Below are 57,671 nucleotides of genomic sequence, written 5' to 3' on the forward strand. Positions count from 1 at the left end.
CTGCACAGGACGACACTTATAATCAATACTTTTTTCATTTCAGTCTGTTTTGCCGTTTATAGATCCATTTTAAATCCGATGGTATACGTTTTCGGGATGGGTAATCCGTAGCCGGTATCAAACCCGTTGTAGTTCACCAGTTCGGGGTCTCCGCCGGTATAAGGCGTGATCGTAAACAGGTTGCTGGCGGTACCGTACACGGATAAACGGGTAATATGTGTTTTCTTATTCCACCACCGGGCGCTGGTAATATCGTATTGCAGGGAAAGACTGCGTAGCTTAAGGAAGGCGCCATTTTCCAGGAAAAGGTCCTGGTCTAACCGGTACGGATCTACGGTGCTCCATGGATTATAAATCGGGTATTTATCGTAGTTGCCGGTTTTGCTCCAGAAAGAAATTTCCTTGATGGCACTCATATCTATCTTGCCTTCGCGGTTAATGAAGTCGAAGCGATTGGCCATTTTCTCATTCATGATTTTTCTGCCGAGTGCATAGTAAAAAGCGCAGCTCAGCGTAAATCCGCGCCAGGTGAAGTCGTTGGTAAATCCACCGGAAACCACTGGCAGCGCATGACCGGTCAGCACTTTATCTTTATCATCTATGACGTAGTCATTGTTGGTGTCCTGCCAGCGTGGATCTCCGGCCACCAGCGGAATGCCCTGATAGTTCAAGCCTTTTTTAGTAGCGGGATTCACAGGAATATCAGCGTCTCTGTTATAGATGCCTTTATTTTGGAGTACCCAGAACTGATCAATGCCATAGCCTACTTTCAGCAGTTTGGAGCCATCACCCACTACCAGTTCGGAAAGGCCGTCGGGTAAAGCCAGCAGTTTGTTTTTGTTATAATTGATATTGAGAGATGAAGTCCATTGTAATTTGGAACTTGCGGGTAATACAGTGGCTTGTATCGTGAGGTCGATGCCCTGGTTGCTCACCTTCATGCCATTTTTGTACTGCATTTTATAACCATATTCTGAGGAGAAGGGAACACCGATGATCATGTTTTTATCTACCCGGTCGTACACATCCAGGGCCACCTGCAGGCGGTTTTGTAAGAAGCCGGCGTTGAGTCCTATGTCCAGTTGATCAGTATAAGGCCATTTGATATCGTTGCCAATATAGCCGGAGGTATACGCGCGGCTCATACCGGGGAAACCGTTGTAGGAGAACTTCACCGGGTTGTTGCTGAAAGAGAGGTCGGACGTATATTGGGTGCCTTCTCCGAAACGGTCGTCTGTCATCAGTCTCCCTACCCTTCCCCAGCTGGCATGCAGGCGAAGGGTGTTGATGGCATCATTGTCGGCCAGCCACACATTTTTCAAGTTTGCGCCGGCGGTAAAGGTGGGCGACAAAAGCCACCAGGTGTTGGTGGGCAAACTGGAGGAACCATCGTCTCTCAGTAATACGGATACATCGAACAGGTCCTTGTATTTATATGCGGCGCGGCCGTAGAACGAGAGCAGGCGGTGCTTCTGCTGGTCGAGGAACATAAAGGTTAACGCATGATCAAAGGCTTTCAGGCTCAGGTAATTCGGTTGTGTATTATCTGAGTTGAGTAAGTTCACTTTAATCAGGTCGTTAGGGCCTTTATAGGCGTAGGCATAGTTATAGCGATTAAAATCTGCCTGAAACACTTCTCCGGCTTCGATATTAACACTATGCGTTTTATTCCAGGTATGATGGAAGGCCACGGTATTGTTGAAGAAGACGCGTTGATTATAGCCAAAGTAGTTGGACACATAGTTCACCGTTTCCAGCAGGGTGCTGGGATAGAAGATGTCACGTAGTCCTTCGTTATAATCAAATCCAAAATTGGAAGTAATTTGCCAGTCGTCCGAAATGCGGTAGTGTAGCTTAAAGTAGCCGTTTACCTCATTGGTCTTATTATCATCGAACGATTTGGAATATTCGTTCAGGTATTGGCGGTAGTTGTCTTTGTTGGGCGACAGCGGGTTGCTGAGGTCGGGCAGGTATTGCATTTCCGCGAAGCGATCGCGCAGGGACTTATTGCGTTTACGTTCCAGTCGTGTAGCGCTGATCATGGAAGAAATGRTGAAGCCTTTGAGGGGCACCATATTGATTTCGAACATGGCGTTGTAGCGATCTAGCGCGGTAGCGTCGGCGGGGTTGGCGCTGCGGCGGTTGCCGATGGCGAAGAGGAAGTTGGCGCGTTCTGTGCCGCTGGAAAGACTGGCATTGACGCCGTATTCCGGACTGTTTTTATAATATAGGTCCGTCCAGTTGGAGGGGCCGTAATAGGCGTTGTTAGTGGAGTCGCGCAGGTAGAGCGGATAACTTTGCAATTGATCGGTGGTAGCGTATTTATCGTAGAACTGTTGCCGGAACGCGTTTTCTGTGCGGGCGTTGCGGGTGGTGATATGTGGTGCGGGGGCGAATCCGAAGTAAGTGTTGAAGCTGATGCGGCGTTTACCCGTTACCGGTGGTTTGGTAGTGACGAGGATAACGCCTCCGTTGGCGGCGCGGGGGCCATATTTAGCGGCTTCTCCAAAATCTTTCAGCACTTCTATGGAGGCGATGTTATCCGGGTCTATGGCGGCCAGGAGATTGGTAGCGGGTCCGATGCGGTTGTAGTCGAAGCGTTGTATATCAAAAGCGAACGGGTGGTCCATGATGAGTGGGATGCCGTCGAGTATAACGGTGGGTTGTGCATCGTATACGTCTTTGCTGCTGATAAAGGGGATGGCGGTACCTCTGAGGAAAAAGTGTTGCAGGGTACCGGGTTCGCCGCTGGGTTCGGACGCGTATACGCCGGCAACATTTCCTTTCAGGAGATGTTGGAGAGAAGGGTGAGGATAGCGGGTTTCGCGTTCCAGGGAGATATCGCCCGGCGGTTGTTTTTTGCCGGGAGGAATCACGGTAGGCGGCAGGGTATCGACCGCTGTGGGCGGGCGGTTACCGGTATCCGGATTACAACGTATAGCCTTATACGTTAACTCATCAAAAACATGACCGGCCCGTGCAGATGCAACACAATACAACAGCAGGCACGGGATAAACATCCGTACAAATGATCGCATAGTTTTAATATTTTAAAATAGGCGTGGCACGAGGGCGCCGGTAGCAGTTCCCTGCTAAGTAATCGATTTCGTAAGCGGGCGTAATGATGCCATTACGGGGTCCGGTTACGTGAACATAAACGCCAGGTAAGCATTACAGCAGTCAATGCAAAGGCAAGGGCTGTCATACCGTGGAAATAAAACTGAAAATGGCTCCTGAATGCGCCTTTAACCTTCTTCCTTACTTTACATTCCCTGCGTGAATAAATCGATTTAGCAAAACGGACAAGCCAAACACCTGGCAGCTACAAAAAATCGATTTAGCAATAAAGACGCGGACAAAGACAATGATAAGGGTGTCGGTGAAATTTCTACATTGAATGCTAGGATTTATTTGATTGATTAAAAAAGATGATATAGCGATTTCTGGTTGTGCGTAACGTGAATTTAAAACAAGGTAATCATTTCTTCCGGGCTAAAACTACTTCACGGGTCTATCATAACGGTTCAAATTTAATCAGCCTTTATTWAAAAAAATTACCTTTTTTTATTTTAAAAAGACAATCCCAAAATGAGGGTTTACATTTCCCCGATCCTCCGCCAGGCTTATATTTACCCCACAATTAAGGATTAATTAGGGCCTAAAAAATGGTCTTTTTTGTACAAAACAGATAATCCCAAAGAAAACGACCTCTCCGGATCAAAACTTTTATCCCCTACCCTTGCTTTCCCTATTATTTCGTTTAAATTGCTCATGCAATAATTTTCTATCGGACAAAACACTATGACAAAAAAGGAGAACCAAATAAACCTTAAACCCACTCTTCCTTACTTTTCTTCCCCTCCTGCATGTCCATTTCCCTGTTATGAATACGTACAAATCATGTCGAAAAATTAAACCGTCATTCTATGGCTAAAGCTGATATCCTTATCAGACTTATCAACACGCTGACTAAAGCGGAGAAAAGATACTTCCGGCTATATTCCTCTTTACAGCGGGGCAGCAAAGACTATGTCAAATTGTTTGACCTCCTGGAGCATAGCCACTTTAAAAATGCCGCTGCCGTGAAAACCACTTTTACCCAACAGCACCCCGGCATTTCCTATGATGTGTGCAGCAAATACCTCTATAAAATCATCATGGACTGCCTGTTGCACCTGCACCTGCAACAAAGTCAAACCGCCATGCTCACCGCAGGCTTACTGAAAACCGAAATCCTGTTCGAAAAATCATTGTATGAAGAAGGCAACCGGCAACTCCGGAAAATACAGGACACCGCCAGCGCCAGAGAAAAGCAGGAACTGCTGCTATGGGCGCTGAACCAGGAAATGAAAGCACTCCATCTGCTTAACTTCCCGGATACCTCAGAAAAAACATTGCTGTACAAACAGGCACGCATAAACGAAGTATTGCAACGTATTGCACATACCCGCGAACATGCTGCCCTGTATGAACAACTACGGCATCACCTGCTCTACAAAGGCGCGGTGAGAACCCTGCGTCAGAAAGAAATTGTGCACCACCTGCAGGAAAAAGAACAGCAGCTCACCAGCAAAACTACCGCCAACACCAATACCCATTTGTTGTTCCAGGCCAACTATGCCCTGATCACCGGCAACTACAACGCCGCGTTAAAACACTTTTACACACTCAACAACCTCCTGCAAACACCCGGGCAACTCAGCATCGATACCCCCATCGATCACCTGTTAGTACTCGAAGGCATATTGGACAGCCTGCGCTCCACCCGGCGTTATAAAGAACTCTCCCAGTTCCTCGATAAAATACGGCAATTTAAAAGTGAAGCGCCCTACCTCGAAGTGATGATACAAAGACTGGTATTCATCTATGAACTTACCAGTCATATCGATAGCGGCAACTTCCCTGCAGCACTGGCACTGCAACAACAATACGCACCCCTGCTACTCAAAAAAATACATCTGCTGGATATCAGCAAACAGGCAGAAATTTATCTTTACCTGGCACTGGTACACCTGGGCAATGAAGATATTAACAGCGCCCATGAAAGCCTGGAAAAAGTATTACAGGAAGGTAATCTCTACAGCGAACTACCTATCTTCCGAACCTTCAAACTGATACATCTCTTACTGCATTATGAGCTGGGAAACTACGAGTACATCCGCTATGAAACCCGCGCCTTTCGCCGGCACTTACAACCTGATAATAAACGATCTTTCCTGCTGGAAAAAACGATCATCAAATTTCTACGTAACGGGCGACTGTTTCCAGTATCTACACCACCCGCTACCGTCTGGAAAAAAATGAGCAGCAGCTTTGAAAAAATTAAGGAAGATAAGTATGAAATGCAGCTGTTAAAACTGTTTGATTTCTCCGCCTGGATAGAAGCGAAATTGAAAAAGAAATCATTGGGGAAAGTACTGAGAGAGAAATATGAAGCGGCATTGACAAAAAGCGCTTAGCTGTTAGCTTTTAGCAAATGCAGCGAAGATAATGTTATGTTGATCTTCGCTGCATTTGCTAAAAGCTAAAAGCTAACAGCTAACAGCTTTCTCAACGCCTGATAGTAATTTTCGTATCCTTGTGTGGCAATGCTCAGGAAGAGATAAGGCTCTATCGCCTCTAACTCCATCAGGTAAAATTCATCAGCGCTAATCACACCATCCACCCGCACATACAATGAGCCTTTGCAGAATTGATCCACATATTTTTGCGCTTTGCTTATAAATACCTCACCTGCTGCCGCTTGTTTAAAGGTGCCACCATGGTAGTGCTGTACGCGGAAATCGCCTTGCTTAGGGGTTTTCAGCAGCATGTGGCTAAACTCTCCACCAAAGAAAACAAACGACCACTCTCCCTCTTCAATCTCTTTCAGGTAAGGCTGTGCCAGGAAATCTTCTGCCTGCAGTAAAGCATTCAGGGATGCCTGTTTGGCGGCAATATCGTTCACCGACAATAACACGGTATTTTTTGCGCCAGCGCTTACGCAGGGTTTTACTACAATTTTATCGGTGTTCCACAAGGTGAAAAAGGCCTGCCAGTCGGGTGTAGTGCCTTGCGGTAATAACTGGCTCGGGATAATCGGCAACCCGGCAGCTGCTATTTCGAGGAGATACTTTTTATTGCTGTTCCAACGCACCATATCGGCGGAGTTGAGTAGTTGCACGCCTGCGGCTTCGGTTGATTTCAACCAGGCATAGAAGGTATCAATCTGATCATGATAATCCCAGGGCGACTTAATAATGGCCGCATCATACTGTTGCCAGTTTACTTCCGGGGCATTCCATACCACCGGTGTGATATCGATCCCTTTCTCCTGCAGGAATTTCAGTAACAGATCATCTTCGCTTTCTGTAACGCCTTCATTGTACCGTGCTTGCTGTTGATAAGTAACCAGGGCTATTTTCTTGTTCATGATTTCCGGGTTTAAATGTTGCTACAATCAGTTTGGTCTGCAAAAGTACTTCAAAGGAAAATGAAACCGTACATACAAATTTCTATATCGCTATCATTAAAAACTATTACCCCGGCCATTGTTATAAACGGTGACATAAAAAAAGTCGCCTCCTTTTGGGAGACGACCTCATTCAAATAGTAGCTATTCACACTCAATATCCGTCGTTCTGGATCAGCACTGGTGAGTTACGATCTATTTCCGTTTGCGGAATAGGCCAGAACTCATAGTTATCCTTGTACTTTGTTTTGATATCCGGATGTAATGGATTGGGAACAAATCCATTTAATTTCTGGGTAGCTATTCCCCATCTTCTCAGGTCGAAATAACGCAATCCTTCCAAAGCAAATTCCACTCTTCTTTCATGACGGATACGTGTACGCATATCCGTTTGCGATAAGTTGGCAGGAAGATCCGGCATCCCAACGCGGTTGCGCACTGCTCTCATGGCTGCATATACAGTACCATCAGGGCCTGCAGCTTCATTCTGGGCTTCTGCATACATCAGCAGAATATCTGCATAACGGAGTAGTACAAAATCATTGTCATCAATGGTGCCATAGTCCGGATCACTCAACGAAGGGTCCAGCCATTTTTTCACGGCATAATATCCTGTTATCCAGCTATCTTTTCCGGGAGTAGCGATAGACAAATCGCCGGTAAATGGCCAGCCTTGTGCTTTGGTATCACCAGGGAAGAAGAACGTCATCCGCATGCGTGGATCGCGGTGTTCGTAGGGTTTACCCGGAACATATACGCTGGAAGAAGCCGTGTCTTTACCATCTGCGGCTTCGTACTCGTCAATGAGGTCCTGGGTAGCCAGTTCTCCTTTCCAGCGTTGCAGGTTCACCGATATGGCCACATCCTGGTGCAGCATATTAGGACGCATATATCTTACTGAAAACATGATCTCTTTGCTGTTATTCTGATCAGGCTTGTAGAAGTTACCGGGATAGCTGGGATTCAGACTAAATTTGCCGGCGGTCATGATGTCCTTTGCCAGCGCAGCTGCTTCCGCATATCTTTTCTGGAACATCAGTACCCTTACTTTATATCCCTGCGCAGTGGCTTTCACGGCGTGGCCATTGTAATAGCTGGTATCTGGTAATACTGCAATGGCAGCATCCAGGTCAGCGAGTACCTGTTTTAACACATCTGCCCGGGGAGATTTTGCCCTGGAAGAAGTATAATCTACGGTGAAAGGATCTTCTGTAGTCAATACTGTATTGCCATAAAGCTGGGCCAGCCAGAAATAGTTGAAAGCCCGCATGAAATAAGCTTCTCCTTTGTATTGTGCCAGCTTATCGCCACTGAGTACCGTGCCCACTCTGGCAAGGAATGTATTGGTGGTAGCAATGGCCTGGTAACTGTTATCATAATAAGATCTTACGAAATCACCTGATTGCGGTGTAATACCAGAGGTAAGGGCATTGGTACCTCCACCGTAATTATACTGTCCGTAGGAGTCATCCGTAAAATTGTCCCAGGCAAAAACGGTAAACTGTGAGGTAGCGTATCCTCCGCTTCCTGCGTACAGATTGTTATATAAACCGGCCAGTGCCTTGTCGGCATCATCCGGTGTTTTCCAGAAAAGGGAGGTAGCCAGTTTATCCGGAGGCGTAAGATCCAATGCTTTCTTACAGGCGCTGAACAGCATCAGGGAAGCACCTGCTATTATTAGTATATATTGCTGATATCTTTTCATAACTGAATCATTTAACAGGAAAAATTAAAACTGTACGGTAGCACCAAATGTGTAAGTTTTAGTTTGCGGATAGGTCACATAACTGCCATCCCCTACACGCTCCGGATCAAGGCCCGGGAATTTACTGATGGTGAATACGTTGTCGGCGGTAAAGAATACCCGCAATGATTTCATACCGATACGGCTGATGGTAGCAGCAGGTAAGCTATAGCCCAGTTGCAGATTTCTCAGGCGGAGAAAAGAAGCGTCTTTCAGGAAGTAGGTAGACTGATAGTACTGCACGGGCGCATAATTATCTGCGACGTATATCCGTGGCATTGTTGTACTCGGATGTTCGGGGGTCCAGCGGTTGCGCCAGTCTGTAGTAGGCACAGACCCTTGTCTGAACGGTTCTATTCCCCATCCGGTAACATAAATTTTCTGTCCGGTAGAGCCATACAATTGTGCACTCAGGTCGAAATTTTTCCAGGAGGCGCCCAGATTCACCGCATATTGCAGGGTAGGATATTTTCCACCGGTGTAGGTACGGTCCTTGTCGTTAATCACGCCGTCTCCGTTGACATCTTTTATCTTCAAATCTCCGGGCTTGGCGTCTACTGGTTGTTTAGGAGATTTTGCGATTTCATCTGCACTCTGGAAAATGCCATCCCATTGGTACAGGTAATATTCATCCAGCGGATGTCCTTCTTCCCGGATATTATTACCGATGATATCTCTTTTACCATATTTCTCCAATATGTTTTTATAATGCTGGAAGTTGGCGCCTACATACCAGGTAAAGTTTTTGCCGATACGGTCGTTGTATTGTATGTTCACTTCATATCCTTTGTTTCTCACCGCGCCGTTATTGACGATAGGTGCGTTTAAGCCCAGCCACAGCGGCACCTGGGAGTTGCGGAGAATATCGAAGGTGTATTTATTGAACCAGTCGCCKGTAATGGTCAGCCGGTTATCGAAGGCTGTTAGGTTTATACCAAAATCCAATACGCGGGTGGTTTCCCAGGTAAGGTCGGGGAATATGATCTGGCGGCCGTTGAAACCCGTAGCTATATTAGAACCGAATACATAAGGAGCGTTACTGAGCGTAGACTGATATGGATACGTTCCAATATTCTGGTTACCGAGTTGTCCCCAGGAAGCACGCAATTTCAGATCATTGATCCAGGATACTTTTTTCAGGAATGCTTCTTCCGAAATTCTCCATGCGCCGGAGAAGGAGTAAAACAAACCCCAGCGGGTGTTGGACGGCAGCCTGGACGTACCATCATATCGTACACTGGCGCCGAAAAGGTATTTATCGTTATAGTCGTAGTTGGCATTGCCATAAAAAGAGCTGATGCCCCATTGTCCGGAAGTACCGTTATTGGTTTGTCCATCCTTAGGGCCAGCATCCAGTTCTCTCAGGGAGTTGGTCGGAAACTGGGTACGGCTGGCACCCAGGGTATCAGCTTTATTTTGTTCCTGTTGGAAACCGGCGAGTGCATTCAGGTTATGCAGCCCAAATTTTTTCTTGTAGGTAAACTGGCTATAATACACGGTGTAGACGTATCCTGTGTTGCTCACATACAGCCCCGGCGTGCCATCATCCAGCAAGCCGGCGGAGCTCATATCACTAAAGTAATAAGTAGGCACTACCGGTCTGAAATCGTTGGATTTGTAGTTATCATAGTTCATGCCCGCGCGGTTTTCCCATTTCAGGCCATCTATGATATCCACATCGAGCGATAAATTACCTTGTACATAATAATCGTTGGTGCGTACCCGTATGTCTTCATCCACAATAGCCACGGGGTTTTTATTACCCAGCTCGTTGTTATAGGCTTTCTTGATCCATTTGCCATCGAAGGAAGCGGGGTACAGCGGCGACTGTGCCAGGGCAGAGAGGAACATATCACCGGCGCCATTTTCAGGATATTTCCGGTTGGCGTAGCGCATTTGTATGTTGGTACCCAGCGTCACTCTTTTATTAACCCTGGAGCTAAGGCCGAGGTCCAGGGTATATTTCTTGTAGTCGAAGCCAATCATTACACCGGGTTGATTACTGATACCCAGGCCCAGGCTGTAGTTGGTGTTGTCTTTACCACCGCTCATATTCAGGTAGTGGTTCTGCGTGTAACCGGTGCGGAAAATATCGTCCAGCCAGTTGTGGTTAGGGTATTTCACGCGGTCGGTGGCGTTTTTGTAAAGGTCTATCTGCTGTTGGCTATAGATGGCGGGCAAACCAGAATTGGCGCGTGCTTCATTGGACAACGACATATACTCTGCTGAGTTACTGATTACATCCGGCAGTTTCGCTGCTTTGGAGATACCCAGGTTATAGGCATAGGTAAGGGAGAAGCCTGCCCTTCCTTTTTTCGTTTTTACAACGATCACGCCATTGGCGCCACGCGAACCATAGATGGCCGCAGACGCTGCGTCTTTCAACACGGAAACGGATTCAATATCGTTTGGGTTCAAAGCATTCATATCACCGGGGAGTCCGTCTACGATTACGAGCGGATCATTGCCGGCGCCACTGAAGGTGCTGACACCGCGGATACGCAGTTGTACATTTTCATTGCCGGGTTCACCGGAACCTTGTGTTACCTGCAAACCGGGAAGCTGGCCCTGTAGCAATGAGGCGGGATTGGTAGCTACCCGCTTATTCAGATCAGCGCCGGAAACAGTGGCTACGGCGCTGGTGAGTTTATGTTTTTCCTGTGTGCCATAACCTACTACCACTACTTCATTCAATCCTGCTACATCATCTTTCAGCACGACGGTAATAGATGTTTGGTCTGACACCACTATTTCCTGTTTCAGGAATCCGATAGCGGAAATCACCAACACCGCATTATCCGGCACCTGCAGGGAAAACAGGCCATCTACCGTGGTCAGGGTGCCGGTAGTAGTGCCTTTCACCTGTACGGTAATATTGGGCAGCGGGTGGCCTTTTTCGTCCAGTACTTTACCGGTGATTTTTTTCGTGCGGATTTGTTCTGCGGCGTTTTTAAACACGACCATGTTGTTTTCCATGATGGCATAGTGCAGGCCGGTTTGGCGGGATATTTCGTTTAATACATCGCGGATATCTGCCTTTTCCATGGTGAGACTCAGTCGCGGCAGTTTTTCAATAGCGGTATTACTATAGTAAAAGGTGTATCCCGATTTTCTTTCGAGATAGTGAAATACCTTCTCCACATCTGCCTTTACAAAGGAAACAGAAACGGTATTTTGCGAATACCCTGATGCAGATACCTGAAAAAACAGGCCGATCAGAAAGCAGGTAAATTTAAACATCAGTAGTAGTTTTCTTCCATAACATGGTAGCTCAAACGTTGTTCGTTGCGTTTTTCTTTTCATAACCTGGAAAATTCTTATTAAGACTCAATAAAAATGTGGAATCCTTTCGTAATAAAATGGCCGACACTAACCGGCATAGCAATCCCGCTAGGGAGGTCGCTCCCCAATTATGGTGTTGATACTCATACTGGAAGATTTTAATTAATCGTTATTACATCCCCCTGGATGGAATATTTAAATGGTTGAATTTCCTGTAAAATGTTTAGTAGTTTTTCGATTGATACATTGTCGGCCCGCCCGGAGAATCGCAGTGCTGCCAGTTGCGGATCAGTGATCGCGATTTTCACCCCGTACCAGCGCTCCAGTCGTTGCGCCAGAACGGATAATGTTTCATTTTGAAATATGAGTTGATTATTGATCCAGGCAGTTTCCAGCACATGGCTGCTATCTGTTGATGAAACAGGTGATAATGGCTGACGTTCAATAACAAGTTGTTCTTTTCCGTGGTTGTTATAGCTGGCCTGTTTACTTTCGGTGGTGGCGGAGGCTTTTCTCAGCAATACTTTTTCGTTGGGGGCTACCCGCAGTACCTGCTGTCCTTCTTTCACCCTTACTTCTACCGCGCCGGAAATCACCGCTGTTTCCTCAAAATCTTCTTCTTTATAAGAGCGAATGTTGAAACTGGTACCTAGTACCCGAACATCCATTTTTTCCGCGTGTATAATAAAAGGCCGGCTGGCGGCATGTTTAATATCAAAAAAAGCTTCTCCGTCGAGGTATACTTCCCGAACGTCTTTATCCATTTTCTCCCGGTAGCGTAAAGTACTGCCGGCATTTAGTAAGATGGTACTGCCATCCATCAAACGAATCTTCGTTTTCATACCAGCATCTGTGGTCACAATTTTATATCCCGGAAAAGACGATTGCCAATAAAGATACCCAAGTCCGGCGCCAGCAAGGCAAATCAGTGCCAGCAAGGGAACAAGTACCCTGCGGGCCTGAAAGCGCCGCTTCGGCTGCTCCGTAATCACCGCAGGCGCGTCGAGGTATTCATCTCCTATAGCATTACTTACCCGCGCCATCAACCTGTCGGTATCGGCCTCGTCAGCATCCATTTTTTTGCGGAACGACAGCTGTTCCAGCATACCAGCCTTCAGCCAGTCGCCCGGATGTTGCAGTAATAATTCGTCCAGCTCCGCTTTTTCAGCGGCGGAAATTTCTCCGCTCCAGTGCAGGGCCAATAACTCCGATAACCGTTGGGTCATTTACAAAAGGTGTATTTTTTCGATGATTGTAGTAATAAGACAACCCCCGAAAGAAAAACAATTAAGCGGGAGAAAAAAATTTTTTAAGAGTAGGAATATTTCAGGGTAGATCCCAGTGCGGCCCATATCTTTTTCAGGGCAATCGTCATTTGTACATTGACGGTGGCTTTGGACAGGTCCAGCAGGGTGGCGGCCTGTTCATAGGAAAAGCCTTCTTCTTTTACGAGTACAAAAATTTGCCGGCAACGGGGCGGCAAAGATTGAATAGCGGCCTGTATATGATCCAGCTGCTCTTTGTTGATCAGGATATCTTCCGGGCTTTGTGCACGGTGGTGGCTCACTTCCACCTCCCAGGCGGCCAGGTGTGTTTGCCTGCGCCCATTTTGCTTTAAATAATTAAGCGCCGTATTTTTTACAGCTTTAAAAAGATAGTATTGCACATTATCAGGCGGGATTACCTTCGTTCTTTGTTGCCATATTCTGATAAATACATCTGCTACCACTTCTTCTGCTTCCGCTTCATTACCCACAATGCTGCACGCGAAATAGCGTAATGAAGGACTAAATGCCTTCATCATCTGCTTAAATACGGCAAGATCCCCCAATGCCCAAAAAGAAGAATAATCAGCTGCTTTACTGCTCATGGTCATGAATAACCTAAAGTAGTATTTCTTTTAATACTAGCTGAATATCTAATTAACTATTTTTAATAGTAAATTACCTGTAAATAGTGTTATTCTATGCCAACCGCGTTTCCATCGCTTTGATTAATACTATTTTTTGAATACATTTATCGGTGCCTAAATCGGTTTAGCAATCCTGTAACACACGAAAAGGATACTCATTACGAAACAAAAACAAGTGCATCATGAAGGGATTCCACGTTCTATTATTCTTGTTGCTGGCTGCAACCGCCAGCAGTCAGCCGAAAACGGCTTATACAAAGTATGTCAATACGTTTGTGGGTACCGCACCTCTCACAGATCCTAAAATCCTCGGCTATGAACTGCCACAAGGCTGGAGATCCTGGGCTGGCCTCACCTTCCCCGGCAGCTCATTACCCAACGCCATGGTACAACTCAGTCCCATGACCGCCTATGGCTCCGGCGCCGGCTATCAATATGAAGACAGCATCATTTACAGCTTTACCCATACCAACAAAGGACACTGGAACTTGTGTAATATTCCGGTGCTCCCGGTATCTCATCCCGGCGAAACCTTCCGTTCCCGGTTCTCTCATAAAAAGGAGAGCGCCGCACCCGGATATTATCAGGTATACCTGGATGACTATCATGTAGACGTACGCCTCACCTCCACCCTGAGATGCGGCTACCACCAATATCAATTCAAAGACGCCCACCAACGCCAAATCCTGTTTGACCTGGCCAAAGCCAATAACCACGTAAATGGCTGGGATATGGAAAAAGTAGGCAATAATGCCCTACAAGGCTACCAACAAACAGGTGAACGTATCTTCTTCTACGCCATCCTGAACACCAATATTGCCAAGCTCAATATTCCTAATAAAGGCAATGCCGATGGCTATGCTATAGTCACACTGGTAGACGGTACCGGCCCGGTAGAAATGAAAATAGGCATCTCCTTCGTGAGCACCATGAATGCCAAAGAAAACCTGGAAAAAGAAATCGGCAAAAAAACGTTTAGTGATATCCGTAAGGAAGCCACCGAAAAATGGGAAACGTTGTTGTCATCTATACAGGTGAAAGGTGGCACAGAAAAACAAAAAGGCATGTTCTACTCCTGTCTGTATCGCTCCTTCCTCTGGCCTGCCTTGCGCAGCGATGTGAACGGCGACTTCACCGACACCAAACACAACGTAGTAAAAACTGATTTTAATTACTATACAGAACCCTCTCTCTGGGATACGTACCGGAATAAAGATGTGCTGCTGGGACTGATCTCTCCACAGGTTACCCTGGATGTGATTAAGTCGATGAAGGATGTGGGAGATAAGAAAGGCTTTATCCCTACTTTTTTCCATGGCGATCACGGCTCCTCCTCCATTGCCGGCGCCTACCTCCGTGGTATTGATAAATTCGATATCAAAGGCACCTATGAAATACTGCTGAAAAACGCCAATGTAGAAGGTGGCGCCAGACCTTTCATCAAAGAATATATCGAGAAAGGATTTATTTCCGATCCGGATATCCAACATCCACATGTAGAAAGCAAGGGAAAAGCTGGTGTATCTAAAACATTGGAATATGCGTATGACGACTACTCTGTAGCACAGATCGCGCAAAAACTGGGGGACACCGCCAATTACCGCATTCTCATGGCCAGGTCAAAAAACTATAAAAATGTATTTGACCCGTCTATCCGGTTTATGCGGGGTAAACTGGCCAATGGCAGCTGGATTGAGCCATTCAACCCACAGTATCCTTACTATGAATACATGTTCCGCGAAGCCAACGCATGGCAGGTATCCTTCTTTGCACCACATGATATGCCCGGCCTGATTGCGCTGTATGGCGGTGCGGATGCATTTGAATCCAAACTGGACTCCTTGTTCACCGTTCCCTGGAACCCACATTATATTGCCAGAAACGTAGAAACCATGATAGGCCAGTACTGCCATGGTAACCAACCAGACCACGAAGCGCCTTTCGCCTACTACTTTGTAGGGAAGCCGGCGAAATCCCAACATATCATTGACACCATCCTGAATACCCTATACGGCATCGGCGATGATGGCATTGCCCTCTGCGGCATGGACGATGCGGGTGAAATGTCGGCATGGTATGTATTCAGCGCCCTAGGCTTGTATCCTTACTCAGCTACTGACCCCAATTACCTCGTCACCGTTCCCCTCTTTGACGAAGTGAAATGGAAAACGGCCACCGGAAAATGGCTCACCATTTCCAGACCCGCCACAGGCAGAAATTTGACGGGTATCAAAGTAAACGGACAGGAAAATAAAGGATACTTTGTGTCGCATGATTTATTTAAGAATGGCGGCACGATAGAAGTGAGCACAAAATAAATTACGAATTACGAATTACGGATTTGTGGGTAGATAGTAAACGCGAAAATCACCTTCGCTCATATCTACCCACAAATTCGTAATTCTTTCTATACTATCTTCCCCAACCAAAATTCTGTGTCAGCGTAGGCATAATCGCTGTTTCAGAAGATGGAATTGGCGACAGGTAATAATTTACCGGGAATACGCGGGTACCACTCAGTAATGGAATACGGTTATAGAATTTATCTTTCTTCTCCATAATACTCAAACCTGTCATCTTCATTTGTTCCGAACTCGTGGCTATTAACCAACGTCTGATATCATAATAACGGGCGCCTTCATAAGCCAGCTCAATTCTCCTTTCATTCTGGATACGTTTTCTCAAGCCTTGCTTAGTGTTGTCAGCAGTGGTAAGCGGCAACGATGGCATCCCGACCCTGCTTCTCACCTGGTTGATGGCATTGAATGCTTCCGTATTAGGACCAAAGTATTCATTCATGGCTTCTGCATACCATAACAACACATCTGCATAACGGATAAATGGAAAGTTCCGGTAGTTGGTATTCGGACGGTCCTTCAGGTTCTGCGTAGGATCATTCCACTTCTGTACATAGTAACCAGTGCGGGTGCTCTGTCCACTTTTGCCCCAGCCATCCTGGTTACTGCCCAATGTGTTGTTGAATTCAGTGATCACGTTTCTCCCCAGCAATGGCATACCATTAAAATACTGATCCGTGTAGAACCGCGGATCACGGTTATAATACATCTGGTTAATATTCACCGTTACCGTTTGCCATTGACGGTTTCTGAATACCTTCATGGCGGTGTCTACAAAGCTACCTTCCGCATAGCCGGAGGCAGGATCTGAAATAGGCAACCCATTTTTCATTTCATAGGCATCAATCATTTCCTGTGGTGTACTGATATTACCGGAGCCACCATAGTCGGTACCGGTAGGCATGGTACCTGCTTCCCAGTTAGTCCCCGGGGTTGGGCTCCCTTGTTTAAACCAGATCACTTCTTTATAATCGCGTTTATAAAATAGTTCCTGGCGGTTAGCTCTCAGGCTGTACAGGTTCAGGTCCATCACTACTTTGATAGCGTCCAACGCGGTTTTCCACTTTTCTTTGTTATAGGTGGTATTGAAGATCAGCGTACCATCCAGGTTCTTCACGCCTAAAATGGTGGTCTTCACGCTTGCTCCTTCTACAGCAACAGGCGTGTTATCAATTTCGCCACCATTAAATAATGGGCTGGCAGCATATAATAACGTCTTCGCTTTTAATGCCAGCGCAGCACCTTTGGTAGCACGTCCTACATCCTGATCGGCATACTCAGCAGGCAATGCGGCGGCAGCTTCATCACATAACCGGATAATGAAAGCGACCGTTTGATCTACCGTTGCCCGGGGCAGCTTCAGCGCTTCCTCGTTTTGATTCACGGTGAAGTAATGATCCACGATAGGTACGCCACCATATTTTTCAAACAACAGGAAATAGTAATAGGCGATCAGGAATTTCACTTCTCCCTTGTATCGGGGAATGATCACAGTTTTATATTGCGTAGCCTGGTTATCATCTTTTACCGGTACTTTATCGATGTTGCTCAGGAAGTGATAACCGATCCTTATTTCGCGGTACATCTGATCGAAGATACGCATGTCATCGTTGGTGCTGGTCCAGCCACCGGTAATGTATTTGTTCGCTTTGGCCTGTGTCTGCGTAGGATAGCCTTCATCACATACCAGCGAAAGAATAGCACCATCCGGGGTACCATCAAAGTCCCAGTTGAGATCACCATACAGTACCGCTACTTCTTTTTCTGCTTGTGATACATCGGCAAATAAATCTGCTTCTGTATAAAATTCCTTTGGTGTAATATCCAGGTAATTTTTACAGGATGGCATTAAGAGGCAGAGCGACAAAAATGCAGCAATTTTTTTATTGGTATTCATCTTAAACATAATCAAATCTTTTACTTGAAGGAAATACTCAGACCCGCGTTGTAAGTACGTACCAGCGGATAGTTAGGCGTTGCGTTATCTTCTTCCGGATCAAATAATCTCAGGGTAGTCCAGGTCAGCAGGTTGTTACCATTTACATAGACACGAACATTCCGCAGGCCGATATTATTGATCCAGCTATCAGGCAGGTTATAACCAATTTCCAGGTTCTTCAGGCGTACATAGTCTGCCTTCCAGAGCCACTGCGTAGAATGTTGGGTGTTCACCACATTCTTCAACGCCATTAAGCGGGGATATCTCGCATCTGGTCTTTCTGGTGTCCAGTAGTTATCTTTCCAGTCGGTGAGCAGGTTAGAGAAATCATTCTGCGGACCAAAAATAGCCGGACCTGCTACATCAATATAGCGACCGAAAGCACCCTGGAACAAGGCAGAAATATCAAACCGTTTGTAGGAAGCCGACAGCGATACACCCAGGATTTGTTCCGGTTCGCTCACCTTGTTGCCTAAATAAGTTTGATCATAGCTGTTGATCACCCCATCGCCATTCAGATCTTTGTAACGGATATCGCCCGGCTGCATTACGCCAAACGAACTCTGATTAGGACCTTTGGCGATATCTTCTTTAGACTGGAAGTAACCATCTGCCACATAACTGTTGATAGAATTAATGCGGGTACCAGTCACCTGCTGCCAGGTTCTGTCGGGCATCGGTATTTCCAGGTATTTGATGATCTTATTTCTGGCAAAGGAATACGTAGCTTTTACCTCATATTTGAAATCTTTCGWTAACCGGTTTCTATGGCCCAGTTCAAATTCAAATCCATGATTATCTACAATACCACCATTTAACTTAGGGAAAGTAACCAGTCCCAGGAAGCCGGAGATAATAGGGGAAGATGTTTGATAGATACCTGTTCTATGTTCATAGAACACATCACCGGTGAAAGTGAACAAACCGTTTTTCACGGAGAAATCGGTACCGGCGTTAAACTTACGGGCGGTTTCCCAGGTTACCAGTGGATTACCGGCGGTAGATTCCACTGCACCCGGCATCACGTTATCGTAGTTGGTACCAAACGGATAGCCTTTAGCGTTAGTATTCCAGCTGCTCTGGTAAGCGAAACGTGTACCAGGGTCCTGATTACCCACTTCACCGGCAGACACGCGTATTTTCAACATATCCAGCCAGCCTTTTGATGACTCCATGAATTTCTCTCTGCTTGCTACCCAGGCAGCAGAAACCGCCGGGAAGAAGCCGAAGCGATGACCTTTCGCGAAGTTTTCCGAACCATTGTAACCGAAGTTGAATTCAGCGATGTAGCGGTCGTCATAGTTGTAACCAAAGCGACCGGTTAAGCCCTGCTGACGATAAGGTAATGCTCCCGTAGCACTGGTAGAGCGTACTGATTTGGAAGTAATCAGGTACAACAACATACCGGAAATATTATGCTTGTTGAACTTCCGGGAATAGTTCAGATAAAATTCGGGGTTTACGTTATAATAGTAATTCTGGTTGTACAGGGCATAGTTCAGGAAATCCTGTCCGTTGCTGTAAATCTGGTACTTATTATTTCCCTGATAGGTATAGGTATAATATTTACGTGAGCGATAATAACCATTCGCATTAAAAGCATCGAAAGAAAACCGGGTTTTAACCGACAAGCCTTTCATGATGGCATCAAGGCTACCGCTGAGGCCTACCGTACCCTGCGCATAAAAGGAGTTAGGCTTCTGATAGCCTCTGGCAGTAAGCTCTCCGTAAGGGTTCTTATAGTTGGCCACTTCCGCAATAGAGCCGTTGGGGTTAGTTACCGGCATTACATAGGGAGGTGTTTGTTTCAGCATGGTAAAGAATTCGTTCTGATAGATATCAGGCATTACCTGGTTACGTACAATGGTAGATAATCCCATTTCGGCAGATAACCAGGAGCTCAGTTTCACATCTACGTTAGAACGGAAGTTGAATCGGTTTTCTACGTCCTGGGTGTTATATCCGGGCATGTCGGCGGTTCTTTTATAGATACCGTTTTCATGGAAGTACGAACCGGAGATAAAGTATTTCAGTCCGCTGTTGCCGCCGGAGATATTGGCATTGGCTACGGTGCGGTAGGAAGCGGGCTTCAGCAGTTCGTCTATCCAGTTCACATTCGGATACAGGTATTTGTATTCGAGGCTATCGGCCCAGTTGAAGGAAGGATCGTAGCGGTTGATATAGTCATCGGTATACAGGGAAGCTTCTGTATTGGCGCCATCATTGAGCAAGCCTTGTTTGCGCAGGCGGAAGAAGTCGGCCGAACGCAGGTAGTTAGGCAGTTTCATCGGTGTTTTCACGGCCTGTTCTACGTTGATTTGCACTTTAGGTTTGCCGGTTTCTCCTCTGCGGGTAGTGACCAGTATTACGCCATTGGCGCCACGCACACCATAGATAGCAGTAGCAGAAGCATCTTTAAGAATGGTGATATTGGCAATTTCGTTGGGATCTATGAATTCGAAACCTTCTCTTGGTACCCCATCAATCATGATCAGCGGGTTGTTGCTGCTGGAGTAGGTGGATTGGCCTCTTAGCCATAATTTGGAACCATCCTGCCCGGTGGCGCCGGTCGACTGGCGCGCAATGAGGCCCGGGAGGCGCCCTACCAGCGCATTGGTGAGGTTTGACACAGCAGAAGCTTTCAGCTCTTTGGTTTCAATAGAAGCCACAGAACCGGTGAGGGTGATTTTGCGCTGGTTGCCGTAACCTACTACTACCAGTTCATTCAGGATAGCGGGATCGCCTTTTAGTCTTACCAGCAGCGTGTTGGTTTTTTCTGACAGGCGGGTATCTTTTTCCTGGTAAGGTAAGTACCCAATGCTGGTAAAGGTGAGATCATAACTAACGCCAATGGATAAGTTACTGAATGAAAATCCCCCGGTGGTATCTGTTTGTGTAGCTGCCGCTACTTTCAAACCTGATTTCACCACCACCGACACCCCTGGTACCGGGCTGCCTTTTTCGTCCAGTACAGTTCCCCTTAACAGGGCCACCTGCGCGGATGCTGCGGTGGAAAGCAGAACGAGGAAAAGATAAATAAGGAGGTTGATACTACGCTTTTTCATGATGCTGTTTCGTTTTAGACATAGCATATCCATATCGCTGTGACAGCAATGTTTGCTACGGTCTTTTTCCGGAAGATTTATTGTTTATGAATGTAAATGTTGTTATCGCTGATGGTGTAACTCAATTTATTCAGGCTGCACAACGTGCGCAGAATGGTTTCCAGCCCGTTTCCACTGGCAGGGAAGCTTCCTGTAAAATGATAAGCGGCCACTTCTTCATCGGCGCAAATAATGTTTTTACCGTACTGTTGACTTAATACGCTGAATATATTACCTAATGTTTCTTCTTTGAAATTCAGTCCGCCTGCGGTGCTGGTGGCGGCATGATGGTGGCTGGCTGGTGTGGCAACCGCTGGTATAGTGGTTTTATGCTGTAAGAAAACTGTTTCGAAATTTGCCGGTTTCACTTGCAGTACTTGTCCCGGCTGGAGGATGATTTTTTTCGTATAGCCGTTACGCATAGGCTCTACGCTCACTTTCCCTTCCAGCAGATGAATCTGCACGGTGTTGTGAGCAGGGGCACTGATCCGGAATGTTGTTCCCAGCGCCGTGGTTTTTATCTCGTTACAGGTAACGGTAAAGGGAAATTCCTGATTTTTTACCACCGAGAAAAAGGCATCTCCCTGTAGTTGAATATTTCTATCTGCCTTACCAAAAACCCTGGAAAAGCGCAGCACGCTGCCTTTCATTAACCGCGCAGCGGAACCATCCGGCAGCGATAAGGTGATAGTGGCATCGGCGGTAAAAATGGAATCTGTTGGCAGGGTAGCCGCATATCCGGTAGCATTTCCTGCCTTTTTTGCGGATACTAACGGCCATATATAAACGATTACCAGCGCTGCCGCGCAGGCAGCTGCGAGTCCGGCCGCCCATTTAACGTATAGGCGTTTAGGTGAAGGAGCTACATAAACGGGGGCGGTAGCGGCCAGCAAGCGGGCCAGTACGCGTTGATCTGCTTCGGGTGATAATGTGGATACTTCCTCGTCTACCGCGCGGTGAAACGCTTCCTCCAGGGCCTGTTTCCACGCGGGATTCCCTTCGTTCAACAAAGTATACAGTCGCTGTAGCTCAGCTGCTGAAGCAGTGCCTTCCCGGTATTTTGCAATGAGTTTATTTAGCTCTTCCATCCATGCTCTTTGTAGTAAAGACTGCAGGAAGTGAAATAGGGGATAATATTCAGTATTAAGGAATTGTTAACAAGATGTAATTTTCCTCAGGCGCTTATCCAATAAGCATTACAAGCCAATGCTACCAAAAGTGTACGGGAAGAAGGCGGCATTTTAACCGCATTTTCATCCAGGTATTTCTTTAACATGGCGGTACATTGCTTGAGGTAGTCTTTTACAGATTGTATGCTGATACCGGTAATGGTGGCAATTTCTTCGTGAGATTTGCCTTCGAAGCGAAATAGTTGGAATACTTTCTTTTTCTGTTGGGGCAGGCGTTCTATGGCGTTATGTAACAGGGCTACTTTTTCATAATAATCATCATCTTCTTCGGGCTCTCCGGCCAGGTTCAGGCTATCTTCCGGCCATTCGGCCATCAGTTCCACCACCTTACTTTCGCGGACACGTTTTTTCAGGTAATCGATTGATTTGTTATAACTGATGACAAAAATCCAGTTTCCCAAAGCTTTGATGGTGCTGATTTCTGTGCGCTTATTCCATACTGTCAGAAACACTTCCTGCAGAATATCCTCTGCCATCATGGGATCTTTCACCATCTGTGTAATATTCCGGAATACGCCGTGTTTATATTTATGATAGATGTCAACAAAGGCGGTTTGTTCGCCTGCTTCCAGCAATTTCACCAGCGCTGCATCTTCCTTGTTATTGCCCATCGTGTAACAGTTACCTTTTAAAAATTGCGGCACAAAGGTAGAAAATAAGCCTACCGCTTATGAACAGCTTTTATTATCTCCTCGTTAAATTACAGATATATTACAAAAACTTATTCTTTACCGGATATTTTCGTTGGTGCGGTTACGTTATATTTCCTGCCCAATTTCCATTTTTCAGCCCGCTTAAAACATTTTTTTGTTTGCGTCGCAAACAAGATCTACATTCGTAAGTAAAAACAGCATCATGAGTGCAGTGGAAAATGAAATGCATCCTTTACAAAGTCTGAAATTAATTTCGGACGTCATTCTGCAGACTAAAGACGAGCTAAAGAACTATGGCTTTCTTTATTTGGTATGGGGATGGATCATTGCGGTGGCAAGCCTGGCATTCTTTGTACTGCATACGTTTACTGCCACCTCCTTGTTTTTTCTGCCATTTCCGTTGCTGGTAGGCGCAGGTGTGTTGATTACCGTGCTGTATTACCGGTCAGCTCAAAAAACGGCGGAAACCTACCTGGCTGGCTACTTGAAAAATTTATGGTTTGTACTGGGAATCTGCTTTGTGCTGACAGTATTTATTAGTCTTACCCAAAAAATACAGCCTTTTACCTTTACCCTGCTGATTGGTGGTGTGGGCACACTTGTTTCGGGATTAAATCTCCGTTTCAAACCATTGATGGCGGGAGGGATATTGTTTTTTATATTTGCGGTAATCAGTGTTTTCCTTGATGAGATGTATCGTCCGCTCATTCATGGCATTGCTGTGATGCTGGGGTATCTGGTCCCCGGGTATTTGCTTAAATATTCCAAATCATAATTAACGTTGCATGTTTAGTGATCTTGATCCTGTTTTAAATACACCCGTAAGATTGGCAATTGTTTCGGTATTGATAAAAATGAAACAGGCAGATTTCAGTTATTTAATGGAAGTAACGAAAACTACGCAAGGTAATCTGAGTCACCAGATCAAGAAATTAAATGAAGCGGAATATGTGGAAGTGATCAAAACATTTAAAGGTAATTACCCGCATACCATTTGCAAACTCACGGCCAAAGGGAGAAAAGCATTTGAAAAGTATGTGGAGGACATCAAAAAATATTTGCATTTGTAACAACGGACCATGTAAGTATCAATCAACAACACGACTAAAAAGGGGCTTTTTTTAACGGGCTAAAATCAGCCTTTTTTTTAGTCTGTTTTAGTTTGCAATACAAACAAGATTAATAAATAGAATTAAAAAAGGGATAATAGCAAAAGGGAATACGGGCTTCCCATTGTTATTACCACGCACTGTCATCATCGTTTAAATAGTATTCATTATGAATGTAACAACAAACCTCCCAGCCGGGAAACGTTATCTGGGGCCACATCCGGGCATATTGGCGATTGTATATATCGTACTGTTTATGGCCAGTATTATACTGTTCTCGGTGTTTGCGCATGGCGCCACTTTTCCCTCTCCATTTAGTGACCTGGGAAAATTCCAGCAGCTGGTGAAAGATTTCCCGGCAGCATTGAAAGCCAATGCACTGCTGCAGGTGGCCAGTGCAATGCCATTGGGGATCTTTACGGCCGCTATTGTCAGCAAAACAAGATCCCTGGGTGTAATGGCCGCGGGCCCTAACCTGGCGCTGTTTGGAGGCATCACGGCGTCGTTGTTCGTAAGTCTCTCCGGAGTATCCAGCTGGATCATTGCTCAACCGGGCGTCATAGAAAATGTGGAGATCGTTCGCGTACTACGGCTGCTGGGATTTGCCACCGGAGGCATTACACATGCCATGGCGCTGGGCTTACTCATGGCCGGCATTGCTGTTCCCTGTTTGCTGAGAAAGTATACACCTGCCTGGATGGCGTGGCTGGGAATCATACTCGGCTTCCTCGCACAGCTATCTATGTTCGGCCTGGTATTAGATTCCGCATTTATACTGCTGCCCATCGTTCGCTTTGGATCTTACATCTGGATGGTGAGTACCGGATTTTCGTTGATGAAAAACAAATAGTCAGCCCCCTTTCTTTTTCAACCATAAAGCAATTAACAATGACGAACAAAGTAATTCTGATTACGGGCGGCACTGCCGGTCTGGGCGCTGATGCAGCCCGCGCTTTTGCCGCMACAGGTGCTAAGGTAGTGTTCTGCGGCAGACGCGCTGAAACGGGTCTTGCCCTGGAAAATGAAATCCGTAAAATTGGTGGAGAAGCTACTTTTATCCAGGCCGATGTAACCCAGGAAGAACAGGTAAAGCACCTGGTAGATGAAACCATTCGCCGCTATGGGAAATTAGATGTAGCATTCAATAATGCAGGTGGCAATGCGGGCAATACCCCCATAGAAGATACCACTGCCGAACAATTTGCTGCCACGATTCAACTGAATCTGACGGGCACCTTTTATTCGCTAAAGCATGAAATACGGGTCATGAAAGCCGCTGGTGGAAGTATCATCAATACTGCCAGCACTGCAGGTTTGAAAGGCGTAGGGCAAAACATTGCGGGTTATGTAACCGCCAAACACGGGTTGATAGGATTAACCAGGGCCGCCGCATTGGAAAATGCCCGTCACCAGATCAGCGTAAATGCAATTGCACCAGGCGTGATTCAAACGGAACAGTGGCTGGAGAACATAAAAAAAATACCCGGACGCCTGGAAAAAATTGCCGAAGCCATGCCTACCGGCAAATTGGCTACACCAGCAGATATTGTACCGCTCATTTTATTCCTTGCTTCAGATAAGGCTAAGTTTATTACAGGCGCTGCTTTGCCAATAGACGGGGGTCTATTGGCGGGCTGAAAGCAGTTTCCTCTATCGCGATAAATAACGGGGCTACGCTTAGAGCGTGGCCCTTTCTATATCACTGCTTACTTCGCCGGCACCGCCACTCTCACAAACTCCCCCCTTTCTGTGGCGATCTGATTCCCCCAACCAAAAAGTGCGTCCAATACCGGCAGAAATGTTTTCCCAAAATCTGTTAAACCATATACTACTTTAATAGGCGGCTTATTGCCATATACTTCTCTTGACACCAGACCATCATCTTCCAGCTGTTTTAACTGTAAACTCAGCGTTCTTTCCGTTACGCTGGGCATCTCCTTTCTAAGCTCGTTGTATCGCTTATAATCATCTTTTAAATGGTAAAGAATCACCGTTTTCCATTTACCCCCCACGAAATCCATCGCCAGACTCACCGTACAGGGATATAGTTTATCATTGACTTTTATATAATCGCTTTCGCATTCTACTTTCATCATTATTGGTTTTAATGTACCTATCCAAATGGATAGGTATTGCAAAGCTATTTAACTATACTTAGTTTTGCAACTATAAATTTTATAGTACTAAAAATTGATAGCGAAAACCAACCATTTCACTTTAAAAACAGACACCAATGACACAACAATATAAACCACTCATCACCATCGCAGGCGTTTTAGGGAAGCAAGGACTCAGCGCTGCACGCACGTTACTAGCAAGCGGACGTTATCGGGTACGCGGTATCACCCGCCGTATTAATTCACCGGAAGCGATCAGTTTAGCGGAACAAGGCGTTGAACTGGTGAGCATACCGCTGGACCTCGGATATCAATCCGAATTTATAGACGCCTTCCGGGGCTCCGACAGCGTGTTCCTGATGACACCCAGCATTGCACCTCCTGCCACCCATGAAGCGCAACTGGGTAAGGAACTGGCCGATGCCGTAGTAGCAGCCGGCGTACCGCATCTTATCTTCAGCAGCCTGGAAAATGTACATACCATCAGTGGCGGCGAAAAATTTGCACCGCACTTCACGGATAAGGCTAACGTGGAAGCCTATATCCGTACACTTCCTATTAAGCGTACCTTTATTTACATGGCCTTCTTTTATACCAACCTGGTGGAATTTTACACACCTTATCAAAAAGACGATACGCTGGTATTCCCCATCTATCTGCCCAAAGACTTCAAAGCGCCATTTGTGGACCCGCTCACAGCTACCGGCCCTGCCGTGCTGGAAATTCTTTCAAACCCCGACAAATACACGGATAAAGGACTCCCGGTTATTGGCGAAATCATTTCTCCGCAGGAAATGGTAGACACCTTTGTAAAGGTTACCGGCAAAAAAGCGGCATACGCTTCCGCTTATACACGGGAAGAACTATTGCAGCATTTCCCGCACTTCGGTGAAAATGAAACGTTGGTACAAGAACTTACCGGTATGGTGTCATATGCTTATGAGCATGGCTATTATCAGTCCACACGCGACCTGGAATGGAGCAGACAAATAAACCCGGATAGCGTTACATGGGAACAGTTCTTGCACAACACCGGTTGGGAAGGTGAAAAAAGGGCGTACTGATGGAAAGCTGTTAGCTTTTAGCAAATGTAGCAGAAATCATATTATGCCGATCTTCGCTGCATTTGCTAAAAGCTAAAAGCTAATGGCTAACAGCTGGCTGCTGGCTGCTTACTCTGCCAGCTTCAATTTATATTCTCTCGGGGCCATCCCTTTCTCCCGTTTAAAGTACCGGTTGAAATTAGTTAAACTATTGAACCCACACTGATAGGCAATTTCTCCGATAGACTGCTGATCCGTGGCAATCAACTTGCATGCCTGCGTGATACGCACTTCATTTACGAAGTCAACGAATGTTTTCTGCGTACGTCCTTTGAAGTAACGACAGAATGCCTGCTTATTCATATGTATCAATGCGGCTACCTCATCGAGGCTAACAGAAGAAGCATAGTGATCAAATACATACTTGAATACTTTGTCCATTCTTTCATTATCACGGCTCGTATACGTATTAACATAGCCGGCACCAGCCAGCAGCGTATATTCTTTTGTGGTACATAATAGCTGTATTACTTCCAGCAACAAAATAAGTTTTCCCGGTCCGGGTGATTTGTGCGCCATTCGCAACAACAAATCCTTTAACCGCTCCTTTGTACGTCCTTCAAACTTCATTCCCTGTCCGGACAACTCCAACACCTGCTTTAATTTTTTCACATTGAAAAAATGCGAAAACAGTTCGGTCAACTTTTCAGGATGGAAAAATAAAGCCACTGACTGCGCCGGCGCTTCTTCTCCCTTCCTCCTTTCTGCGGAATGATTATACCACACATGAGGAATGTGTGAACCCAGTAATGTCAACTCCCCCGGCTCGAAATTCTCTACACAATCCCCTACCACTTTATGCCCGGCACTCTTCACAATGTAAGTCATCTGACACTCCACATGAAAGTGAAATTCTGTTGTAAAATAAGGCCGCTCAATCAACCTGGTAGTAAACACTTCATCCTCCAATCCTTCCAGCACCTTTGCGTAAATAGGTTTCATATTACTGTTTTAAAATGTCATTTAACACCATCACTTACGATACAAAATGTATCAGCAGCGAAAATCAACGTCCCTTTAAAATAACGATTTTGCCGATAAAAAAAATCCTTCAATTAGCTCCAAATTGTCATTATGCACCGATTGCTTTTGTATTTATGCTAAAATACGCCTAATAATGATCACCAGAGATGAAGGCATCCCGCATTTTTCGGAATACTTTCGTAAGTAATAAGACATGTCCGTCATTATTCCATCAAATGAAAAACCGCGTATGTAGTGATCATGTATAAGGGATGCATTGGACAGCTGGATATGGCCTGAAAATGGGTGTCCAATGGCCCGTCGCGTTATGATGAATTAAACTGTTATGAAAGGTAAAACCCTTATTTAGTCTTATTAACATCAAACCAAAACCATAAAAATAAATATCAACAAGTATTCGCCCCTGTACGATTAAACGTATGTGGCAAGATGTAGTACCTGTGTGTGTGTCCGTACAGCCGAATCAACGAAAGTTTAATACTTATCCGATAGCTCCATCCTGTTAAAATTTCTCTGCCGTATCAACGCGTGGTGCGGGAGAGCTATGCACCAACAAGGCCTGGAGTATCGCGGTCATTCTCATTGCCACTTTTAATCAATCAAAATCATTTCTTCATCTTCACAATTCATCGTGTATGTTAAAAAAGCTACTATCAGGCTTTGCATTTCACTTTATGATCCTCTGTTGTTGCCTGCTATCTTCAACAGCATGGGCGCAGCGTAAATTTCCCGTTATCGGAAATGTAACAGATCCTTCCGGCAGTCCATTACCCGGCGTAAGTGTATGGGTGTCCGGTACAAAATCCAATGGTACTGCCACCGATGCCAACGGTAAATTTGTACTGGATGTAACTGACGGAACAGTGCTCCTGTTTAAATTCGTAGGTTACACCGGAGACACCGTCCGGGTTACCGCACAAAACAAAGAACTCCGTATAGTGCTGCAACCCGTTAAAACTGTACTGAAAGACTTTGTCGTAACGGCCTTCGGAAAAAAGCAGATCAAAGAATCAGTAGTAGGATCTGTAGTAACGATTAAACCCGAAGCCCTGAGAACAGCGGGCAGCAACCTTACCAACGCTCTCGCAGGACAGGTAGCGGGCATTATAGGCGGACAAGCAAGCGGTCAGCCTGGCCTTGACAACTCTAACTTTTTTATCCGTGGTGTTACCACTTTCGGCTACCGCCAAAATCCACTGATTCTCATCGATAACGTGGAATTGACGTCTAATGATCTGGCCCGTTTACAGGTAAATGATATTGCCAGCTTCTCTATACTGAAAGATGCCAGCGCCACTGCATTATATGGTGCAAGAGGCGCCAATGGTGTTATACTGGTGACTACCAGGGAAGGTAAAGCCGGCAAAACAACGCTCAACTTCATCCTGGAAAATGCCATCTCCAAACCCACACAAACCATCAAGCTGGCAGATCCCATTACCTACATGAAATTGTATAATGAAGCAACAGTGACTCGTGATCCACTACAGCCATTGCCGTTTGATGCAGACAAAATATACAATACACAGCGAACCCTTAAAAATGAACCCGGAAGTAATAAATATGCTTATCCTGCGGTTGACTGGCTGGATATGCTGTTTAAAAAATCTGCCAACACCCAACGGGCGAACCTGAATGTGAGTGGCGGCGGCGATATTGCGCGCTTCCTCGTGTCAGGATCTTTTAGTAACGACAACGGTATGTTAAAGAAAAGTCCCGCCAACAACTTTAACAACAACGTCAACTATAAAAACTATCAGCTACGCTCCAACGTTAACGTAAAGCTTACTAAAACAACTGAACTGGTATTACGCCTCTGGGGTAACTTCAACGACTATAGTGGACCAGTTACAAATGATGCGTCCTTTTCATCCGATCTCTATAGCGCGGCTATGCATACCAGCCCTGTACTCTTCCCGGCTTATTACGAACCCGATACGGCTAACCGCCTTACCCAACATATTCTTTTTGGTAACTCCAGTCAGATGGGTAGTGCTGGCCAGATGGGTGTTGGCTACTCCAACCCTTATGCGCAAATGCTGAGAGGATACAAACGTTTTTCTGAATCCCGTATGTCCGCCACCGTTGAATTGCACCAGGATCTGGATTTCCTTATCCCCGGTTTAAAATTCCAGGGCTTTCTCAATACCAACCGGTACTCCTACTTCGATAACAGCATGGCGTATAACCCTTTCTACTATACGATATTGCCGCAGGACTATAACAAAGTCACCAACCAATACGGCCTCACCTGGTTAAACTCGCTGCCAGGCGGCGTATTCCAAGGCAACAGTGGCTCTGGAAATAACGGCGCCGCCACTGAATACCTGATCTATTCACCAGGAAATAAAGACGCCAGTACCTTCCTTCAATTCCAGGCGCAACTGGAATATGCCAAACAAATAAATGACCATAATATTTCAGCTTCGCTGATTGGGGTAAGACAACAAAAGCTCATCGCTAATGGAGTAGATCCGGTTACCTATCAACCGAGTCTTCAATATTCCCTCCCCTACCGAAACCTAAACCTGGCAGGAAGATTAGCCTACAACTATCTCACCAGGTACTTTGTGGAATTTAACTTCGGCTACAACGGCTCCGAACGTTTCTCCGAAAATCACAGATATGGCTTCTTCCCCACTATTGGTGCTTCGTGGATGGTGTCCAGGGAAAAATTCTGGGGCGGTGGTATTGCTGAAATTGTCAACTCTCTCAAACTACGCGGCAGCTATGGACTTAGCGGTAATGACGATATTGGACAGCAACGCTTCTTCTATTTGTCCGACGTAAATCTCAACGCCGGCAATGGCGCTTATTTTGGTCTGAATAATAGCTATAACAGAAATGGCGTCAGCATCAGAAACTACGAAAACAGAAATGTTACCTGGGAAACAGCTAAGATTTATAATGCCGGCATCGAACTGACTATATTCAAGGACTTCGACTTCATCGCGGAATACTGGAAACAAGACCGCAGCAATATCCTGATGAAACGAAACATCCCCTCCAGCATGGGCCTGGAAGCAGACATCCTCACCAACAAAGGAACTGTGAATGTAAAAGGGCTGGATCTGACCGCCAACTTCAACCACGACTTCTCCCGCAACCTGCGGGTGCAGATCATGTCAAACCTTACGTTCTCAAAAGGCACCTATGGTATTTATGAAGAACCACAATATGCGGAGGCATGGCGATATGTTTCCGGCACCATGCTCAATCAGCAATTTGGTTATATCGCAGAGCGACTGTTTGTAGATGACAAAGAAGCAGCTGCCTCTCCCAGTCAACAATTTGGCGGCAACACCGTCAAAGGTGGTGATATTAAATACCGCGATCTGAATGGTGATGGCCGCATTACCGTGGCTGATATGGCGCCAATAGGTTATCCTACCGTTCCACAGGTGGTATATGGTTTTGGTTTCTCTTTAAACTATAAAGGCATTGAGTTAAACACCCGCTTCCAGGGACAATCGAGGGTATCCTTATTTGTAGATCCCAGATCAGTAAGTCCATTTGTGATCCCACCTTATCCACAGGTACAGGGACAGTCACAGGTATTACAGGCCTTTGCTGACAATCACTGGTCAGAAGATAACCAGAACCTGTATGCCCTCTACCCCCGACTGGGTACAAGCGCACAGGCCATAGAAAATAATCTGCAGAAAAGTAGCTGGTGGCTGCGCGATGGATCATTCCTGCGATTGAAAACCGCAGAAATTGGATATGCCTTACCACCCGCTCTCTTAAAAAAGATAGGATTACGTTACTGCCGGTTATATGTGAATGGCATGAACCTCTTTAATATCACCCGGTTTAACCTCTGGGACCCTGAGCTGGGAGGGAATGGATTCAACTACCCCATCCAGAAATCATATAACCTGGGTATCAACATCAACTTATAAAATGCCGTACCATGAATAGCTACATAAAAAATAAAACGGTTCGTATACTCGCTGCTTTTCTAATATTGCTATCTGCTGAAAGCTGCAAAAAATACCTGGATGTAACGCCTGAAAATGTAGGTACCATCGACTATGCCTTCCGAAACCGAAATGAAGCCGAGAACTATCTGTTCACCTGCTACAGCACCTTGCAGAACATGGCCGATGTATTAGGTGATCCGGGGTTTACAGGTTCAGCTGAAATTGTATACCCTAACGACCTATCAGAAAGACCTATCTCAGACGGCGGCTTTCAGCTAATTCGCGGGAACGTACAAAACATCTCGGCTCCCATCCAGAATTACTGGGATGGATGGAACATGGGACAAAATCTCTTTCAGGCGATCCGCCGCTGCAACATTATGCTGGAAAACATCGATAAACCAATTGATCTGAGTCCCAGCGAAAAAACACGATGGATTGCGGAAGTAAAATTCCTCAAAGCATACTACCACTATTACCTTGCGAAAATGTACGGCCCTATTCCCATCTATAAGGTAAATCAAAGCGTAACAGCGCCGATAGAAGAAATCCGTGTAAAAAGAGCCCCCGTAGATTCAGTATTTAACTATGTGGTACAGTTACTGGATGAAGCAGCGCCCAATCTCCCGGAGCAAATAGGAAACATCCAGAAAGAATTGGGAAGGATTACCAAAGTCATTGCGCTGTCGGTAAAAGCAGAAGTACTGGCTACACAGGCAAGTCCGCTGTACAATGGTAACGCCGATTATGCCAGGTTTAAAAACAAAGATGGTCAACAGCTGTTTGCCCCCACATCAGATCCGGAAAAATGGACCAGAGCAGCAGCAGCCTGCAAAGCAGCTATTGACGCGGCCATCGCAGTTAACCAAAAGCTATATACGTTTATACAGCCCGCCAATCTTCCGCCAATTAACGATACCATCAGACGGGTATTGACCATTCAAAATGCGGTCACCGAAAAATGGGATCTGAATGCAGAAGTTATCTGGGCATTAAATCCCGGCTTTGGTTATCAAACTTTCTGTATACCAAGATTGACGACTAAGGCGGTGGCTAATTCTATTACTGCGCCAGGCAGCTTCACAGTCCCGCTGTCTACCACCGACTTATTCTACACCGATAAAGGCGTGCCCATGAACGAAGATAAAACATGGGATTACAGCCGGCGCTTTGACCTGCAGGCCGGCGATGAAGGCAACAAATACTATATCCACAAAGGATATACTACCGTTAAAAATAATTTCGGCAGAGAAGGAAGGTACTATGCCAACATTGGCTTCGATGGAGGCGTATGGTTTGGTAATGGTGTAACAGACCAGGATAATGCATTATACATCGAAGCAAAAGGACCTGAGTCTAAAGCAGGACCTAAAGACCGGGTAAGGATTAATGTGCTGGGTATCTGGCCGAAGAAACTGGTGAGCTATCTGACTGTTTTTGATGATGGCGTGCAGCAGTCTTCTTATCGCCTGCCCCGTATCCGCCTGGCTGATCTCTACCTGCTATATGCCGAGTGTTTGAATGAAGCCAACGGCCCTACCCAGGAAGCCTATAATTATATTGATCTGGTGCGGCAACGCGCCGGTTTGAAAGGTGTACAGGAATCCTGGTCGAAGTACAGTAATAACCCTACCAAACCATCTTCTAAAACAGGGTTACGTGAAATCATTCATCGCGAACGTCGTGTAGAATTGTGTTTTGAAGGAAAGGCAGGCTGGGATCTACGAAGATGGAAAGAATTATTACCGGTGCTTTCCAATCCTATCCAGGGATGGAGTGTTTATCAAAAAACAGATAATAATTTTTATACGCAGCAAACGCTATTCATTCCTGCTGTCACCACAAAAGATTATTTCTTTCCGCTGTCAGACTACGCGTTATCAAACAATCCTAACCTTGTTCAAACGCTGTACTGGTAATTACTTACATCCATTTTAAAAAGAATAATTATGCGTGATAAATATATCTTCCATAAACTGGCCGTGATAGTGGCTATTTTATATTTTCATCTCTCCTGTTCAAAACCTATTGATTATAATCAACCGGTTTCGAATGATAAAACAAAGCCAGGAGTAATCACCAACATTAAAGTAGCCAACTTCAAAGGCGGCGCTTATATCACTTATGACCTGCCTAAAGATGGCAACGTATTATATGTAAAAGCAGAATACATCATTAATACGAACACCGGAAAAAGCAGGCAGACTAAATCCAGCTACTATAGCGATTCTATTACGGTAGAAGGCTTTTCAGAGAAAAAGGATTATGAAGTGAAATTAACCGCTGTTTCCCGTGCCAACATAGAATCGGATATCGTAAAAACGCAGGTTTCTCCTGATACGCCGGTCTATCGCCTGGTGGCTAAAACAATCCGGATGCAGGCTGATTTCGGCGGACCCAATGTTCAAACCAGCAATCCGAATAAAAAACCGGTAGGGGCTGTCCTGCTATATCAACCCGATGGTGCTGATAAATATTCCATCTATGAGCAAAAGTACAGTGACCTGGAAAAGATCAATTTTTCCACCCGCGGATTGGATACGCTGCCTAAAAAATTTGCTGTTTACATCACAGATCAGTGGGGCAACAACTCTGATACCGTATATCAGACCATCAGCCCTTTGTATGAAATCCAGCTGGATAAAAGCAAATTCTTCACGAATGAATTACCCAGTGATACCAAAGTAGGCTTCGGCTGGGTATTACCCAACTTATGGGATGGCCGTACAGATGGTTCCGGCTGGCATACCGTCCTGGAAAATGTTCGCTTACCCATTGCATGCACCTTTGGTTTAGGCGTATATGCCAAGCTAAGCCGGTTTATACTATATGGAAGGAGTGGCTACGAATATGGACACGGAAATCCGAAAGTATTCTCTTTATGGGGATCATCTAAAGAAGCACCTGCAGATGTATACCTGCCGGTATCTGCTCCCGAAGGCGCAATATTAGGAGATTGGGTAAATATGGGTAATTATACCTGGCCCGGCCCTCCTTCCGGCGCATTCCCTACCACCCCAACAGAGGCTGACAAAGCCGTCTTTAACAGAGGCCTTGAGCTAAACGTACCCTTTACCTCGCCCAAAGTAAGATTCCTGCGTTTAGCCGTTGCCGAATCCTGGTCGGGTGCCCCTTTTGCTCACGCCATGGAAATAACAATATATGGAAATACTAAATAAATTCTCAAACATGAAACAACGCCTCCTCTTCATACTATTGGTTTCCGTTACATTTTTCAGCTGTACAAAAGATGGGACCAAATACAGAGACCTGCTGGGAAACAATGAGATCACCTACCCCGGACTCACCGGCAACTTCAAAGCTATCCAGGGCAATCTCCGGATAAAACTACAATGGTATCCCAGCCCTGATCCAAACATAAAAAAATATGTCATTTACTGGAACAACGGGCTGGACTCTGTTTGGCTGAACAGCACCATCCACAGTACTACAGATAGCGTTAGTACTATTATCTCCGGCCTCAATGAAGACCTCCTGAACTTCACGCTGTATACGGTAGGAGAAAAGAACGAAAGATCTATCGGGCAAACACTTTCTGCCGTCAGAATTTATGGTCCCCTGTATACGTCTTCGCTCGTCAACCGCCAGACAGACGGCAACAAGGCGCCGGAAGCCGTGGATGATCACACGTATAAAGTGTTCTTTTCTCCTGTTGACACGGTACTTAACATTAACACGGCCATCTCTTATGAAGACAACCAACATCAGATCAGGACCGTGAACCTCTCTCCCAAAAGCAATGAGGCATTGCTGGAAATGGCCACTGCTGGCACTAAAGTGGCCATTCGTTCGACATATGTCCCTGTTAAAAACGCGATTGATACTTTTAATGTAAACTATAGCGACACCCTGTTGCTGCAATAAGACGGGAAGCAATAAAAGAGGCCGTATCATTTACGATAATGATACGGCCTCTTTTTATTACCTCTCGAATACATTTTAATAGATACCCACCACCACTAATCACTTCCCGGAGAAACGACTCAGCGTCTCCCGGGAAACGCCAAGATAAGCGGCAATGAGCGTTTTGGAAACCCGCTGAAAAAGCCGCGGATACTGTGATAACAGCAKCTCGTAACGCGACTGAGCATCATTACTCAACAAGGAAAGAATCCTTTGCTGCTGGGCAACAAATCCGGTGGAAACTTTCATCCTGAAAAAATGCTCCATTTTATGGGAAGCCTCACATAGCTTTTTTTTGTTTTCGAGAGATATACACAGCAGCGTGGTGTCTTCCAGACAAGTGATGTTCAGTCGCGCTGGCGTTTGCTGTGAATATGCCAGATAATCGGAGATCCACCATTCTTCCATGGCAAACTGTAAAATATGTTCCTTGCCTGCGTCATTGACATAGGCAGCCTTCAATAACCCACTCTCCACAAAATACTCCTGCTGCACTTCACTGCCCTCCTGTACCAGATACTGATGCTTCTTTAATTTCTTCGTGGTAAAATAAGACAGCACCTGCCCAAACTCAGCATCCGTCAATGATATAATAGCGGCGATATGTTGTTTTAACACTGTACTCATTTATTGCTGATTTACGCCCGCAAATTAGGGTTTAATGTGATGTAGATCACTATTAAATAGTGATCTGCCTCCTTTTGCAGCTCCGGTTCGTGTGCGAATTTTACATCAAAATTATCATATGAAACAAAGCATCTGGCTATTATGCTCTTTATTAACGGGCTTTTTCGGTTACAGTCAAACTAAAACAAACAATATGAGTAAAAAAATATTAATCGTTGTTACCTCTTTTGATGAAATCCCCCATAACGGACACAAAACAGGCATCTGGATAGAAGAATTTGCGACCCCCTGGTACCAGTTTACAGATCAGGGCTATAGTGTTACCATTGCATCGCCTAAAGGAGGCAAAGCCCCTATAGATCCAAAGAGCACACGCCCGGAATTCAGTACTGCTGCGGTGAAGCGATTTTTCCTTGATACCACTGCACAACAACAACTGGATCACACCGTACCACTCAGCAGCGTACAGGCAAAAGATTATGACGCTATCTTTTATCCCGGCGGCCATGGCCCCATGTGGGACCTGGTAGATAATGCGACTTCTGTTCAGCTCATCGAAAACTTTTATGAAGCAGGTAAACCTGTTGCACTGGTTTGTCATGCGCCGGCTGCATTGAAAAACGTAAAAAGTAAAAATGGCTTGCCGCTGGTACAAGGTAAACAGGTAGCCGGATTTGCCAACAGCGAAGAAATTGCCGGACAAACCACGACCGAAGTACCTTTTATGCTGGAAGATATGCTGAAGGAAAAGAAGGCGACCTATGTAAAGGGGGCCGACTGGCAACCATTTGCGGTTACAGCAGGTAATTTAATTACCGGACAGAATCCCGCATCAGCGATGCTGGTAGGAGAAAAAGTGATCGCTGCTTTGCAGGGGAAATAAAAAAGAAGGACCATAAGAAAGCCCGCTTATGGTCCTATCTACTATTGTTCATCGCTATGTCGGATAGCTTATTCTTCAAAGACCAGGTTTATCGTCTTCACTTTAAAACCTAAAATGGTGCCAGAGGCATTTATAGTAAAGGTAAAAGGAACCCGTACGGCTTTTACAATCTGATAGTTATCATAATCACGGATTGTAACGTCCTCCTCTGGCTTCGCAGGATCTGCTATAGATATAGATCTTAGCTTTAAAAAAGTGGAAACATCGTAATAATTTTTCATCACTCCGCCACTGGGTTGAGCAATATTTATCTGGTAGGCCTCCTGGTTATTCACCATTACGGTCATCCTTTGTAATGTTGCCTGTACATGATGGTCTGTAAAGTGTAGCTCCGGGAACACCATCAGGTTCTCCTTTAATGCTGTCTTTTCACGGGACGAGAGTGTCATATCCCTACCCAACTTCACCTGACTAACAGTATCTCCGGATATAAAAATACCATTCGCCAACATGTTAACCGCAGGGATAGTTATTTCCTGCCGGTAGTTACCTGGTTTGTGATAATTAAACGACAGCAATGCCTGGGTCCCCTGTACATCTCCTACTGCTTCCATCTGTTCGTGATAAAGCATTTTTAATTTTTCTCTTCCTCCAACGGCTGTCAGAAAATGTTCAAATACATAGGCTGTTGTAATACTGTCTGGTATCAATTTTCCTTTATCTGCACTCCAATTATTATTTTCGATATTGATATCTGGAAATGCACCGTCGGGATCAATCACTACTTTCTGTAACCACTTCKAGGAAGGATAATGAAAAGTATAACTTTCTCCCTTCTGCCATATCTCTGCAGGAAAACGAAGTGTATCTTCTTTCTTTCCTTCTTCTTTTATTAATATAACCAATGGCATTACCATTTTTTCATTATTAGTGATGGTAATCAATGCTCCCTCCGCCGGATTATTTTCTGTATATCGGACAGTTGCTACTGCCTGATCCAGCTTATCATTGTGCAGGAACCATGCCCGCCAGAACCAGCCTAAATCCTCTCCTGCTGCATTTTCCATGGTACGAAAAAAATCAGCTGGTGTGGGATGCTTAAATGCCCAGGTTTGAATATAAGTACGAAAAGCATAATCAAACAAATGTTCGCCCAAAATCTGTTCTCTCAATAATTTCAATCCCAGCGCGGGCTTCTGGTACATTGCTATATTACTATTCCGGGCCTGTAATACATCCGGTCGGGTCATAATGGCTTCTGTTCCAGTTGAAAAATAAGTGGCGGCCAGTTGCTGCGCCTGCTGGTTCGTATAGTATTGTCCGTTAAGACAGTGCTTCGTTGCCAGTTCATTGATGAATGTGTTAAATCCCTCATCCATCCAGCCGTACCTGGTTTCATTAGATCCTACTATCATTGGAAACCAGCCATGACCAAGTTCATGATTGGTGACCATCCATAATCCCCTATCAGCGGATTGCCAACCACAAAAAACAATACCGGGATATTCCATTCCCTCTACCCTCCCCGCTACATTACTTACCACCGGATAGTTATAAGGATACAACTGCTGGGAATAAAACTCGATGCAAGCCTTCATAAATTGTGTAGACGCGCCCCATTTCTTTTCACCAGCACTTTCTACCGGGTAAAAAGACTGTGCCAGGGAAGTTTTTCCGCCCGGGAGATGAATGGCGGCGGCATCCCAGATAAATGCGCTGGAAGCAGCCCAGGCCACATCCCGGCTGTTATGGCAGCTAAACTGCCACGTAACATTTCCCTTCTTAAAACTGCTACCCGATCTGGTGCTATCGCAAATAATAATTGTTTCATTACTTTTCCTGGCTTTTTCCAACCGTCCCAATTCCTCCCGCGTTAATACTTTTTCCGGATGCAGCAAAGTCCCGGAAGCAGCCACCAACATACCTGCAGGAAGCGTAATATTATAAGAGTAGTTACCATAATCCAGGTAAAACTCAGCAGGTCCCTGATAGGGAATATTATTCCATCCAATAACATCATCAAAAACCACCGTCCTTGGATACCATTGTGCTATCTGATAAATCCATCCATGACGCGTGAGTAGCCTGCCGGTACGATCAGCACCATTAAGCGGCACCGTAAACCCGTAGGCTATTTTTATGCGTATGCTTTTACCAGGGAGCAAAGGTTGAGATAAACGGAGTTGTGCATGTGTGCCCTTCACAAAATATGGGAGTGCCTGAAAACGACCATTAACCGCTTCGCTCACCTCCCGGAGCTGATACCCCTGCGTCCTGTCACTGCTATAATACCGGCTGTTTTGATTTTTCAGGGCCCATTCATTCAGTGAATTTTTCTTAAAAGCCTGCTGCTCCAGTTGTATCCATAAATAAGGTAATGCTTCTGGGCTATTATTGTGGTAAGTGATCTCCACTGTGCCATCAATATAATGTTTTACGGTATCCAGTGAAACATCGATTTTATAGTCTGCTGTATTTTGCCAATAGGCTACACCGGGCCTCCCGGTAACCGTACGATACGCATTTCCCTCATTAGGGTAAAAATCCGGCGCAAAGGCTTCATGGGGGTCATATTTTCCGGTAGTTTGTGCAAAAACAACAGGTCCTGCCAGTAGTATTACCCATAACAGGATGATCAGCTTACTGCTGTTCCGGTAATACATTTTTACTTTTAAGCAGATGGGATTTAACATAAGGGTTATTGCGAATAAGCGAGTAAATAAAATTAGTAATGATATAAGAGAAGAAAGTAGTTTTCACCAACTGCTCAATACTACAAAGGGAGTAGTCTTTCATCCATAACACCTGCTTCCCGATTACAAAAAGATGGATGAAAGTATAATAAGCCCCCTTGGTGATAGAGTAAATGATAAACAGGATAAACGCATACTTTAACACCGCATAAAGGATCAATGCCACATTGCGTGGATTAATAATACTCTCTACATTTTTATTCATCTTAATATTCCAGAAAGGAAAGCACTTTTTTAATACTAACCCAAAATAATAATTGGACTGCTGATTAAGGTTGGGTAGTTTAAACAGATCACTAAATATCCAATATCCATCGAACTTCAAAAAGGGATTTAAATTAGCGATCATAGTGAGTACATTTAATTGTATCAGGTATCCCAACATAGCGGTTACTTTCTTATCCGCGATACTATACACCAATGCAATGAGCAGCACGTTGATGATCATTTGTACATAAATACCTCCCAGGTTGACCACCGACTTCTTTGCAGTACTCAATTTCCATATCCCATTTAACTCTGTGAACAATACCGGAAAAATCAGATAAAAGCCCAGTCCTATATTTTTAGGTATCACTTTAAAATTATAGGAAGCGGCGGCGTGGCCTAGTTCATGCAGGTAAAGCAGGGAAATAGCACAGGGATAAAAAAAGAGAAAATAGTAGATATCCCGTGTACAACTAACCGGCTGTGGAGGCGCACTATTGTGCCTCGCCACCAGCATATACACAAACACGATATTAAACACGGCTAACAATGGCAATAATGTAAAAAATATACGCGGATTAAATAGTGGCCGCATCCACCTGATGATCGGTTCTATACGTTCGAAACTACTCAGGGTTACCTGCATGCGTATTCCTGACAACGGGGAATTGGTTGCCTTCAGTACTTCATTCTTCTCATCAAAAATGCCCAGTTTCCGGATACGCTGATCGATTACTTCCTGCAACTCGTGCTCCGACAATTGCCTGTCCATCACATAATCATTATTCAGCATCTCGGTGATCTCCGCAGTTTTCTTTCCTTCAGAAAGCTTTCCGATAATGAACGCTATCAGCTCTCCAATATAGAATACTTTATTCCCTGCCACTGTAAGGATCATCATATTTCCTTTGCTGGCAGATTCCGCTTTTTCAATGGTAAAAGATTGCATAAAACAAATATTAGCGAAAAGCTCAAAAGACCATTACTAGATGCAACTGACCAATACCTTACCGGATCGGCCTTCCATACCGAAATGAGTAACAGCCGCACCAATGTCCGACAAGTCATATATACCCGCCACCGGCATACTGATATTATGTGTTACCATTTTTTGAACGAGTTCTCCCCGCATACGGAAATAGTTTTCCCGGTCGTTCACAATGTTGTGCCACACCCATTCATTTAACCAGAAACCTTTGATGGTAATTTCCTTAAAAATGATCTGATTAACATTCAGCGGTATCCTTTCCCGGCTCAGCACACCGTAGCACATCACCTGTCCGCCTTTGGCCATTGCCTGTATCACCTGGCTGGAAAGCTTACCTGCCAGTGCATCAAAAAAGACATGAATGCCGGTACCATTGGTAATTTCACGGATGCGAGCAATGAGATTTTCCTTTTCCGAATTAATTACTGCCAATGCTCCAAGCTGTAATAATAAAGGAACAGTATCTTCTTTTCTCGTCACCGCGATGATGTTTGCGCCTCTGATACGGGCAAACTGAATCAGTAGTTTACCTACGGAAGAATTAGCCGCATTTACGAGTATATAATCGCCCTCCTTTACGTTGGTTAATTTCAGCATCAACTCTGCTGTCATCGGATTGGTATAGAGTTGCGCTGCCGTTGTATCACTCATCTCTCCCGGCAATACGATGGCTGTACTTTCAGGAATCGTTACATAGTCCGACCAGGCCCCTACCGGGATACAAAATGCCACCCGCTGCCCAGGCCTGATAGTACCGATAGCGCTTCCCACCGCTTCCACTACACCTACTCCCTCAGAGCCGGCTGATGCCGGCAACGGAAAATGAGTACCATACTCTCCTCTTACCGTCATGACATCCGCAAAAGTGATGTTGGATAAATGTACCCTAACCTTCACCTCATTTTCTTTGAGCTCCGGGTCGGCTGTATTGGTCATAAACAGCACCTCTGAAGGATTACCAAATGCCTGATAGTTAATTGTTCTCATACATCTGCTATTTAACGCCCAATAAATCTTCCACATCTGCCTTTCCCCAGTGTGGGTCTAGTTTATTTTTTTGTTTTTCTGTACTATACAGCGCCAACGCCTTCTCTAATTGCGGTTTTGCCTGCTCTTTGCCGCCACCAAAAGCTTTCGGGCGGAAGTAAGTCAGCATCCCCCTTACATAAAATATCCTGGGATTGTCTGCATTCAACTCCTGCGCGCGATCCAGAATATCGTTGGCTATTTTGGAATAGGATAATCCCCGCTTCATAAAGTCAGCATTAATTTTATTCGCCACATTTAGTGCTTTCAAAGAGTAAATTTCTGCATTATTGCTGCTCAAAGAATCCGCTTTCCTTAATGCAACATCTGCTACATCTGTGAGAGAGTCCATTCTTACGGGATCTTTTACCATCCTGGACATCATAGAAACACAATAAGCATGATAATACAATGGCCGCCATTCAGCAGAAGCCCGTTCTCCGATAAATGCAAACCGGTCCGCCACCTGTTTATAACTGTCGTAATTCCATTGTACGGTATCCAAATACTGAACGTTCTTTAACATTTCCTTTTCATAGGATTTATCCTGAGCCTTTACAAGTCCCATTTGCAACAGGATACATAACAATACGCTGATCTTTTTCATGATAGATTTTTTATACCTTTTAAAAAATTAACTTTTTACAAATTGGCATCGAATACTTCTTTTGTACGATCCACTCCCAGTGAAAAAAAAGCGCCGAGATAGATAAATCTGGCCGCCATCGGCGTAAGGGCTTGTCTTCGTGTATAATCAATAGTCGAGTAACGATAGCCGTATATCTGGGTATTATTAAATACATTGGTAACTGTCAGGGCAAATATGGAATAGATGTTTTTCAGACTTCCCACGTTAATGGTTCTCACATAGGCGCAACTGATGTCGGCACTATTGTACAAGGGCGTTTTCTCTTTCATAAAATCATTCACCTTCGCTCCTGGTATAGCATATGGCTTACCTGTTTCAATATTATAGGTAGCCGCAAAGTGCATGGATAGTTTAGGAACATATTGCTTTAATACCAATGAAAAAGATTGATCACTGATAAAAGCGGGCTGCGTATACACCGGATAATCAAGGTACTTTCTCTTTGAGCTGGTATATGAATAAGACAGCCAATAGTCGAAATTCTTTGATTTGATTTTGCTTTTCCAAAAAAGCTCAATCCCTGCTGCATAGCCATATCCGTCCACGCTGGTATCCGGCAGTAATGATACCAGTTTGTCATACTTTTTGTAAAAGGCTTCTGCCCGCAAGGTAGACTCCTCCGCTATCGTTTTCTGAAATCCTGCGATATAATGTGTTGCCCTCATGAAGTGGAGATCTGGCTTATACAATAGCAGGTCGGTTTGAGGACGCTGATAAAAATGTCCATAAGATACATACAACTGTGCATCCTCGTCCAGATCATAATTCAGCATAACACGGGGGCTTAGCTTAAATTCCCCTGTAGTATTCAAATATTCGCCACGCATACCTAATCTGGCGGAGTATTTACCGTATATATGCCAGGTGGCTTCCGTAAAGACAGCCATATAATGATACTTATAATCCAGATGAACCGTATCCATTCGCTCGTGGGAAGCACTATCGGCCGTATAGTTTTTTTTGCCCTGTTGATATTCCCATCCAGACAACCATTTAACTTTTCTTCCCTGCGGGCTGCTCCAGGTGTTTCTGATCACATATAATGTGGCTGGTTGTTGGCTATTAATCAATTGCCGCGGATCAAACAACTTGTTATCAATGTGCGCCATCGTAGTAGCGTCACCGTTATAACTGGCAGATACACCGGCCGCCATTTTCCAATGACCAATTGTTGTATTAAATGTCAGGTTGCCATATGCGTTGTCGCTATTCATGGCATAATAGTCCTTTCGGTAATCATAGTCGATACTATTGCGTAGCAACGACAATGTGCTATACGCACCACTTGCATAAAATTTCAGGATACTTTTCCTGTTCCTGCTACGCCATCTGAAGTTGGCAGCGCCATCCAGGAACTGTGGCTGCTGCTGAAAATCATATATCTGTTTTATAACGCCATAATAGGGCTGCAGATTCAGGTAGTTAAGCGATCCTCCGTAAGAAAAACGACTGCTTGTTAGCTTGTTAAACGTCGTACCTACGCCCGTTGATCCAACATTAATATTCAGTTCACTCATCTCCGGAAGATCATTACTCTCCATAATCACTACGGAGGAAAGCGCCTGGCCATAAGCTGCCGAATAACCACCGGATGCGAAATAGGTCCCTTTGAATAAAGAAGGAGGAAAGCGTCCACGATGCGATACATCCGGTGCTCCTCCATAAAAGAAATTATTTACCAGCATACCATCTATATACATTTGTGTTTCGTACCCTTCTCCCCCCCGCACATACAATCCATCACCACCTGAATTTTTTTGCGCACCGGGCAATGTCTTCATCGCATTTACAATATCCATATTAGCACCCGCTGTAGTCTGCACATCTTCCTTATTCATCACCGTATGCAACGTTTTATCGTCCAGCTTACCACCCAATCCTGAGGAATGGATAGATACCTGTTGTAAGGTTCGCACATTTGTAAACCGCATCTCTATATACAGTTCCCGGTGCAGGCTATCGACCTCCACCACCTGTTCTATCGTAGAAAGTCCCGGCAGGGAGGCTTTCAACAAATATTTTCCGGATTCATCCAATGGAAGTACAAACCCTCCTTTAGCATCTGTACTTACAAAAGAGAAGCTGTTATCAGCGAAAACTTGCGCACCTACAATAGGTTTACTGTCGACTCCCCGTACCATCCCTCTGACAACATACTGCGCATAGCACGCAGAAGCAGCAAACAGGCCCGATAACAACAGGTATATCACCTTTCCCTTCATTCAGCGATTCTTTTTATTAATGTGGAGGTGATATTTCCACCAAGCTGCGTAGACATGGCAATGGCATAGTCCACATTGGTAAGCGGCGTATGTGTTTCAGGTATTTTCACCACGGGATTGCGGTGATCAAACAGGGAGCCATCGAGATCATTACCCGGCACTATCCCATGGTAAAGGGACAAGGCCGCCAATGCTGTAGCAGCAGTAGTTCCCGTACTAAACGATTCACCGGTCCTGCTTTTAAAGTTGAATATGGTAAGATCATTATCTCCCCATAAATTATTCCCTAACTCCAACTCCAGCTGGTTTACCTGCCAGGGTAAACAAGAGGCTCCGCTGATCATGCCTACCTCCGAAGTGGTTATACTATTGCGCTCCAGCAAAGTCGTCATGTTCTCTTCCAGATCATGGTAGTTCCTCTTATAAATCACTTCGTTGCACTCACTATCGCAGCTGGTATGATAGTCTGAAAGTTCCGCATAAATACGTGCCTTCCGCGCCACCGCACTTTCATATGTTTCCAGCACCAGGAAACAGCTGCCTTCCCCCAGTACAATGGTACTTTTTCCATCGCCCGATTGCAATGCACTGTTCAATAGATGGCCCTCATCTTTTCCCGAAGGCGACAATAACCAGTTCCTCCGTGCATATCCGTCTACCATGCGATCCCTTATTTCATCAAAACCACCGCAAATCATCATATTGGCTTTCCCATGCTGCAACAGGTCATAGGCATAGGCCACAGGATTTTCGCCAATGATAAAAGAGCTGGGGCCTTTTAAACCAAAAATCCTGGCAACATCACCGATAGCGCAATTCGACACTGACTTGGTAAATTCAAAGGGACTAACTCTTTCCGGGCCTTTGGTATATAGTTTAAGTACATAACTTTCTGCTGCTGCAGTAGCACCGAGATCTGAATTAACAATCAAACCGGTCATTTCATTGCAGGTTTCCAGACCCKCATCTGCAATGGCCAGTTTAACCCCCATCATCGCCAACTGCGAGTATTTAAGCGGATATGGCGGTTTTAATTGAGGAAAGTGCTCAAGAAATTCAAAGGGCTCCATCAAACCAAACAGTTGTGGCTGCTGAGCCCCCACTTCCCATTCAGAACGCACTACAATGCCTTCTTTTCCAGCCAGCAAATTGCTCCAGTTAGCTTCGCGTCCCATGCCGAGACTACTGATCAGGCCAACACCGGTAATAACAACACGATTTTCGGAGATATTTTTTTTCATAAAAGCGATTTTTAACTTACCACCTGAATAGTTACTTCTGCCGTTGCCACCATTGTATCTGATGATGTAATGGTGCCATTGAACACATAAAATCCGTGTATACGCTGTTTGAGCGCCACATCAATATGCAATAACATACCTGGTCTTACTTCCTGTCTGAAAATAGCCTGTGTGATCTTAATCGCTTTTCCAATTCCAGGAGCGCGGTTTTCAGCTGTAGTTGCCTGCCAGGTTTCCATCCGGGCAAAGAGACCACCGGCCTGGTAGAGCATTTCTATCAACACTACGCCTGGAAGAATCGGATAACCAGGAAAATGACCTTCGAAGAAAGGATGGTTATCTTCCACCAGCTTCGTTGCCTGTAATGATATTCCCGGTTGCCAGCCGAGGATAGCATCTATCTGTAACAAAGGCCGCCGATGCGGTAACAATTGCTCAGGCGCGGGAAACATTTGCTTTTCCGTTGCTGTTGGGTTCAACTGGTTCATAACTTTCATGGATGCCTGGCAAAACAGCCAGTGGTACAAAATGGACAACATAGCTATTGGATACTTCAGATGCCAGGGTACAGCAAATATTCTCCAACAGGTGTACTGCCGTTATAAAAAAATTTTTATCTGCCACTTCCACACTGTTGGCAGAAAGTGTCGTATTTATTTTCCGATAGCCTATTGACCAGCCTTCACCGAATAATTTGGCAATGGCCTCCTTCTTTGTCCATACCTGCGTACAATATGCATCAGCGTTGGACTTACACTCCCCCAGCAAGGTCAGTTCATCCGCATGCATATACAAGTCGTGGTATTGCTGCAAAATTTTCTTCTTTCCAAATTCTATATCTATTCCTACCCGGCTATTCTTTCCCATAGCCACCACTGTTATATTACCACTGTGTGAAATGCTAAATTCAAGTGCCTCACCTGGCAGGAATGGTTTTCCTTTATTTGTATAACATAGTTGTTCCATCAACACAGCAGGCGTTATTTCTCTACCTGTTATTTGTTGAATGGCGTACGACAACAGGCAGCGGGCATATAAGGTTTGCGACTTCCTGTCATCTGTTGGCAACTGTGTCCAGTAAATAAAATGTGGGGCCTTCATTACTTCAGGAATTTAAAATATGCCGGGTCTACAAAACAGATGGTTGTTCTATCAAAAAGAGATATACCAAAAGCCATCCTGATTCGTTCTCTCAAAGCGGCGGCATCCTGTTTGACCTGCGGAGCCACCAGTATATTCACCGTTATCCGGCTACCATTCCTTGTAATATTTACCTTTAATATGCCGGCTTCTTCATACAACAGGTTTTCAATTTCTGCAAACCATATTCTTTTACCAGCCAGCTTTAAATACCCATTCTTTCTCCCGAGTATAATGAGATCCCCATCATTGTTTAAATAACCATAGTCAGCCGTCAGCAATTCTCTGGCAGGTATCATACCACTCACCGTTTTATTTAAACAGGCTAATGCGACAGAAGTACTCCTAACCCGGATACGCCCCGGCGCCCCGGTCATTAGCGTGCGCCCGGACAACCCGGCAATGTCTACACTAACATTTCTCAGTGGTACCCCCACGTTAAATACATCCTCATCGGGCTGGTGCAATATTCGCGTACACACCCGCGGGCCAGCTTCTGCCAGCCCATATGTCTTCGCTATCGGGCAACCGAAGAGCGTCATTGCCATTCTGAGCGTTACCGCATCTATGAAATTACCACCAATGGTCAACAACCTCAGCGTAGTAAAGTCGTCCTTACCTTTCTCCGGTAATAAATAACAACGTAATTGCCGCAACAAAGCAGGCACCGTAAACAAGGTGGTAATTCCAAACTTTTTCACCAATACAGGCAATTGCAAAAGATATACTCTTGTTCCGGCTATTACTACAGTAGCGCCGGCATACAGATGCGACAGGAATTGCGCCAACAGTCCATAAGAATAACTCATAGACAACACCAGTAATGTTACATCACCGTCATGGATATCCAGGGCCGCTATATTGGCTTTCATATTCGCCAGCACACCAGGTAAACCCAGGAAAACAATTCCCGGCGCTCCTGTACTACCAGAACTCATCACCAATACCCCCGGCACTGGCAACGGCATTGGCGCCTCGCCGGTACGCCGGTAAATACTAAACCTATGCCTGTGATATGTTTCCTCCTTTACCTGGGAATCCGTAATAGCCGGTACTGCTTCTCCTGAAGGCATCAGCAGGAAGCCAGCAGGAAGACTATTGAGATCAACACTATCCATCCGTTCTCCATTTATTACAAAGGGTACCGCGTTACAGGAAAGCACTGCCAGAAATAATAAGGACAGGGTAATTCCATTCTCATAATACAGTACCACCGTCGTGCCGTTACTCACGCCGTTGCGGCGCAAAACGACCGACAACTCTTCTACCTGTTGCCAGATGCCAGCATAGGTGAGATGATGTCCTCCCTCAATAATGCCGGTTTTACCGGCGTAAGGTGCAGTAGCATGCTTTAACGCATGAATCAGGATATTGCCGCCGACTGCATCTTTTTTACTATTCTCCTGTTCAGTAAAAACAACTGTGTTTCTTCCGTAAGTGCCGTATTCTTCCATGTAAATGCTGATTGCTGTGAAAGATGGTATAGTAGCTCGTACTGTGTTTCGTCAAGCGGGTAGTTTTCATACCGCCTTTTATCAAGCAGGTAGCCAACATTATCTAGTTTGAACAGCCCGAATTCCCGGTGATTGAAGAAAAGCAGGACATTTTCTGTTGCTGTTTCCGGCGATATTTCCCTTTCCTTCATCACCAATTGGTGGAGCGCTGCTATGTTGACAAACTTTTGTACATACAGCCAGGATTCCCATTGATGGGGATAACATTTGACTTTTTCCTCCAGCAATTGAAACAAACGTAACGTGGTGGTAACCACATAATCCTCCCTGGAAGGATATACTTGTTTGTCGGGTATAATCGCATCGTACAACTGAATATGCGCCTGTCGTTCATGACCATAAAACCCTATTGCCGGTACTATAGGTGTTTGTGTGATATAAGAAAGCAAGGCTACCCCTTTGCGGCAATTAATATTCACTCCCAGGAAATTGACGGGTATATACAAATCCTGGTTTATGTTGGTGATACCACCTATACCGGAATTACCATCCATATAGGCGACAAGTGAAATTCCTTCTTTAATTTTTTGCGCTATTTTAATCAGCGATGTGGGATTCCCTACACTGATCAGTTCAATTTTAAAGGGTTTGCTGTAAAATTCGCTGACCCTGTCAATATCTTTCTGAAAGCTCTCCTTTTGGTGCTGATACACGGTATCATCCACCAGCACTGCAATTCTGATATCCCTGCTGGTGAGGAAGGCCAAAAATGCGCGATAAGGCCCCAGGTGATAGTGACTGAAAATAAATGAACGTGAAGTAGCGAGCTTCAGGATATCCGCATTCCCCGTGATCACCGTGTTACTGATACCTGATGGAACACTGCTTTCGTACACAGCCAGTGCTTTGTACGACATTAACTCTCTAAAAAAATGTTCATGCTCTTCAAAGGAAAGAGCGGGCAGAAAATTCAACAGGTTAGCGGAAACAATATTGAACTTTTGCCTCCGCTGTTCCTGTTGACGGATGTTTTCATAATAGTTAAATTCGGCCCTGATCTCGTCAAAGTCAAAAAGTCTGGTTGATGTTCCCATCCCTAAAAAATTAAAAGCTTGCGTATCATTTTCAGGCGGCAATCTTCTCTCTGATCGCTTCGCTAAGTGTAGCGATGTTTTGAAAGGTATTTTCGTCTATTTCTCCAGGTACAATATCAAATTCCTCTGCTATACGGGACGATATTTCCAGGATAGCCAGCGAATCTTCAATCAGTCCGGGGTTGGTGGGAGACATAGAAAAAAATGGCGTTTCAGCACTGATTTCATCCGGGGTTTGCGGGAGTTTCAGTACTTCAATTACAATTGTCTTGATCTTTGTTTGAATGATAGATAGTTCCATAAAATATATTTTTACTTATAAATAACGGGGGATTAGTTATTCGCTTTCTCCAGAATGATAGCAGCCATATTACCGGCAAATCCAAACGAAGAAGATAGCGCATACCTGTAAGTTTTATCGATAGCCTTATCTTTTACAAACACAAGCTGGTCACTTGCGGGCTCCTGCATGGGGTGATGCATATTAATAGTAGGGGGAATAAAATTGTGGTATATACCCAGCGCAGTAGCCACCAGTTCAATACTGCCGGCAGCGCCAAGTGTATGACCAAACATCGACTTGGAGGAGCTAACGTATACTTCATTACCATTTGCAAATCTTTGTATGGCCTTGTACTCCATTTCATCATTTGCTTTGGTAGCGGTACCATGAGCATTGATATAGGTTATATCCTGCGGTTTCAATCCGGAATGGGCTACTGCTTCTGTCATTACGCGATAAGCCATAGAGCCATCGGGGACAGGCGCAGTGGCGTGATAGGCTTCATTTAGGGTAGCATATCCCAACACTTCCGCATAAATGGTGGCATTTCTGGCCATAGCAGATTCATAGGGTTCAAGCACCACAAATGCAGCACCATCACCTAATATCAGTCCGTCACGCTGTTGATCGAAAGGCCGGCATTCATTTCTGGAAACCGCAAAGAGTCCATTAAAACCACTGAAGCTATGATCTGTAAAAACATCTACGCCGCCTGCAATCATCAGCTCTGCTCGTCCTGCCCGCAAAAAATCACAGGCACGGCCAATGGAATTCGTTCCGGCGGCGCAAGCAGTATTGATAGTAGTGAGTGGTCCTTTAAGTCCCAGCTGCCGTGCAATATTTCCTGCAATGATGCCGGAAGTTTTTATATTGGGCAATGCGTCCTCCGACTGCAGGTACTCCTTCGCCCATTTTATCAACGCGAAGTTGGCGCCCACAGAGGAACCTAATGACAGCCCGCAACGCCGGGCCAGATCAGGGGTCCACTGAAGTCCTGCATTAGCAATGGCCTGGCGGATAGCATTCAGGGAAAACTCACTAAGAATGGTATCATCTTGCCGATACAATTCTTCATAATAATCCTGATCAATGGTACAGGCTTTATTGTTACGGTATACTTTATAGTTCGTACTAAATCTCTCCGGTTGAATATCCCGGATACCTGACCTTCCTTCCCGGATACCCTCTGTAAATGACGCTATATCATTTCCAATGGCACATACCACCCCCATTCCGGTAATAACAATTCTTTTTTTCATAAGGAGAAGATTTAAAATGAGTTGATTTACTGTAATCCATCAATGCCTATTTCCTGGCCTCCCAGGAAGAGCGGGGCGTCACTAGCCAGGTATCCCACCAGGTTTGCCACTTCGGAAGCTTCTCCCAGTCGCTTTAAAGGACTGTTGATCAATCTGTCTTTAAAAAAATCCKGGGACGCGCCCATTACCATGTCAGTCATTACCATTCCCGGTGACACAGTAAAAAACTTGATCCCATAACCACCTACCTCTTTGAACAACGATTTCGTAAAGGCAATTAATGCTGCCTTGGAAGCCGCGTAGGCAGAGGACCCGGGCGTCCCCTTCTTAGCAGAAAGAGAGGAAATATTAATGATCACGCCCTCCTTCTTCCGTACCATACCAGGCAAGGTTAACCGCGTAGTATGTAAAATGTTATTGACGTTATGCTCAAATACCCTCCACCAATCTTCCTGAGATGTCATCAGAAACAATTTCTTATCACCAGTAATACCAGCATTATTCACTAACACTTCGGGTAAACGATCGTGCTCTTTTAATACCTTAAAAAGGGCTTGTACTTCTTCCCAACTGCTCATATCACACTTATAAGCAGCATGCCCCAGATCACTTAGTGCATTCATTTGCCCTAAAACCACTTCCGCCTCCTGTCCGCTCCGGATATAAGTAAACGTTACAGAAAATCCCCGGGCAGCAAGATCCAGGCATATTGCCTTACCAATACCTCTGCTTCCTCCGGTAACCAATGCTATTTTGTTTTTATGTTCCATTTTTTATTATTTTCCACTTTCAAAACCCATATATGACAAATACGTTCTTATCAAACTCCGCTGTCGGTTTTCTCACCTTTATACTTGCGTTACTACCCACTTTCATTTACAAGGCGCCTAAAAAATGGACTCCCCTGATTGCTCTTTTGTTCGTATTTCTAATCAATGAAAGCCTGTTATCACTTGGCAGTAGTTGGGAGCTAAAACTTTTCCCACACCTTGCTTATAACTGGCTCGGCAAATTATTAAGCCTGCTGTTTTTATCTGGCTATATGCTCCTGTTTCACAAAACAGATATATCTGCCCTCCGGATTAACCTCCCCCGCCTTAAACCTGAACAGCTGCGAACATTATTGATGATTGCTGCGGGGCTGCTGCTATTCAAACTGCTCCCTAACATATTGCAGTCCGACAAAGAAGTGGTCAATACTGAAAGATTTCTTTATGAAGCCACTTTACCTGGCCTCGCAGAAGAACTGGCTTTCAGAGGTGTATACCTTTTCCTGTTTCTTCGTCACCACCCTACGGCTGCTAAAAGTCCGTTCAGTTTTACAGCAGACATGGTTTTTATATGCCTGCTCTTCGCCATTCCCCATGCGCTTCACTTGAATGACTTGCCTGCTATTCACTTTGATATATTCTATTTCGCCAGCACTTTTATTAGCTCCTTCTTTTACATGGCACTATTGCGTTGCAGCGGCTCCCTGGTAATTCCGATAGTACTGCATAATCTTGTGAACGTAGGTATTGCATTTACACAATGGCTGAAATAGATCAGGACTCCAGGTAGGCCAGTATATACTTCTTMATTTTCGGAGGAAACAGGGGTTCCAGTTTCTCCGAAAAGTCGGGTATCAATTCATCTGCGTTTTCCGGAACAAGTGCCAGTATATCGCGGAAAACATCTACTATCAACAGTATTTCATTTGCACTAATTGCTTCCTTCACCAGGTCACGATACGCTTGCAGGAAGTCGGAATAACGCTCCTCCAAAAAAGCGGTCTTGCAAACGACGTATGAATGCGCCGATGCAGATAATTCCGGTAAAATGCCTGTCATAAAGGAAAGATAGCCCTCCCTGAAAGCAGCGTTCAATATATTGAACCGCATCACTTCATTGAGCACCAGCCATGTCGCTTTCTCAGATACGTTTGGTGAAAGCATACACTCCCTCAATGCTGTCATCAAGATTTCTGTACCATTGGTGGCATCTCCGGCTTTGATAAAGGCCCTTGATAACTGCAATTGCAGACAGCTGCGAAAAACCGGTAAATTATTTTCTCCCGCAGTGATAATGGCTTCTTCGAGATAAGCAATTGCTTGTTCATATTTCTCCGCGGAGAGCAGGTAAAATCCCAACGATGGAGCAGCCATAAGGCTTGTCAATACCCGGGAGGATAAACGCTCCAACATATCATGAAGCGTCCGTGCATATACCCCGGCTTCGTTCTTCTTTTTCTCACTGGCAGCGGTATAGCATTTTTTACTAAGACTACTAAAATAAAGTAGCTGTGCCAGTTCATCTGTAGCCGCTTTATCCAGGTTCTCTTTCAGCAGTTCACCCAGGTAACCCGTATAGATATTCTTTGCCTGCCCCACTTCCGGATTAACTACCATGTTGGCCGTAAGCAACTTTACTGTATTAATTTCCGCTAGTGTAAAAACAATTGTTGGCTCCATAACCGTTAGTTAAATAGTCCTTCATTAGTATATAAGTGAGCAAGAATCAGTTTATCTTCGATATTTAATTTATTGCTGGGGCAAGCAGCATTCCCTTCCGCCCAGGATTTAGGACACATACCACCACAAACCGGTAACATCCGGCAACTACTACACGTGATATTATCATTTAACACCCGCTCATTCCAGTCCTGATAAACGCGTTTATTCTCCTGTACGTCCGCCGGTGTGTGCTTCAGATTGCCTAATAAATAATGACTGTCGTCATATACGGGTACATATGGCACCTCCGTGCAGTTGAAGATATTTCCATAGGCGTCTATCACCTCTGCATCATTCGAAACCGATACACATACAATTTCTTTACGACCGGGTATCAGTCCAGATAGCTTGAAATTATGTCTGGCCATTTCAATGATCCAGTCTATTTCATAGTTGGCATAAGCTTCCTTGGTCAGGGACAACAGGTGCGCATCATTCCCCYAGGAATGAATTGGCGCAATATAAAAGCTCATTTTCTCTTGTAGTCCATGAGCCGCGAGTTCGTGAATCAGCGGCACTACGCTGTCTTTATTCCGGTGGTCCACATTGCAACGTATGGACAGCTCCACCGGGTAATCTGCAAAATTCTCCATCTGACTGATCTGCAACAGGTTTCGGAAAATCAGGTCATAGGTACTTCTGCCTTCTTTGGTATGTCTTCGTGCATCGTGAGCGGTGGCTGTACCATCCAGCGTTACCTCAATAAAATTGACAGCATACTTTGTAACAAGATCATGGAAGATATTCTCCTTGAGGGATAGTCCATTAGTCACCACGAGCGCACTGTAGCTACAGTTGTAACGCGCTCCCAGTGCTTTGATCAGCGGAGTTAGCTCCTGTATGTTCTTCCATCCCATCAGCGGTTCTGCACCAAACCAGGAGATTTGCAGGTGCTTATAGTGGCCGTTCTGCAGTTTAAATTCGATACGTTGCAATATCTTATCATAGTAATCCTGGCCAATAGCTTTTTTGGTATGTTGCTGTCCGCAATAATCGCATCCCAGCTGGCATTGGGCAGTAGGTTGTATGATAAAGTTGAGTGTCACGTCGTCCTTAATAGAGGCGTGATTTCGTTGTACCACCGTATTCAATTCATCTTCACCAGCCGGCACAATCGCTTCTATCTCTGTCAGCTGTTCCAGTGTTTCAAATGAAAGCTGGTCAAAATCATTATTCATCAATTGCTCATACACCTGCGCTGTCACTATCATTGCACGGGCGGTACGGGTATTATATACCACCCTGACTTCCTGTCCAAACTTAGCAGAATAGAAGCTGTCAGTGATAATGGTATATCTGGATTTTACAATTTCCATGCGCTGTTATTTTTAAGGTAAAAACTACTTGGTAGCTGTTTTAACATTGCTGCTAACACTAAAACTTGAATGCTTGCCATTTTCTTTTGCAGAAAATTCCCGATTGAGATCCTGCAAAATTTGTTCTTCCACCCTGACGGCTCTCTTATTGCCTTCTTCTCCGCTTCTATTTTTAACCTCCTGCAGTAAGGATTTTATCTTATCATTTTTCATAGTCAGTATTAGTTAAATGATTTTGAAAAAATGTGAATTCTGTCTATCAGGTTATATTTATAGGCGGGACAATCAGGGTTCTTGCGCACAGCGCTTTCCAGGGACCCGCCACAAATGGGCAACAACCGGCATTTGCTACAGGCAGATCTACCTGTGCGTAGCAATTTATAGAAACTATTATCCGGAAAAGTTTTCCATCTGATGCCCTGCGAAATGAAAGACAGGTCGTCTTTATCGGGTAATCCTTCTCCGTTAATAACATAAAATCCGCGAAAATTATCCTCAGTCATCGCCAACGTAGTGGTAAACTTTGCTGTTGTAGTCGGTATTACGTTTACCATAAATCGATGCGTCTTCAACAACTTCAATAAAGGCAGTTCCAGTTCCGCCCGGACCTTTGCAGATAAATTAGCTATAGGTGCCGAGTCTGGTACTATCTGAATGTTATAGGCCAATTGTAGCGATTTGCTATGTAGTTCATTTATCCAGAAGGTATAGGACAGACTATCCGAAATGTCGGTAAGAATAAAGGTTCTGAAGTTTTGAGGAGTAATGAATCCTTTCATATCCGTCAACATTTCCTCCAACAGCAATAGTTGCTCTTCTCTGCTGCTGTTGCAATTATCTTTTATAAGCAGATCGATATGCGCCATCTGAAAAGTAGCATACCAATGCTGCAAACATTTGGAGGATAGTATATCCACCCCTATCAGGTGAAGCTTGTATTGTGCGGAGGAGAAGGGTAACAGGAGCTCCTGCAGATCAGCAATATCCTGTTGATTCTTTACTGTATCGGTAGTACAGAATATAAATAAAGATACCGGCGTCTGCTTAGCTGACATGGAAATCAGCTGTTGTAGCTGTATAGATAACCGACGCTTGTCTGGTTGCTTTTCGCGGAAGTCCAACACCAGACATTTTCTTTTACGGCTATCCATGGAGATGGCTTTATTTCTCTGCAGAACGTATTCCCATTCATCTTCGTGTCCGGGCACCAGGATCTGGTAGTCCATGAGCATGGATACAACTGCAGCAGGAATGCCTTCCAGGTTTCCCTTCTTTAATCTCTTATACAGTATATTTTTGACGTGAATCATCTTTCCTGTTCTGGCAGCAAACAGTATCCGGATATCCTCATTAGAAGCCGTTCCTGGTATGCTGGCAGTGATAGTATAATCAGATAATTTCAGTTTCATAGCCATACTTTGAGAAATAAATAAGGGAGAAATAAGTCTTAACAACGGTTAGGTTGTTAAGACTCCCACTCTCACGGGTTCACGCCTGGGCTGGTACGTTCTTATAGGCCTCCATATATCCGGGAGGAAATATGACGGCCATATAGATTATCAGCTGGCAGCTGGTGTTTTTGTTTTACCACAACTGGTGTTGCAGGAAGTATTATCGCCACAGCTTAATGCCTGGCTGGCAGTAGTCATTTCATGTCTTTCTTCCAGCTCAATGATGGAAAGAGCGGTATTCAATTCAAAACCAACAGGAATGTTACTATTGTTTTTCATTTCTATTTAGATGGATAGTGAATAAATAATCAGACAAAAAGTAGCCTTAATACTCCTTAACGGAGTATTAAGGCAGGAGAAACTATTCAACAGAAGCAGCAGGTTCTTTTGTTTTACCACAGCTCTGGTTGCAGGTTTGGTTATCACCACAACTCAGTGCCTGGCTGGCTACCGTCATTTCATGGCGCTCTTCCAGTTCAATAACAGAGAGTGCATTTTTCAGGTCCAGCGCGATTGCTTTAACTGCTGGTTTGATGTCGTTGTTTTTCATGTTTTAAATTTTCACGGATGAATAAAAAGGAATGAAGGAAAATCCGAAACAGTAGTATTACAACTAGTCTGTTAACGAATTATCAAAAGAAAACTGTTACTACTATTCAACAGCAGCAGCAGGTTCTTTTGTTTTACCACAGCTCTGGTTGCAGGAGGTGTTATCTCCGCAAGACAAAGCCTGACTGGCAACGGTCATTTCATGCCTTTCTTCCAGTTCGATGACAGAAAGTGCATCTTTCAAG

47 protein-coding genes (2 of these 47 only partly in view) are annotated in these 57,671 nt (G+C 44.9%); 13 read left to right on the plus strand and 34 right to left on the minus strand.

The annotated features are described in order from the left end of the window. Both AC1DFM_RS23800 and AC1DFM_RS23805 read right to left on the minus strand, forming a co-directional pair. Positions 1-38, minus strand: the start of a protein-coding gene (locus AC1DFM_RS23800) for a RagB/SusD family nutrient uptake outer membrane protein (protein WP_477079261.1). The gene continues 1,477 nt to the left of window position 1, outside the view; only the first 38 of its 1,515 coding nucleotides appear in the window; it begins with the start codon at positions 36-38; its stop codon lies beyond the left edge, outside the window. Between the two features lie 18 nt (positions 39-56). Next, a complete protein-coding gene (locus tag AC1DFM_RS23805; RefSeq protein ID WP_477079262.1) occupies positions 57-3,038 on the minus strand; it encodes a SusC/RagA family TonB-linked outer membrane protein in 2,982 nt (993 codons plus the stop codon). A gap of 888 nt (positions 3,039-3,926) precedes the next feature. Between AC1DFM_RS23805 and AC1DFM_RS23810 the strand changes: the two genes are divergently transcribed. After that, positions 3,927-5,459: a hypothetical protein gene (locus AC1DFM_RS23810; RefSeq protein WP_477079263.1), complete on the plus strand. Its 1,533-nt coding sequence runs from the start codon at positions 3,927-3,929 to the stop codon at positions 5,457-5,459. 65 nt (positions 5,460-5,524) lie between these two features. On the opposite strand, the gene AC1DFM_RS23815 is transcribed toward AC1DFM_RS23810, so the two are convergent. The 5 genes from AC1DFM_RS23815 to AC1DFM_RS23835 all read right to left on the minus strand — a co-directional run bounded on the left by AC1DFM_RS23815 (position 5,525) and on the right by AC1DFM_RS23835 (position 13,347). Then, entirely contained in the window at positions 5,525-6,412 is an 888-nt protein-coding gene (locus tag AC1DFM_RS23815) for an ATP-grasp domain-containing protein (RefSeq protein ID WP_477079264.1), read from the minus strand. Between the two features lie 193 nt (positions 6,413-6,605). Continuing rightward, entirely contained in the window at positions 6,606-8,156 is a 1,551-nt protein-coding gene (locus AC1DFM_RS23820) for a RagB/SusD family nutrient uptake outer membrane protein (RefSeq protein ID WP_477079265.1), read from the minus strand. A 24-nt stretch (positions 8,157-8,180) separates the two neighbouring features. After that, the gene (locus AC1DFM_RS23825) at positions 8,181-11,435 is read right to left on the minus strand and encodes a SusC/RagA family TonB-linked outer membrane protein (protein ID WP_477079266.1); all 3,255 of its coding nucleotides are present in this window, start codon (positions 11,433-11,435) and stop codon (positions 8,181-8,183) included. A 200-nt stretch (positions 11,436-11,635) separates the two neighbouring features. Then, on the minus strand, positions 11,636-12,703 hold the full coding sequence (locus AC1DFM_RS23830) for a FecR family protein (protein ID WP_477079267.1): 1,068 nt from the start codon (positions 12,701-12,703) through the stop codon (positions 11,636-11,638). Positions 12,704-12,786: 83 nt separating this feature from the next. Then, positions 12,787-13,347, minus strand: coding sequence for an RNA polymerase sigma-70 factor (locus AC1DFM_RS23835; RefSeq protein WP_477079268.1), 561 nt, complete (start codon positions 13,345-13,347; stop codon positions 12,787-12,789). A gap of 224 nt (positions 13,348-13,571) precedes the next feature. Here AC1DFM_RS23835 and AC1DFM_RS23840 point away from each other — a divergent pair, with 224 nt between their 5' ends. Next, positions 13,572-15,707, plus strand: coding sequence for a GH92 family glycosyl hydrolase (locus AC1DFM_RS23840; protein WP_477079269.1), 2,136 nt, complete (start codon positions 13,572-13,574; stop codon positions 15,705-15,707). 94 nt (positions 15,708-15,801) lie between these two features. On the opposite strand, the gene AC1DFM_RS23845 is transcribed toward AC1DFM_RS23840, so the two are convergent. From AC1DFM_RS23845 to AC1DFM_RS23860, 4 genes are all read right to left on the minus strand, one after another. Then, complete coding sequence (locus tag AC1DFM_RS23845) at positions 15,802-17,652, minus strand: RagB/SusD family nutrient uptake outer membrane protein (protein WP_477079270.1); 1,851 nt, start codon at positions 17,650-17,652, stop codon at positions 15,802-15,804. Positions 17,653-17,663: 11 nt separating this feature from the next. Beyond that, positions 17,664-20,750, minus strand: coding sequence for a SusC/RagA family TonB-linked outer membrane protein (locus tag AC1DFM_RS23850; RefSeq protein ID WP_477079271.1), 3,087 nt, complete (start codon positions 20,748-20,750; stop codon positions 17,664-17,666). Between the two features lie 77 nt (positions 20,751-20,827). After that, positions 20,828-21,877 carry a FecR family protein gene (locus tag AC1DFM_RS23855; protein WP_477079272.1) on the minus strand — a complete coding sequence of 350 codons (1,050 nt, stop codon included), beginning with the start codon at positions 21,875-21,877 and terminating at the stop codon, positions 20,828-20,830. An 86-nt stretch (positions 21,878-21,963) separates the two neighbouring features. Beyond that, positions 21,964-22,590, minus strand: a complete 627-nt coding sequence (locus tag AC1DFM_RS23860) for an RNA polymerase sigma factor (protein ID WP_477079273.1) — start codon at positions 22,588-22,590, stop codon at positions 21,964-21,966. A 244-nt stretch (positions 22,591-22,834) separates the two neighbouring features. On the opposite strand from AC1DFM_RS23860, the gene AC1DFM_RS23865 reads away from it, so the two are divergent. From AC1DFM_RS23865 to AC1DFM_RS23880, 4 genes are all read left to right on the plus strand, one after another. Next, a complete protein-coding gene (locus tag AC1DFM_RS23865) occupies positions 22,835-23,407 on the plus strand; it encodes a hypothetical protein (RefSeq protein ID WP_477079274.1) in 573 nt (190 codons plus the stop codon). A 10-nt stretch (positions 23,408-23,417) separates the two neighbouring features. Then, on the plus strand, positions 23,418-23,702 hold the full coding sequence (locus AC1DFM_RS23870; RefSeq protein ID WP_477079275.1) for a winged helix-turn-helix domain-containing protein: 285 nt from the start codon (positions 23,418-23,420) through the stop codon (positions 23,700-23,702). 208 nt (positions 23,703-23,910) lie between these two features. Continuing rightward, positions 23,911-24,591 (plus strand): hypothetical protein, encoded by a 681-nt coding sequence (locus AC1DFM_RS23875; protein WP_477079276.1) that lies wholly within the window; start codon positions 23,911-23,913, stop codon positions 24,589-24,591. 38 nt (positions 24,592-24,629) lie between these two features. Further along, positions 24,630-25,379, plus strand: coding sequence for an SDR family NAD(P)-dependent oxidoreductase (locus AC1DFM_RS23880; RefSeq protein WP_477079277.1), 750 nt, complete (start codon positions 24,630-24,632; stop codon positions 25,377-25,379). A 68-nt stretch (positions 25,380-25,447) separates the two neighbouring features. On the opposite strand, the gene AC1DFM_RS23885 is transcribed toward AC1DFM_RS23880, so the two are convergent. Then, on the minus strand, positions 25,448-25,834 hold the full coding sequence (locus AC1DFM_RS23885; protein WP_477079278.1) for a winged helix-turn-helix transcriptional regulator: 387 nt from the start codon (positions 25,832-25,834) through the stop codon (positions 25,448-25,450). A 140-nt stretch (positions 25,835-25,974) separates the two neighbouring features. On the opposite strand from AC1DFM_RS23885, the gene AC1DFM_RS23890 reads away from it, so the two are divergent. Next, positions 25,975-26,922, plus strand: coding sequence for an NmrA/HSCARG family protein (locus AC1DFM_RS23890; RefSeq protein WP_477079279.1), 948 nt, complete (start codon positions 25,975-25,977; stop codon positions 26,920-26,922). A gap of 108 nt (positions 26,923-27,030) precedes the next feature. On the opposite strand, the gene AC1DFM_RS23895 is transcribed toward AC1DFM_RS23890, so the two are convergent. Then, on the minus strand, positions 27,031-27,903 hold the full coding sequence (locus AC1DFM_RS23895; RefSeq protein WP_477079280.1) for an AraC family transcriptional regulator: 873 nt from the start codon (positions 27,901-27,903) through the stop codon (positions 27,031-27,033). 677 nt (positions 27,904-28,580) lie between these two features. Here AC1DFM_RS23895 and AC1DFM_RS23900 point away from each other — a divergent pair. Genes AC1DFM_RS23900 through AC1DFM_RS23915 form a run of 4 tightly spaced genes read left to right on the plus strand, consistent with a single transcriptional unit; the run spans position 28,581 to position 35,753 of the window. Then, positions 28,581-31,847, plus strand: a complete 3,267-nt coding sequence (locus AC1DFM_RS23900) for a SusC/RagA family TonB-linked outer membrane protein (RefSeq protein WP_477079281.1) — start codon at positions 28,581-28,583, stop codon at positions 31,845-31,847. 11 nt (positions 31,848-31,858) lie between these two features. Continuing rightward, positions 31,859-33,787 carry a RagB/SusD family nutrient uptake outer membrane protein gene (locus tag AC1DFM_RS23905; protein ID WP_477079282.1) on the plus strand — a complete coding sequence of 643 codons (1,929 nt, stop codon included), beginning with the start codon at positions 31,859-31,861 and terminating at the stop codon, positions 33,785-33,787. Positions 33,788-33,817: 30 nt separating this feature from the next. After that, on the plus strand, positions 33,818-35,047 hold the full coding sequence (locus AC1DFM_RS23910) for a DUF4959 domain-containing protein (protein ID WP_477079283.1): 1,230 nt from the start codon (positions 33,818-33,820) through the stop codon (positions 35,045-35,047). A gap of 10 nt (positions 35,048-35,057) precedes the next feature. Beyond that, a complete protein-coding gene (locus AC1DFM_RS23915; RefSeq protein ID WP_477079284.1) occupies positions 35,058-35,753 on the plus strand; it encodes a DUF4998 domain-containing protein in 696 nt (231 codons plus the stop codon). 99 nt (positions 35,754-35,852) lie between these two features. Here the strand turns inward: AC1DFM_RS23915 and AC1DFM_RS23920 are convergent, their stop codons facing one another. Then, the gene (locus AC1DFM_RS23920) at positions 35,853-36,419 is read right to left on the minus strand and encodes a Crp/Fnr family transcriptional regulator (protein WP_477079285.1); all 567 of its coding nucleotides are present in this window, start codon (positions 36,417-36,419) and stop codon (positions 35,853-35,855) included. A 193-nt stretch (positions 36,420-36,612) separates the two neighbouring features. Here AC1DFM_RS23920 and AC1DFM_RS23925 point away from each other — a divergent pair, with 193 nt between their 5' ends. Further along, positions 36,613-37,302, plus strand: coding sequence for a type 1 glutamine amidotransferase domain-containing protein (locus AC1DFM_RS23925; protein WP_477079286.1), 690 nt, complete (start codon positions 36,613-36,615; stop codon positions 37,300-37,302). 68 nt (positions 37,303-37,370) lie between these two features. Here AC1DFM_RS23925 and AC1DFM_RS23930 read toward each other — a convergent pair whose 3' ends face one another. Genes AC1DFM_RS23930 through AC1DFM_RS23990 form a run of 13 tightly spaced genes read right to left on the minus strand, consistent with a single transcriptional unit; the run spans position 37,371 to position 52,388 of the window. Beyond that, positions 37,371-39,965: a M1 family metallopeptidase gene (locus tag AC1DFM_RS23930; protein ID WP_477079287.1), complete on the minus strand. Its 2,595-nt coding sequence runs from the start codon at positions 39,963-39,965 to the stop codon at positions 37,371-37,373. Then, positions 39,943-41,211: a zinc metalloprotease gene (locus AC1DFM_RS23935; RefSeq protein WP_477079288.1), complete on the minus strand. Its 1,269-nt coding sequence runs from the start codon at positions 41,209-41,211 to the stop codon at positions 39,943-39,945. The genes AC1DFM_RS23930 and AC1DFM_RS23935 overlap by 23 nt, the downstream gene beginning before the upstream one ends. 36 nt (positions 41,212-41,247) lie before the next feature. Beyond that, entirely contained in the window at positions 41,248-42,237 is a 990-nt protein-coding gene (locus tag AC1DFM_RS23940) for a zinc-dependent alcohol dehydrogenase family protein (protein ID WP_477079289.1), read from the minus strand. A 7-nt stretch (positions 42,238-42,244) separates the two neighbouring features. Next, positions 42,245-42,883: a hypothetical protein gene (locus AC1DFM_RS23945; RefSeq protein ID WP_477079290.1), complete on the minus strand. Its 639-nt coding sequence runs from the start codon at positions 42,881-42,883 to the stop codon at positions 42,245-42,247. Between the two features lie 35 nt (positions 42,884-42,918). Continuing rightward, on the minus strand, positions 42,919-45,147 hold the full coding sequence (locus AC1DFM_RS23950) for a TonB-dependent receptor (RefSeq protein WP_477079291.1): 2,229 nt from the start codon (positions 45,145-45,147) through the stop codon (positions 42,919-42,921). Then, entirely contained in the window at positions 45,144-46,388 is a 1,245-nt protein-coding gene (locus AC1DFM_RS23955; RefSeq protein WP_477079292.1) for a beta-ketoacyl synthase N-terminal-like domain-containing protein, read from the minus strand. The genes AC1DFM_RS23950 and AC1DFM_RS23955 overlap by 4 nt, the downstream gene beginning before the upstream one ends. A gap of 11 nt (positions 46,389-46,399) precedes the next feature. Beyond that, positions 46,400-46,876 carry a 3-hydroxyacyl-ACP dehydratase FabZ family protein gene (locus AC1DFM_RS23960; RefSeq protein WP_477079293.1) on the minus strand — a complete coding sequence of 159 codons (477 nt, stop codon included), beginning with the start codon at positions 46,874-46,876 and terminating at the stop codon, positions 46,400-46,402. Continuing rightward, positions 46,824-47,489 (minus strand): 4'-phosphopantetheinyl transferase family protein, encoded by a 666-nt coding sequence (locus AC1DFM_RS23965; protein WP_477079294.1) that lies wholly within the window; start codon positions 47,487-47,489, stop codon positions 46,824-46,826. The genes AC1DFM_RS23960 and AC1DFM_RS23965 overlap by 53 nt, the downstream gene beginning before the upstream one ends. Next, positions 47,489-48,982: a class I adenylate-forming enzyme family protein gene (locus AC1DFM_RS23970; protein WP_477079295.1), complete on the minus strand. Its 1,494-nt coding sequence runs from the start codon at positions 48,980-48,982 to the stop codon at positions 47,489-47,491. Before AC1DFM_RS23970 ends, AC1DFM_RS23965 begins: the two co-directional genes overlap by 1 nt. Next, complete coding sequence (locus AC1DFM_RS23975) at positions 48,892-50,076, minus strand: lysophospholipid acyltransferase family protein (protein WP_477079296.1); 1,185 nt, start codon at positions 50,074-50,076, stop codon at positions 48,892-48,894. The genes AC1DFM_RS23970 and AC1DFM_RS23975 overlap by 91 nt, the downstream gene beginning before the upstream one ends. Positions 50,077-50,107: 31 nt before the next feature. Then, complete coding sequence (locus AC1DFM_RS23980; RefSeq protein ID WP_477079297.1) at positions 50,108-50,377, minus strand: acyl carrier protein; 270 nt, start codon at positions 50,375-50,377, stop codon at positions 50,108-50,110. Positions 50,378-50,409: 32 nt separating this feature from the next. Further along, positions 50,410-51,618: a beta-ketoacyl-[acyl-carrier-protein] synthase family protein gene (locus tag AC1DFM_RS23985; protein WP_477079298.1), complete on the minus strand. Its 1,209-nt coding sequence runs from the start codon at positions 51,616-51,618 to the stop codon at positions 50,410-50,412. A 26-nt stretch (positions 51,619-51,644) separates the two neighbouring features. Then, positions 51,645-52,388, minus strand: a complete 744-nt coding sequence (locus tag AC1DFM_RS23990) for an SDR family NAD(P)-dependent oxidoreductase (RefSeq protein WP_477079299.1) — start codon at positions 52,386-52,388, stop codon at positions 51,645-51,647. A gap of 32 nt (positions 52,389-52,420) precedes the next feature. Between AC1DFM_RS23990 and AC1DFM_RS23995 the strand changes: the two genes are divergently transcribed. After that, positions 52,421-53,161 (plus strand): CPBP family intramembrane glutamic endopeptidase, encoded by a 741-nt coding sequence (locus AC1DFM_RS23995; protein ID WP_477079300.1) that lies wholly within the window; start codon positions 52,421-52,423, stop codon positions 53,159-53,161. A gap of 1 nt (position 53,162) precedes the next feature. Here the strand turns inward: AC1DFM_RS23995 and AC1DFM_RS24000 are convergent, their stop codons facing one another. The 7 genes from AC1DFM_RS24000 to AC1DFM_RS24030 form a co-directional block, all read right to left on the minus strand. Further along, a complete protein-coding gene (locus AC1DFM_RS24000) occupies positions 53,163-54,068 on the minus strand; it encodes a hypothetical protein (RefSeq protein ID WP_477079301.1) in 906 nt (301 codons plus the stop codon). A 5-nt stretch (positions 54,069-54,073) separates the two neighbouring features. Then, positions 54,074-55,426 carry a radical SAM protein gene (locus AC1DFM_RS24005; RefSeq protein ID WP_477079302.1) on the minus strand — a complete coding sequence of 451 codons (1,353 nt, stop codon included), beginning with the start codon at positions 55,424-55,426 and terminating at the stop codon, positions 54,074-54,076. Between the two features lie 24 nt (positions 55,427-55,450). Further along, entirely contained in the window at positions 55,451-55,639 is a 189-nt protein-coding gene (locus AC1DFM_RS24010; protein ID WP_477079303.1) for a hypothetical protein, read from the minus strand. A gap of 8 nt (positions 55,640-55,647) precedes the next feature. Continuing rightward, a complete protein-coding gene (locus AC1DFM_RS24015) occupies positions 55,648-56,835 on the minus strand; it encodes a hypothetical protein (protein WP_477079304.1) in 1,188 nt (395 codons plus the stop codon). Positions 56,836-56,985: 150 nt separating this feature from the next. Next, a complete protein-coding gene (locus AC1DFM_RS24020) occupies positions 56,986-57,156 on the minus strand; it encodes a hypothetical protein (RefSeq protein ID WP_477079305.1) in 171 nt (56 codons plus the stop codon). Between the two features lie 82 nt (positions 57,157-57,238). Then, entirely contained in the window at positions 57,239-57,427 is a 189-nt protein-coding gene (locus AC1DFM_RS24025; RefSeq protein WP_477079306.1) for a hypothetical protein, read from the minus strand. Between the two features lie 102 nt (positions 57,428-57,529). Next, positions 57,530-57,671, minus strand: partial view of a hypothetical protein gene (locus AC1DFM_RS24030; RefSeq protein WP_477079307.1) — the 3' portion only. The gene runs 47 nt beyond the window's last position; 142 of the gene's 189 nt are visible here — the last part of the coding sequence; its start codon lies beyond the right edge, outside the window; the stop codon is at positions 57,530-57,532.

It is taken from the genome of Chitinophaga sp. 05T412, assembly GCF_056396465.1.

What these genes read in the sequence shown, in the direction of transcription:
- AC1DFM_RS23810 (WP_477079263.1), top strand. Translation starts at nt 3,927, where the DNA reads ATGGCTAAAGCTGATATCCTTATCAGACTTATCAACACGCTGACTAAA.
- AC1DFM_RS23815 (WP_477079264.1), bottom strand. Translation starts at nt 6,412, where the DNA reads ATGAACAAGAAAATAGCCCTGGTTACTTATCAACAGCAAGCACGGTAC.
- AC1DFM_RS23820 (WP_477079265.1), bottom strand. Translation starts at nt 8,156, where the DNA reads ATGAAAAGATATCAGCAATATATACTAATAATAGCAGGTGCTTCCCTG.
- AC1DFM_RS23830 (WP_477079267.1), bottom strand. Translation starts at nt 12,703, where the DNA reads ATGACCCAACGGTTATCGGAGTTATTGGCCCTGCACTGGAGCGGAGAA.
- AC1DFM_RS23835 (WP_477079268.1), bottom strand. Translation starts at nt 13,347, where the DNA reads ATGAGCAGTAAAGCAGCTGATTATTCTTCTTTTTGGGCATTGGGGGAT.
- AC1DFM_RS23840 (WP_477079269.1), top strand. Translation starts at nt 13,572, where the DNA reads ATGAAGGGATTCCACGTTCTATTATTCTTGTTGCTGGCTGCAACCGCC.
- AC1DFM_RS23845 (WP_477079270.1), bottom strand. Translation starts at nt 17,652, where the DNA reads ATGTTTAAGATGAATACCAATAAAAAAATTGCTGCATTTTTGTCGCTC.
- AC1DFM_RS23855 (WP_477079272.1), bottom strand. Translation starts at nt 21,877, where the DNA reads ATGGAAGAGCTAAATAAACTCATTGCAAAATACCGGGAAGGCACTGCT.
- AC1DFM_RS23860 (WP_477079273.1), bottom strand. Translation starts at nt 22,590, where the DNA reads ATGGGCAATAACAAGGAAGATGCAGCGCTGGTGAAATTGCTGGAAGCA.
- AC1DFM_RS23865 (WP_477079274.1), top strand. Translation starts at nt 22,835, where the DNA reads ATGAGTGCAGTGGAAAATGAAATGCATCCTTTACAAAGTCTGAAATTA.
- AC1DFM_RS23870 (WP_477079275.1), top strand. Translation starts at nt 23,418, where the DNA reads ATGTTTAGTGATCTTGATCCTGTTTTAAATACACCCGTAAGATTGGCA.
- AC1DFM_RS23875 (WP_477079276.1), top strand. Translation starts at nt 23,911, where the DNA reads ATGAATGTAACAACAAACCTCCCAGCCGGGAAACGTTATCTGGGGCCA.
- AC1DFM_RS23885 (WP_477079278.1), bottom strand. Translation starts at nt 25,834, where the DNA reads ATGAAAGTAGAATGCGAAAGCGATTATATAAAAGTCAATGATAAACTA.
- AC1DFM_RS23890 (WP_477079279.1), top strand. Translation starts at nt 25,975, where the DNA reads ATGACACAACAATATAAACCACTCATCACCATCGCAGGCGTTTTAGGG.
- AC1DFM_RS23895 (WP_477079280.1), bottom strand. Translation starts at nt 27,903, where the DNA reads ATGAAACCTATTTACGCAAAGGTGCTGGAAGGATTGGAGGATGAAGTG.
- AC1DFM_RS23900 (WP_477079281.1), top strand. Translation starts at nt 28,581, where the DNA reads ATGTTAAAAAAGCTACTATCAGGCTTTGCATTTCACTTTATGATCCTC.
- AC1DFM_RS23905 (WP_477079282.1), top strand. Translation starts at nt 31,859, where the DNA reads ATGAATAGCTACATAAAAAATAAAACGGTTCGTATACTCGCTGCTTTT.
- AC1DFM_RS23910 (WP_477079283.1), top strand. Translation starts at nt 33,818, where the DNA reads ATGCGTGATAAATATATCTTCCATAAACTGGCCGTGATAGTGGCTATT.
- AC1DFM_RS23915 (WP_477079284.1), top strand. Translation starts at nt 35,058, where the DNA reads ATGAAACAACGCCTCCTCTTCATACTATTGGTTTCCGTTACATTTTTC.
- AC1DFM_RS23925 (WP_477079286.1), top strand. Translation starts at nt 36,613, where the DNA reads ATGAGTAAAAAAATATTAATCGTTGTTACCTCTTTTGATGAAATCCCC.
- AC1DFM_RS23935 (WP_477079288.1), bottom strand. Translation starts at nt 41,211, where the DNA reads ATGCAATCTTTTACCATTGAAAAAGCGGAATCTGCCAGCAAAGGAAAT.
- AC1DFM_RS23940 (WP_477079289.1), bottom strand. Translation starts at nt 42,237, where the DNA reads ATGAGAACAATTAACTATCAGGCATTTGGTAATCCTTCAGAGGTGCTG.
- AC1DFM_RS23945 (WP_477079290.1), bottom strand. Translation starts at nt 42,883, where the DNA reads ATGAAAAAGATCAGCGTATTGTTATGTATCCTGTTGCAAATGGGACTT.
- AC1DFM_RS23950 (WP_477079291.1), bottom strand. Translation starts at nt 45,147, where the DNA reads ATGAAGGGAAAGGTGATATACCTGTTGTTATCGGGCCTGTTTGCTGCT.
- AC1DFM_RS23960 (WP_477079293.1), bottom strand. Translation starts at nt 46,876, where the DNA reads ATGAACCAGTTGAACCCAACAGCAACGGAAAAGCAAATGTTTCCCGCG.
- AC1DFM_RS23965 (WP_477079294.1), bottom strand. Translation starts at nt 47,489, where the DNA reads ATGAAGGCCCCACATTTTATTTACTGGACACAGTTGCCAACAGATGAC.
- AC1DFM_RS23970 (WP_477079295.1), bottom strand. Translation starts at nt 48,982, where the DNA reads ATGGAAGAATACGGCACTTACGGAAGAAACACAGTTGTTTTTACTGAA.
- AC1DFM_RS23975 (WP_477079296.1), bottom strand. Translation starts at nt 50,076, where the DNA reads ATGGGAACATCAACCAGACTTTTTGACTTTGACGAGATCAGGGCCGAA.
- AC1DFM_RS23980 (WP_477079297.1), bottom strand. Translation starts at nt 50,377, where the DNA reads ATGGAACTATCTATCATTCAAACAAAGATCAAGACAATTGTAATTGAA.
- AC1DFM_RS23985 (WP_477079298.1), bottom strand. Translation starts at nt 51,618, where the DNA reads ATGAAAAAAAGAATTGTTATTACCGGAATGGGGGTGGTATGTGCCATT.
- AC1DFM_RS23995 (WP_477079300.1), top strand. Translation starts at nt 52,421, where the DNA reads ATGACAAATACGTTCTTATCAAACTCCGCTGTCGGTTTTCTCACCTTT.
- AC1DFM_RS24010 (WP_477079303.1), bottom strand. Translation starts at nt 55,639, where the DNA reads ATGAAAAATGATAAGATAAAATCCTTACTGCAGGAGGTTAAAAATAGA.
- AC1DFM_RS24015 (WP_477079304.1), bottom strand. Translation starts at nt 56,835, where the DNA reads ATGAAACTGAAATTATCTGATTATACTATCACTGCCAGCATACCAGGA.
- AC1DFM_RS24020 (WP_477079305.1), bottom strand. Translation starts at nt 57,156, where the DNA reads ATGAAAAACAATAGTAACATTCCTGTTGGTTTTGAATTGAATACCGCT.
- AC1DFM_RS24025 (WP_477079306.1), bottom strand. Translation starts at nt 57,427, where the DNA reads ATGAAAAACAACGACATCAAACCAGCAGTTAAAGCAATCGCGCTGGAC.